44 protein-coding genes (1 of these 44 running past the window's edge) are annotated in these 57,671 nt (G+C 61.9%); 27 read left to right on the forward strand and 17 right to left on the reverse strand.

Annotated elements, in window-relative coordinates:
• Positions 1-72 precede the first annotated feature (72 nt).
• The 5 genes from VHX65_13860 to VHX65_13880 all read right to left on the reverse strand — a co-directional run bounded on the left by VHX65_13860 (position 73) and on the right by VHX65_13880 (position 2,168).
• Complete coding sequence (locus VHX65_13860) at positions 73-540, reverse strand: hypothetical protein (GenBank protein HEX3999633.1); 468 nt, start codon at positions 538-540, stop codon at positions 73-75.
• A gap of 21 nt (positions 541-561) precedes the next feature.
• Positions 562-699 (reverse strand): hypothetical protein, encoded by a 138-nt coding sequence (locus VHX65_13865; protein HEX3999634.1) that lies wholly within the window; start codon positions 697-699, stop codon positions 562-564.
• On the reverse strand, positions 696-1,049 hold the full coding sequence (locus VHX65_13870; GenBank protein ID HEX3999635.1) for a hypothetical protein: 354 nt from the start codon (positions 1,047-1,049) through the stop codon (positions 696-698). Before VHX65_13870 ends, VHX65_13865 begins: the two co-directional genes overlap by 4 nt.
• Before the next feature lie 162 nt (positions 1,050-1,211).
• Positions 1,212-1,490: a hypothetical protein gene (locus VHX65_13875; protein ID HEX3999636.1), complete on the reverse strand. Its 279-nt coding sequence runs from the start codon at positions 1,488-1,490 to the stop codon at positions 1,212-1,214.
• 168 nt (positions 1,491-1,658) lie between these two features.
• Entirely contained in the window at positions 1,659-2,168 is a 510-nt protein-coding gene (locus tag VHX65_13880) for a hypothetical protein (protein ID HEX3999637.1), read from the reverse strand.
• 439 nt (positions 2,169-2,607) lie between these two features.
• On the opposite strand from VHX65_13880, the gene VHX65_13885 reads away from it, so the two are divergent.
• The 7 genes from VHX65_13885 (at position 2,608) to VHX65_13915 (ending at position 12,554) form a co-directional block, all read left to right on the forward strand.
• Positions 2,608-3,228: a hypothetical protein gene (locus VHX65_13885; GenBank protein HEX3999638.1), complete on the forward strand. Its 621-nt coding sequence runs from the start codon at positions 2,608-2,610 to the stop codon at positions 3,226-3,228.
• On the forward strand, positions 3,225-4,046 hold the full coding sequence (locus VHX65_13890) for a carbon-nitrogen hydrolase family protein (GenBank protein ID HEX3999639.1): 822 nt from the start codon (positions 3,225-3,227) through the stop codon (positions 4,044-4,046). Before VHX65_13885 ends, VHX65_13890 begins: the two co-directional genes overlap by 4 nt.
• An 810-nt stretch (positions 4,047-4,856) precedes the next feature.
• On the forward strand, positions 4,857-5,936 hold the full coding sequence (folK, locus tag VHX65_13895) for a 2-amino-4-hydroxy-6-hydroxymethyldihydropteridine diphosphokinase (GenBank protein HEX3999640.1): 1,080 nt from the start codon (positions 4,857-4,859) through the stop codon (positions 5,934-5,936).
• 306 nt (positions 5,937-6,242) lie between these two features.
• Complete coding sequence (panC, locus tag VHX65_13900; protein HEX3999641.1) at positions 6,243-7,115, forward strand: pantoate--beta-alanine ligase; 873 nt, start codon at positions 6,243-6,245, stop codon at positions 7,113-7,115.
• Between the two features lie 88 nt (positions 7,116-7,203).
• Complete coding sequence (locus VHX65_13905) at positions 7,204-8,631, forward strand: prolipoprotein diacylglyceryl transferase family protein (protein ID HEX3999642.1); 1,428 nt, start codon at positions 7,204-7,206, stop codon at positions 8,629-8,631.
• 403 nt (positions 8,632-9,034) lie between these two features.
• Positions 9,035-9,595, forward strand: a complete 561-nt coding sequence (locus VHX65_13910) for a sigma-70 family RNA polymerase sigma factor (GenBank protein ID HEX3999643.1) — start codon at positions 9,035-9,037, stop codon at positions 9,593-9,595.
• Between the two features lie 268 nt (positions 9,596-9,863).
• Positions 9,864-12,554, forward strand: coding sequence for a hypothetical protein (locus VHX65_13915; GenBank protein HEX3999644.1), 2,691 nt, complete (start codon positions 9,864-9,866; stop codon positions 12,552-12,554).
• A 750-nt stretch (positions 12,555-13,304) separates the two neighbouring features.
• Here VHX65_13915 and VHX65_13920 read toward each other — a convergent pair.
• Positions 13,305-14,654, reverse strand: a complete 1,350-nt coding sequence (locus VHX65_13920) for a M20 family metallopeptidase (protein ID HEX3999645.1) — start codon at positions 14,652-14,654, stop codon at positions 13,305-13,307.
• Positions 14,655-15,568: 914 nt separating this feature from the next.
• On the opposite strand from VHX65_13920, the gene ndhC reads away from it, so the two are divergent.
• The 14 genes from ndhC to VHX65_13990 all read left to right on the forward strand — a co-directional run bounded on the left by ndhC (position 15,569) and on the right by VHX65_13990 (position 33,447).
• Positions 15,569-16,006: an NADH-quinone oxidoreductase subunit A gene (gene ndhC, locus VHX65_13925; GenBank protein ID HEX3999646.1), complete on the forward strand. Its 438-nt coding sequence runs from the start codon at positions 15,569-15,571 to the stop codon at positions 16,004-16,006.
• Complete coding sequence (locus VHX65_13930) at positions 15,997-16,563, forward strand: NADH-quinone oxidoreductase subunit B family protein (protein ID HEX3999647.1); 567 nt, start codon at positions 15,997-15,999, stop codon at positions 16,561-16,563. The genes ndhC and VHX65_13930 overlap by 10 nt, the downstream gene beginning before the upstream one ends.
• A gap of 327 nt (positions 16,564-16,890) precedes the next feature.
• Positions 16,891-17,445 carry an NADH-quinone oxidoreductase subunit C gene (locus tag VHX65_13935; GenBank protein ID HEX3999648.1) on the forward strand — a complete coding sequence of 185 codons (555 nt, stop codon included), beginning with the start codon at positions 16,891-16,893 and terminating at the stop codon, positions 17,443-17,445.
• 260 nt (positions 17,446-17,705) lie between these two features.
• On the forward strand, positions 17,706-19,007 hold the full coding sequence (gene nuoD, locus VHX65_13940; protein HEX3999649.1) for an NADH dehydrogenase (quinone) subunit D: 1,302 nt from the start codon (positions 17,706-17,708) through the stop codon (positions 19,005-19,007).
• A gap of 166 nt (positions 19,008-19,173) precedes the next feature.
• A complete protein-coding gene (locus VHX65_13945) occupies positions 19,174-19,716 on the forward strand; it encodes an NAD(P)H-dependent oxidoreductase subunit E (protein ID HEX3999650.1) in 543 nt (180 codons plus the stop codon).
• 140 nt (positions 19,717-19,856) lie between these two features.
• Positions 19,857-21,212, forward strand: coding sequence for an NADH-quinone oxidoreductase subunit NuoF (gene nuoF / locus VHX65_13950; GenBank protein HEX3999651.1), 1,356 nt, complete (start codon positions 19,857-19,859; stop codon positions 21,210-21,212).
• A 462-nt stretch (positions 21,213-21,674) separates the two neighbouring features.
• A complete protein-coding gene (locus VHX65_13955) occupies positions 21,675-23,333 on the forward strand; it encodes a 2Fe-2S iron-sulfur cluster-binding protein (GenBank protein HEX3999652.1) in 1,659 nt (552 codons plus the stop codon).
• A gap of 115 nt (positions 23,334-23,448) precedes the next feature.
• Complete coding sequence (nuoH, locus tag VHX65_13960) at positions 23,449-24,672, forward strand: NADH-quinone oxidoreductase subunit NuoH (GenBank protein HEX3999653.1); 1,224 nt, start codon at positions 23,449-23,451, stop codon at positions 24,670-24,672.
• A 267-nt stretch (positions 24,673-24,939) separates the two neighbouring features.
• Positions 24,940-25,476 (forward strand): NADH-quinone oxidoreductase subunit I, encoded by a 537-nt coding sequence (locus tag VHX65_13965; GenBank protein ID HEX3999654.1) that lies wholly within the window; start codon positions 24,940-24,942, stop codon positions 25,474-25,476.
• A 457-nt stretch (positions 25,477-25,933) separates the two neighbouring features.
• On the forward strand, positions 25,934-26,737 hold the full coding sequence (locus tag VHX65_13970) for an NADH-quinone oxidoreductase subunit J (protein ID HEX3999655.1): 804 nt from the start codon (positions 25,934-25,936) through the stop codon (positions 26,735-26,737).
• On the forward strand, positions 26,730-27,173 hold the full coding sequence (gene nuoK, locus VHX65_13975; protein HEX3999656.1) for an NADH-quinone oxidoreductase subunit NuoK: 444 nt from the start codon (positions 26,730-26,732) through the stop codon (positions 27,171-27,173). The genes VHX65_13970 and nuoK overlap by 8 nt, the downstream gene beginning before the upstream one ends.
• Before the next feature lie 340 nt (positions 27,174-27,513).
• Positions 27,514-29,736: an NADH-quinone oxidoreductase subunit L gene (nuoL, locus tag VHX65_13980; protein HEX3999657.1), complete on the forward strand. Its 2,223-nt coding sequence runs from the start codon at positions 27,514-27,516 to the stop codon at positions 29,734-29,736.
• A 175-nt stretch (positions 29,737-29,911) separates the two neighbouring features.
• Positions 29,912-31,771, forward strand: coding sequence for an NADH-quinone oxidoreductase subunit M (locus VHX65_13985; protein ID HEX3999658.1), 1,860 nt, complete (start codon positions 29,912-29,914; stop codon positions 31,769-31,771).
• Complete coding sequence (locus VHX65_13990; protein ID HEX3999659.1) at positions 31,768-33,447, forward strand: NADH-quinone oxidoreductase subunit N; 1,680 nt, start codon at positions 31,768-31,770, stop codon at positions 33,445-33,447. The genes VHX65_13985 and VHX65_13990 overlap by 4 nt, the downstream gene beginning before the upstream one ends.
• A gap of 575 nt (positions 33,448-34,022) precedes the next feature.
• On the opposite strand, the gene VHX65_13995 is transcribed toward VHX65_13990, so the two are convergent.
• On the reverse strand, positions 34,023-35,699 hold the full coding sequence (locus tag VHX65_13995) for a DHA2 family efflux MFS transporter permease subunit (GenBank protein HEX3999660.1): 1,677 nt from the start codon (positions 35,697-35,699) through the stop codon (positions 34,023-34,025).
• Positions 35,696-37,309, reverse strand: a complete 1,614-nt coding sequence (locus VHX65_14000) for an HlyD family secretion protein (protein HEX3999661.1) — start codon at positions 37,307-37,309, stop codon at positions 35,696-35,698. Before VHX65_14000 ends, VHX65_13995 begins: the two co-directional genes overlap by 4 nt.
• A gap of 364 nt (positions 37,310-37,673) precedes the next feature.
• Here VHX65_14000 and VHX65_14005 point away from each other — a divergent pair, with 364 nt between their 5' ends.
• Positions 37,674-38,612, forward strand: a complete 939-nt coding sequence (locus VHX65_14005) for a DUF502 domain-containing protein (protein HEX3999662.1) — start codon at positions 37,674-37,676, stop codon at positions 38,610-38,612.
• A 691-nt stretch (positions 38,613-39,303) separates the two neighbouring features.
• On the opposite strand, the gene VHX65_14010 is transcribed toward VHX65_14005, so the two are convergent.
• On the reverse strand, positions 39,304-41,304 hold the full coding sequence (locus VHX65_14010) for a YjhG/YagF family D-xylonate dehydratase (protein HEX3999663.1): 2,001 nt from the start codon (positions 41,302-41,304) through the stop codon (positions 39,304-39,306).
• 213 nt (positions 41,305-41,517) lie between these two features.
• Positions 41,518-41,799 (reverse strand): acyl carrier protein, encoded by a 282-nt coding sequence (locus VHX65_14015; GenBank protein ID HEX3999664.1) that lies wholly within the window; start codon positions 41,797-41,799, stop codon positions 41,518-41,520.
• A 311-nt stretch (positions 41,800-42,110) separates the two neighbouring features.
• On the opposite strand from VHX65_14015, the gene VHX65_14020 reads away from it, so the two are divergent.
• Together VHX65_14020 and lpxK are read left to right on the forward strand one after the other, a co-directional pair.
• Positions 42,111-43,217 (forward strand): isocitrate/isopropylmalate dehydrogenase family protein, encoded by a 1,107-nt coding sequence (locus VHX65_14020; GenBank protein ID HEX3999665.1) that lies wholly within the window; start codon positions 42,111-42,113, stop codon positions 43,215-43,217.
• A 308-nt stretch (positions 43,218-43,525) separates the two neighbouring features.
• Positions 43,526-44,620, forward strand: a complete 1,095-nt coding sequence (gene lpxK, locus VHX65_14025) for a tetraacyldisaccharide 4'-kinase (protein HEX3999666.1) — start codon at positions 43,526-43,528, stop codon at positions 44,618-44,620.
• A 3-nt stretch (positions 44,621-44,623) separates the two neighbouring features.
• Here the strand turns inward: lpxK and VHX65_14030 are convergent, their stop codons facing one another.
• The 5 genes from VHX65_14030 to VHX65_14050 form a co-directional block, all read right to left on the reverse strand.
• Positions 44,624-45,955 (reverse strand): aminopeptidase P N-terminal domain-containing protein, encoded by a 1,332-nt coding sequence (locus VHX65_14030; protein ID HEX3999667.1) that lies wholly within the window; start codon positions 45,953-45,955, stop codon positions 44,624-44,626.
• Positions 45,956-45,975: 20 nt separating this feature from the next.
• On the reverse strand, positions 45,976-46,932 hold the full coding sequence (locus VHX65_14035; GenBank protein HEX3999668.1) for a dihydrodipicolinate synthase family protein: 957 nt from the start codon (positions 46,930-46,932) through the stop codon (positions 45,976-45,978).
• 409 nt (positions 46,933-47,341) lie between these two features.
• The gene (locus tag VHX65_14040; GenBank protein HEX3999669.1) at positions 47,342-48,613 is read right to left on the reverse strand and encodes an efflux RND transporter periplasmic adaptor subunit; all 1,272 of its coding nucleotides are present in this window, start codon (positions 48,611-48,613) and stop codon (positions 47,342-47,344) included.
• A 355-nt stretch (positions 48,614-48,968) separates the two neighbouring features.
• Entirely contained in the window at positions 48,969-50,438 is a 1,470-nt protein-coding gene (locus VHX65_14045) for a hypothetical protein (GenBank protein HEX3999670.1), read from the reverse strand.
• 98 nt (positions 50,439-50,536) lie between these two features.
• A complete protein-coding gene (locus VHX65_14050) occupies positions 50,537-50,716 on the reverse strand; it encodes a hypothetical protein (protein ID HEX3999671.1) in 180 nt (59 codons plus the stop codon).
• Between VHX65_14050 and VHX65_14055 the strand changes: the two genes are divergently transcribed.
• The 3 genes from VHX65_14055 (at position 50,715) to VHX65_14065 (ending at position 54,889) form a co-directional block, all read left to right on the forward strand.
• Complete coding sequence (locus tag VHX65_14055) at positions 50,715-52,163, forward strand: hypothetical protein (protein ID HEX3999672.1); 1,449 nt, start codon at positions 50,715-50,717, stop codon at positions 52,161-52,163. The two genes, VHX65_14050 and VHX65_14055, sit on opposite strands and share 2 nt — an antisense overlap.
• 57 nt (positions 52,164-52,220) lie before the next feature.
• A complete protein-coding gene (locus VHX65_14060) occupies positions 52,221-52,976 on the forward strand; it encodes a glycerophosphodiester phosphodiesterase family protein (GenBank protein ID HEX3999673.1) in 756 nt (251 codons plus the stop codon).
• 215 nt (positions 52,977-53,191) lie between these two features.
• A complete protein-coding gene (locus VHX65_14065; GenBank protein HEX3999674.1) occupies positions 53,192-54,889 on the forward strand; it encodes a glycerol-3-phosphate dehydrogenase/oxidase in 1,698 nt (565 codons plus the stop codon).
• A gap of 254 nt (positions 54,890-55,143) precedes the next feature.
• Here the strand turns inward: VHX65_14065 and VHX65_14070 are convergent, their stop codons facing one another.
• Together VHX65_14070 and VHX65_14075 are read right to left on the reverse strand one after the other, a co-directional pair.
• The gene (locus tag VHX65_14070; GenBank protein ID HEX3999675.1) at positions 55,144-55,491 is read right to left on the reverse strand and encodes a P-II family nitrogen regulator; all 348 of its coding nucleotides are present in this window, start codon (positions 55,489-55,491) and stop codon (positions 55,144-55,146) included.
• 1,170 nt (positions 55,492-56,661) lie between these two features.
• Positions 56,662-57,671 carry the 3' portion of a fibronectin type III domain-containing protein gene (locus VHX65_14075; GenBank protein ID HEX3999676.1) on the reverse strand. Its footprint extends 1,138 nt past the window's final position, so 1,010 of the gene's 2,148 nt are visible here — the last part of the coding sequence; the start codon falls outside the window, past its right edge; the stop codon is at positions 56,662-56,664.

A 57,671-nucleotide genomic window follows, 5' to 3' on the forward strand; every position in this document is an offset into this window, starting at 1 on the left:
GGAGCGCCGCACGACGACAACCGCCCGCAATCCGCGGCCGTCTTGAAAACCGCGGCGCGTCCAACGATTCAGTCAGGCGGTATCAACTCCCGGCGCCGGCACTGGCAGACTGCGCTTGCCCAGTGCCGCACGGTCGCCTCCGTCCATTCGATCGTCGACGCTTGCGCCATTGCTCTGCCTCTCTAGGCCGGACCGGATTTGGAAGTCGTGTACGAAGGTATACGATATTGGCTCGATCTGCGGCAAGCTGTTTAAACGCGCTCGTCCTCCGCGCCCCTTTTGGCCGGCGAGCCGCGACACCAGAATTCGTCGATGCGTTGGCCTTGCCTCGCTAGCGTTCGACAGCTTGTTGCATCGGAAAATACCATAACGATTTTTGCGCTCTTCCACCGATAGGCAGTTTGCGGCAATCAAAATCTCGTCGATCGCCCTGCCAGCCGGCATGTCGTCCGCAACGAGAAACACGCCGGGCATCGGCATGCCCGCCGCGACCCGGTTGTATGCGAAGCGAACCACGGTGTTGCGATCGTGCGTCAGCAATACCAATCCGCGCGCCGCGGCTCACTCTAGGACGGTTGGATCGGCCGCTTCCGCTAAGCCAACCTCGCGCGTGCGAGTGAATTCCAGGGCGGGATCGCGGCGGGTGAGGCCGTCGACGATGTGCTCGTTAAAGTTCTGATCAACGAGGAAGATCGTCATTCGTCCAATCCCTTTGAACGGGCTCGGGCCAATAACTCATCGTTGCTGACGTTGCCAGTCATCCCCGCTTCTTGCAGCTTGCGGGCGACCATGGCCGCCTCCTCATCGCAACTGCGCAAATAGTTGTCGAACGGCGTCGGATTTGCCAAATAGTGGGTGATGATCGCGTAGACGTCTGCCAGCGCCAGCGACCGATAGCTGCGCACGATGCCCTCGGGGGATTCGCCTCGCCGGAAGGCCCTGAGAACCAGTTCCAGAAGGACGCGGCTCTTACCAACGCGAAAAATGCCCGGCGGGTCTTCCGATAAGGGAACCACTACAGTCAACGGTTCGAAATCGACAGTCGTCATCGCGAGGTACCTGTATAGAATGATGCTCCCGCTTACATTCTACCCCATCCGTCCTGAGCGCGCCATTCCGCTCGCTGTGCCGCACGATGCGCTGGCCGACGCGCCTGAAATGGGTCGATGCTTGCCGGCGCCATTCAGACTTGATTGGATAGAACAGAAATTTTATCGAACGCTTCCGACCGCATAGTCCACGAAATCGCGGCCGATCGTGTTCCAGTTCACCCGCACCGTGACGATCTCTCCGTTGAAGATGTCGTTGCTGTTATGCGGATTAACGATCTCGAAAAGCTGGCTGGTGGCGTTGTAGGCCACGATCATGTCGAAGTGATTCGAAACGTAGCCCGAATCCCGAGGCGTCGTTTGCGACAGTAGCATCAACGGCTTGCCGGCATTGAAGTCGGCGGCGAGTGTGGTCGTGATCGACCTGAGCCTTTTTGCCAACTGCGACTCAAAGCTCGTTGCCTTGGTTGTGCATCGACATCGGAGTAGCTTAGCGTCGGGCGGGGCGAAGTGTTATGCCGCAATTGTGATGGCAAAAAAAATCGGGGCCAACCGTTGAAGGTTGGCCCCGATTCGGCATAAATGCCGCTTCGCGATGATGCGAAGGGGTTACCGGCAAGAACCGCAGTCGAGTTGGCTGCACGTTTTGCCGTACGAGTTGGCGTAGCAGCTGTCGCCGAAGAGCATCCAATCCCGACCGTGGCGGTATTCGTGGTGCCGGTCGCAACCGTCGTGATCGCAGCCGCGGTGATCGCAGCCATTGTGATCGCAACCATTGTGATCGCAACCATTGTGATCGCAGCCGTTGTGATCGCAGCCGTTGCCCTGCGGCGCTCGCGGCGGGTTTCCGCCGAACGTGACTTTGAACGGCGGAAGAAGCTGCTTGAACGTGCTCCGAGGAAATCTGCTCCAAACCGGCGGCGCGCTCGGCTTAGGACTCGATGGACCGAAGGGGCCCTCTTCGCTGACCAATGTTCCGCCCTGATGCTTGAGCCCCTTGAGCGGATTGACGGTATGGGCCGGCGATTGGCCTTTGATATTCTTCGCCTCGACCGATCCGACCTGCATGGCAATCATTCCGAAACCGAACGCGACCGCGATTAGCAAAGAACGACTCATGGCACACCAAACCTTTCTGAATTCACGAGTTACGAGTTGTATTCGGCAGGCGTTTTGCTTGCCACTACAATGCTCAGCGTGAAATCGCCCGGGATGTTACGCCGGCCGGCTAAAAAAGGCCTCCTCAGCAGAATCTGTGGGTGAATTCTGGCTCGCAAGGGCACCAAGCCTGTGATAAGGCGATTTTCGCGGTTTCGGGCTAGCGCGGCACCCCATTTTTTGGATTTGTTGGCAACGCGGTGGATTCGACGCCAATCGCGCGCGCCAAATCATCATCAAGGCAGGCAAGGGGAGCCAGAAAAACCACCGCATCGGAATTCGACTAAAGACCGCGGGGCACATTCGCCGATCCAAGGAATTCTTCAGCGTCGCAGTTTTTAGCAAGTGCGCTCGCACGGATGCAGTCGTCGATAGCGAGCAGGTTGTCGGAGACAACACGATGCAAGCAGCGGTCGTGTCGGTGTTGCTGATGGCCGGCGTTTGTGGGGCCGCGCCGAGCCCAAGCAACTGCGAAAATTCCCCCGCGGTCGTTCGGCAGGGCTACAGCGACGGCATGCAGCCGGCGGCTCGGCTTTGGTCGCCCGTGGCGCCCGATGGCACCGTGACTTACAACACCGCGCTGTTCGGCCGGCCGCGATACTCGCCACTCTGGTTGGTCCCTAGCCGGGCGACCTTCTATCCGGGCAACTATGCCCGGCCGTATGATTATCGCGAGAGATTCGATTATCCGTGGAATGGCCCGCGGCCGGCGCCGGAAGCGCCGGCGTTTGCGGGGCCTCCGGCGCCGGAGCCGTATCCGCCTCGTGGCCCGCTGCCAGAAGGCCCGGGCCTGGCTGCATCGGCCCAGCATCTGCCCGCGAGCGCATGGCCGACGGCGACGGCCGCGGAATATGTTCGCCAATCGCAATCGCGCCTCGCGTCCAACAGCCGATTGAAAGAAGGGACGGGCACCGCGCGGCCGAGCGAAACGTGCGATAAGATCGACGGGTCGCTCGGAGGCAGCCCCCCATTTCAACAGGCCGCCAAGGCGCCACGGAACAACGATATCGAATCGCCATGACCCAGCCGTTTCTCGCCGCCGCCGTTCAAATGCAGTCGGGCGAGGACAAGGGGGCGAATCTGGCCGCGGCCATCCGGCTGGTCGAGCAAGCGGCCGCCGCCGGAGCCGAACTCGTCGCGCTGCCCGAGTTGTTCAACTGCCTCGGCACGTATGCGAAGGTCTGTGCGGAAGCGGAAGCCGTGCCGGGGCCCACCAGCGAGACCATGGCGAATCTGGCCGCCCGGCTGGGGATCACGTTGCTCGCGGGCAGCATCGCCGAACGAGCGCCGCTCGGCGCTGCGACGGCCATTTACAACACAAGCCTGCTCTTCGATCCCGACGGCCGGCTGTTGGCGCGGTATCGCAAGATGCACCGTTTCGACGTCGATCTGCCGGGGCAGGTCGTGGCGCGTGAATCGGATTGGTTTGCGGCGGGCGCCAATATCGCGACCGCCACGACGCCGCTCGGCGCGCTGGGCACGGCGATCTGCTACGACTTGCGGTTTCCCGAATTGTTTCGGCGGATGGCGTCGGCCGGCGTGCAAGTGATTCTGCTCCCTTCGGCATTCACGCTCCACACCGGCCGCGACCATTGGCAAGTGTTGCTGCGCGCCCGGGCGATCGAGAATCAGGCATACGTCGTCGCCCCGAATCAGTGTGGCCGTCATTCTCCGCAACTCGTGAGCTACGGTCATTCGGCAATTGTCGATCCGTGGGGGCGGGTGTTGGCAAGCGGGCCTGAGAGCGGCGAAGCGATCGTCGCCGCCGAAATCGATTTGGCATATCTTTCGACCGTGCGCAGTCAACTTCCCGCACTCGCGCATCGGCGCTTTCTTTAGAAGCCGTTTTGAAAACCGCTGGGGACGGTCGCCTGTCGGCGTGCGCTGATTGCGCGTGGCGGCGGAAAAAATTTCCCGCAAAAGTTTTTCCGGAAAAATTTCATTCGGGAAATTTGCGGTTGTGCGGTTTGATCGCTTCACGATCTTTCCAGCGGCGGCATGATTTTCATCCCGCGAACGACGAGGTGGAGCATGCGTGGAAGAAAATGCAAGAGGGCATTTCGCGCGCTCCCGCGCGGCGCGCGATCTCGCGAAACAAGTTGCTTGACAAGATGCCCTCGCTCCGCAAAATGGGCCAACAGTCAAGCGTGGCAGTGCAGTGTGTCTTGAATCACTTTGCGGAACATCGCCGAACTCATCGGCGTTTTATCGGGTCGAAGTTCGCGCTGCGGCTCGGTCGATCAGGTGTGGAAAAATCAGGCGAGCGGCGCGCGAGCGGCGGCGCGACGCAGCGGCCGGATTTTGATTCGTTGTGCAAAGTTGGTCACGACATACCGCGGCCTTCGCAGGAACGACGCGGCGCCGCAAGCGAATGCTTGGGGGTGCGACTGAGGGATCGAATGCAGGCGACTTAGTCGCGCGCTGGATGCCCCCCCTAGCTGCGCCGCGCTCTCGTGCGGCATAATGCGATGGCGCCGAGCGCTAGGCTTCGTTGCGCAGAAAAATAACTCGGCATTTTGAACTCGGCGGTTCCATGCCCACGGCTTTGCGTGGGCACCCACCTTGAGGCGGTCGCCGAGTAGAATTTTTCGGTCGGTCCTAATTCTGCACGGCCGGTGCCGAGCTCGTTCCGTCAAAAGCCATTTTCCCATGACTGCGGCGCTCGTTGCGCTTGGCGCGAATCTTGGCGATCGACGCGCGATGCTCGATCGGGCCGTGCAGTTGCTCGCCGAGCGGCCGCATGTGCGACTGATTGCGGCAAGCCGCCCGCTCGTGACACGGCCGATCGGCGGAGACGCGGATCAGCCTGAATTTCTAAACGCGGCCGCATTGTTCGAAACGGCGCTTGGCCCGGCCGAATTTCTTGCCGCGATGGCGGAAATCGAGCTCGCCTTGGGCCGTCGCCGCGACGAGCCGCGCTGGAGCGCCCGCCCCATCGATTTGGACCTTTTGCTTTTCGGATCGTTGGTGCTCGACGCGCCGGGGCTGAGCGTGCCTCATCCGCGGATGGGTTTCCGGCGGTTCGTGATCGAGCCGGCTGCGGAAATCGCCCCCGACATGCGGCATCCCACGATTCTTTGGACGCTGGCCGAACTGCGCGACCATTTGCGTTTCGCGCCGCCCTATGTCGCGATCGCCGGTGCGCCGCGAGCGGGAAAATCGGCGCTGGCGGCCGACGTGTCCGTCTCGCTTGGCGCTCGGCTACTGGCCGATCCGACGACCAGGCAAACGGCTGCGGGAGCCGCTGCCGGCCCGTCCGCTGACGCCCTTGCATCTGGTCCGGCCTGGCAACGCGAGATAGAATTGCTCGGGTTGCGATTCAATCAGTTGGCGATGTCGGGATTGGCATCGCCGTCAGGCGGCGCGGGCCACGCGCCAAATGCGGCGATTGGCGACTATTGGTTCGATCAATCGCTCTGTGTTGCGGCAATCGCCGTTCCCGCGGAACAAGCGGCGGAGTTTCGCGAACGCTGGCGGGCTGCCGCCGTTCAGGCGCCACGACCGAAGCTGCTTGTGCTTCTCGATGCGCCGCTCGATTGGCTCTGGGAACAGATAGAACCCACAGCGGAAGTGCGGTCTTGGCTGAATCGCGAATCGTTTGCACAATTGCGACAATCGATCGTCGATCGGGCCACCATGCAATACCGCGGGCCGCTGCTGCGATTGGATAGCCGGCAACCGGAACACGCCCGAGCCGAACTGGCCGCCGCAGTGCAAGCGGCCAATTGAGATTCGCAACCGCGGATAATTCAGAGGCAATGGCCGCATGCGGGAAAGCAAGGCTTGGCCGAAAAGTAACTTCTCCACAGACCCCGCTCCCCTTGCGGGAGAGGGTCGGGTGAGGGGTTCAAGAAGCGGAGGTTATTTTTCGGCCGGGCCTAAGTTCGGCATTGAAACTCGCGCGGGAGGCGCCCCTCGCTAACGCGTCGGGCTAATGTCCCTTCGAGAAACGTCATTGTAGCCCGACGCGTTAGCGAGAGAGGCGCCGCAAAAACGCGACGCTGTTCCTCCGTCGCCAAATCCGAAAATCAACTCATGTCTGACATCGCTTCTCCCGAACTGCCCACCGTCATTCGCGACCCGGATCTCTTGCTGGACCGCGTGCGCGCCTGGCAAGCCGCGGGCGAGACGGTCGGATTGGTGCCCACGATGGGGGCGCTGCACGCCGGCCATTTGAGCATGGTCGCGCGATCCACGGCCGAATGCTCCCGCACGGTGGTCACGATTTTCGTCAATCCGGCCCAGTTCGGTCCGGCGGAGGATTTCGACCGCTATCCGCGCCAGCTTGAGCAGGATGTGGAAAAGCTGCGTGGCGCCGGCGTCGATGTGGTGTTCGCGCCCAGTACTGAAGCGATGTATCCACCCGATTTCGCGACCTATGTCGAAGTGGAAGGGCTGAGCCAGCATTGGGAAGGGGCGAGCCGGCCGGGGCATTTTCGCGGCGTCGCCACGATCGTGCTCAAATTGTTTCAAGCCGCCCCCGCCGATGTTGCCTATTTCGGCCAAAAAGACTATCAGCAGGCGGTGATCATTCACCGCATGGTGGCCGATCTGCAATTGCCCATCCAAATCCGCGTGCTGCCGATCGTTCGCGAAGCCGACGGAATCGCGATGAGTTCGCGAAATGCCTACCTCACGCCCGACGACCGCCAACGGGCGCTCGTGCTATCGCGGAGCCTGCAATTGGCCATGCAATTGATTCGCGATGGCGAACGCGACGCCCGGCGGATCGCGGATCGCATGCGCGAGATGATCACGTCGACCGAAGGAGTGGCGCTCGATTACGCAACGTTGGTTGACCCCACGACGCTTGCCGAAAAGACCGAAGTGGTCGGCACAACCGTAGCATTGGTAGCCGCGCGCGTCGGCGCCACGCGATTGATCGACAATGAAATCATAACAGGCTGAAGGCGACAGGCTACAGGCTTAAGAACGCGCGCCCTTCCGCCGTTTGCCTTCGTACCTCAAGCCTTCAGCCTCAAGCCTGTAGCCTTTTATGCTCCAAACGCTTTTCTATATTCCTGACCGTGTGTTCGGCATGCCGCTGTTCGGTTGGGGGCTGCTGTTGGCCGTGTGGGCCGTGGCCAGCGCCGCGACGTTGAGCTATCAAGTCTGGCGGCATGGATTCGGGCAACAGGCGGCCAGCTATTTGCCCTTGTTGGCGCTGATCGGCTTGGCAATTCGATTCCTGCTGCCGGCCCTGGAACAGGTCGAGCATTTGCCGACCGGTGAGAATATCGTGCTCGGTCTGCCGATCCGCGGTTATGGCGTCATGCTGCTGATCGGCTTGGTGTCGGCGGTCGGGCTGGGGGTGTATCGCGCGCGGCAGCGCGGCATCGATCCGGAAATCATGTATTCGCTGGCGATCTGGCTCTTCATCGGCGGATTCGGCGGCGCTCGATTGTTCTATGTGACGGAATATTGGACGCAACAATTCGTCAAACATCATGCCGATGGAAGTTTCGATTTCGGCGCCACGCTCGCCGCGGTGGCCAACGTGGCCCAGGGCGGGATTGTCGTTTACGGCGGATTGGCGGGCGGAGTGCTGGCCGGCGCGTTTTTCCTGCGCCGGCATCGGTTGCCGGTGCTGCGAATCTTCGACATCTGCGCTCCGAGCGTGATGCTCGGGCTGGCGATCGGACGGATCGGATGTTTTTTGAACGGCTGTTGCTATGGCGGCGTGTGTGCGCTGCCTTGGGCGGTCGCGTTTCCGCAGCAATCGCCGCCCTTCGAGCGGCAAATGAATCGGGCTCAATTGTATCTGCACGGTCTGGCGTTCTCGGATCAGGGAACCGGCTTGGGCGGACCGGCCATCATTTATCACGTCGAACCCGGCTCGGCGGCGGCTCGGGCCGGCCTGAAGGCCGACCAGCAGATCGTCGAGATCGATCGCCAAACGGCGAGCGATCCGAAGCCGGTGCGGATCTTTCCCGCCAAACGGCGCGAGGGTGCGGGCGAGGGAGCAGTCGTGCAAGACGATTCGCTTTCCGCTGCCGAAATGGCCCTCTTGGGCGTATCGGGCGAAGGAACGCGGATCACGCTGCGCACCGATCGAAGCGCGGAGCCTGCGAGTTGGGCAATCACGGCCGCCGACGAACCGCCGCAGCGCAGCTTGCCCGTGCATCCGACGCAGCTTTACGATTCACTCGGGGCGGCGCTGCTGTGCCTGCTGCTGATCGCCTACGGACCTTTCAGCCGGCACGACGGCGAGACGCTGGCCTTGCTGTTCATTCTCCATCCCGTCGCCCGGTTCCTGATCGAGGCGATCCGCACCGACGAGCCAAAGAAGTATTTCGGGATGAGCATTTCCCAGGTCGGCAGCCTGCTATTCGTCGCTATCGCCATGGGGCTGTGGTTCTATCTCCGCCGGCGGCCGGCAAAATCGGCGGGGCCCCGCCTCGCGGCACCGATCGCCGTCGGCTGACGATTGTCGATCTCGAGACCGTGTGCCAATCGATCTCGAGATCGTGTGCCACTGGCCAAGCGAAGTCGGCCGTGTGCCACTGGCCAGCGAAGTCGGCCAGTGGGAGCGCCGCTGGACTTGGCAATCGCCACTTGAACGCCGCCGTTTGCCGTTTAATCTCGCGTCGCATGCATCCGAGCCTCAACGTCAACCTGCCGGCCGGCACTGGCCGACTGCGCTGGCCAGTGGCACACGCGGCGAGAGCGAGCGCTGCGCAAGTGATGCGGGGACAACGGTTTGACAGGCCCGCCGCCGAACGCGAAGATGGACCGCAGCCGCCCCGGGTTCTCTTGGGCCGCAGTGGAAACCGCCCAGAACGGGAACTTTTCGCGCTTGCGGGGCGTCTCATTCAACGGAGCGAGTGGTGAACGACGACGCCCAACTCATCGATCAAGCCCTTGCTGGCCAATCGGTGGCGTTTGGGCGCTTGGTGACAAAATATCAAGACCGCTTGTACAACGCTTTGGTGCATGTCGTCGGCTCGGCCGAAGAAGCCAAAGACGTCGCCCAAGATGCCTTCGTGCAGGCGTTTTTGAAGCTCGATTCGTTCCAGCGTTCGGCGGCATTTTACACGTGGCTCTATCGCATTGCCTTCAACCTTGCCATCAGCCGGTTTCGCAAGACGAAGCCGACCGTTTCGGTCGATCGGGCGCGCGAATCGAGCGGACAAGAAATCATGGCCCGCGACCCACCGCCGGGCGAACGGCTCGAACAACAGGAACGCGCCCAGCAGGTCCAACTCGCTTTGGCGGCGCTCGACGAACACCATCGGGCAGTGCTAGTGCTCCGGGAAATCGACGGCTGCAGTTATGAAGCCATCGCCGAAATCCTCGACCTGCCCGTCGGCACGGTTCGCAGCCGTTTGCACCGGGCTCGGATGGAACTGCGGGAACTGCTGAAAGGCGTCGTGCAAGAAGAACGCTGACGTTTTCTCCACGATACGAATTGGCACTGAAATAGAACTGCAAAACGGGGATTCGCCGCCGACGGCAATCAGATTTGCTCGAAGCACTATTCGAGCCGAGGCTCGGCGTTTATTCCCCTTCATGAGCTGGCCCGAGAGCTGGCGAAAAGAATGGGGCTTGGCTGCGAACCCGGTCGAAATTGCCCGAAAAAATGGTTTCCCCGAGGTGCCTGTCCCCCTGCTTTCACATCCTCTGAAGGCTCGCAGCGCGCAGCGCAAGGAATCGAACATGGATCCGATGTTTCAAGACGAACGCATCAGCGCCTATCTCGACGGCCAATTGCCGAGCGACGAGCGCGCGCGGTTCGAAGACGAGTTGGCCCGCAATAGCGAGCTGCGCCAGGTCGTCGAGGAATTGCGCGGCTTGCACGACAGCTTGCAGGCCGTGCCGCGTCATTCCTTGAACGACGATTTCGCGGAGCACGTGCTGCGGCGGGCCGAACGGGCCATGCTCACGGGTCCGGCCGTCGCCGCAAACACCGCCGGCGCGAATAGCAATGGCGCGGACTCCGCCAATAGACAATCTACGGCTACGCAATCGACTGACACGCAATCTGCCGCGACGCACGGCGGCGATGGTGTTGCCGCGACGGGCGACTTGCAGGCTGCCGGTGGTTTCGCCGCTCGCTCGTCGTATGCGGATGCTCCGCGTAGCCGCCGGCCGTGGATTTGGGCGGCCGTTGCGATTGCCGTCGGCGTGATGGTGATGGTTCTGAATCCGCAGTCCAAAAAGCATGACCAACTTGCTCGACTCGAATCGACGCCGAACGTCCCGGAAGAGGGTCAGAAATCGCTCCACTCCTCTGCCAGCCCGATGGCTCCGCAGATCTCGGCCGCCGGTTCCGGTGGGAAAGCCTTCGCGGGTGGCGAAAAGCAATTGCTGCGCAAACGTGCCGAAGGATTGGCCGGCGAACCGAATGCGAAACATGAAGCTTCCTCGAACGTCGGATTCGGCGGGCGAGAAAGTTTGGAGCGCGATTCGACATCGCCCCCCGCTCCTCCCGCAATACCCCGGCAAGGCTCGCTTGCGGATGGTGCTGTCGGCGGCACGGCGCCTAATCTGGCAGATTCGACCGGTCGTAATGACGTCGCCGGTAGCGGTTCGCTGACACTCCGTGGCGCGAACGACTATCGCCGTAGCGGCGCTCGCTTGGCCGACTCGCCTGCCGTGCCAGACAAGAACGGTCCTGGCAAAACTGGCCCCAGCAAAATTGGCGCGCCGCCGGCCGATCGGCTGGCGACCGATAACTCGGCCATGGATCGAAAAAGTCTGGATGCCATCTCAACCGGCAGCGAAGCCGCCGACAAATCGGGCGTCAATCGCGCGGCAGCGGCCCCGGCCGGGGTTCTCGCCGCCAATGCCCACGCCAAGCATAACGCCGACACCGATGATTACCAAACGCTGCCGGCCGGCGGGATGATCGTCGGCGAATGGGCCACCACGCCCGAGGTTTCCAAGGAGGCTTTCCAGCGGTTGTTGGCGCAGCGCGGGATCGCCATGAATGAAAGCCCAGCCGCGAACCTGGCCTTGATCAGCGCGGTGCGCAGTGCGTCGACCGGCAAGATCGCTTTCGGCAATCCAACGAGTACGACGGCCGTCGAACAACATGCCGGCCAAGTCGAACAAGGCGAACAAGCCACACAAACCGCCAAATCGATCGACCTGGCTACTGCCGAGAAAGAGCCATCTCTAGATGCCGCCGAGAGTCCTTCGCCCGGGCCGCAGCCGACTGCAACGGTTGCAAAATCGCCGGCACCGGGCGGAGCAGCGCCGCCCACTGCGCTTGGCGTTGCCCGTGCGCCGCGGCCTGCGGCAACGCGATTGGATCCGGCTCGGTCGGATACGGCGAATTCGGCGGTAGCATCGTCGAAAGGCGCGCCGGTGGAGGCATCGAGTTCCGGCGTTGTTATTGGGCCATCGACCATCAATGCTGGCAGCATGCCAAATTTTGCGCCGCCGGGGCCGGCTGCGGGCCAAGGCTCGCTCGAAGTCGTCTATGTCGTCGGCACGCGCGACCAAGTGCTGGGGCTAATCGACGACCTGCACGCCCGCCCGGCCCAATATCGGCGGATGGCGCTGGCTGCCGTCGTGCCGACTCCCTCCAACAAAGAGCGCGGCGCCAAGGCCGGCCTGGAACCGGCACGGCGCGCGTCGAACGAGGCTTCGCCTCCGGCGGCAATCGCACCGGCCCCAATTGCAGCACCGTTTGGCGCGGCGAACAATCCGCCCGATGCCGGAGCAGGGAAATCTTCAGCCGATGCGGCTCAGTCAGCAGCGAAACCTGGCGCAAATAGCGATGCGAATTCTTTGCCCGCCGCCGAGCAAAATGCCGCTGCGTCGTCGGGCGGTGCGGCGAAGGCAGTCAGATCCAGTCCCGCAAGCTCGTCGATCGCCGATTCCGAATCCACGGCGGACTTGGCCGAGCAGCCGAATGGGCTGGGTTGGGCCGCGCGCATGAACCTGCCGCCGGAAACTGAAGGATTCTTGCAGCGGGCGCTGGCCGAGCGGGAGAATCTGTCGCTCCGCCAGAATCGCCAACCAAAGCCACAGGCGCGCCAAGCGCCGGCAGCGGGCACATACGGCGCTGCTGCAAATGGTTCTTTGGAAAAGGACCAACGGGCCGACAATGCAAAGAGCGTCGCCGCAAAAAGCGAGGCCGCAAACGGCGACGCCAAGTTTGGGCTGAAAGACTTGCGATTGGAAACAGCGGCCGTTCATGAAGATCGCGGCGACGAACAAACGCAAGCCGTGTTCGTCTTCCGGGTGCTTCCGCCCGTCGCGCTTTCAACGCCGGTGGTCCCGACTGCGGCGTCGCCCGCAGCGCCGCCCGCGGCAACTTCGCCAAGCGGTGTTCCAACTCCGGCAGCAACCCCTGCGGGCGTTGCGCCTGCGGCGCCACCGGAAAAGGCTGGCAAATAGCCGCCAGCCTTGTTGGACGGAATTGCCTGTGTGAAAGCGGCCAAAAATGCGCCGTCAAAACTTGGTGATCAATAGAAGGCGCCCCGCGCCCGAGGGTAACCGGGGGATCAGCCGCCAGATGGTCTATGCCGACGGATCGCGCGTCGGCGGCATAGGATGCAGGCGGCGGATGTTCCGGACACCAATCGAGCGCAGGGCGCGCGGGGGTCCCAGCGGGCCAATTCCGGCCCGGATTATTTTAGGGTGATTCGCGGATCGTCTGGTTTCTCGCAGAGCAATGGTTGATTAAAAGCGGCCGAAGGAGATCCCTTCGCAACGGCCTCACGTTTCGAGCGATTCCCGTTGCCGTATGCAGGCCGCCGAAGCATTCCCTTCCAGCGTCGCCGGCCAGCAAGCGTCGCTTTTCATAAAGCGTCGCTTTTCATAAAGCTTGGCTGCCGGAGCATCGTAGCAAGCGTTTGCCCCGATTCTTACGAGCCGGGTGTGTGGAATTTGTTTACTCAACTCCGAAAATCGTGGTCCGAAAGTTTCGCTGACATACTCTCTATCCGGATGCCCCATCGATTACGGTCGCCCATTTTGCAAACGTGGTGCCAACGTTGGACAGAATTGTTGTTTATCGCCTAGCAAATTGACGTAACCTATTGTCAATAAAAGGCTAGAGTGTTTGCGCGATGGAGCGAATTATCGGCCAGAAGAGCCTGTAAAAACGGGCAATGCCTCATTCATTTGCGGGCACTGCCCGGTTCGTTAGCGGCCTTCGACGTCGGTAGAACTCGCTTGAGAACGGAGGCCCAATCGCATCAAGTGAAAGATTGCCTCGCTCGCCAGAGGGAGCTGGTCGAGCTGGATCCACTCGTCTGCCGTATGTGCCTGGGCGATCGAACCTGGGCCGAACACGACCGTCGGCACGCCCGCCGCCGAGATGATCGCGGCATTGGTTCCGAACGGAACGCCGATCCGTTCGCCCCCGGCGATCGCGCCGCGCAAAATCGACGATAACCTGCCGGCCAACGCTCCATTGGCCGCATCCGAAAGCCCGCTGCTGTGCATCAGCGGTTCTTCATGCTCGATCAGGGCTGCGCCTGCACGAGCGTCACGGTCAGGCTCGGAATTGGCCGTCGCTTGGCGCCTCGCCCGCAGGCCGGCCGACACGTAGTCGACCGTCCGTTGCCATGCTGCCCGCGGGTCGTCGCCCGGCAACAAGCGATGGTCGATTTCGATGGTGCAGCGATCGGGCACGGTATTGACACCGCTGCCGCCGGCAATCGTGCCAACGCTCAACGTCCGTCGGCCGCATAGCGGATGCTCGCCGAGCGTCGGCAGCACTTCCTGGCTGTATCGCTCCAAAAGCGACACAACGGGAGCCATGCGATAGATGGCGTTGTCGCCCAGGCCGGGATTCGAGCTGTGCGCGGCCCGGCCGTGAGCATGGCAACGCCAACGGATCATTCCCTTGTGGGCCACGACGATCTTGAGTTCTGTCGGCTCTGCGACGACGGCCGCATCGGGGCGTCGCGGGAGGAACTTTAAGACTGCTGGCGGAATCGGTTTTGCGCCAGGCTGGGGGGCCGCTTGTGAGCTTGTGTCTGACCAGATGCGGCACACGCCCTTCGCCCCGCTGAAGCCGTGTTCTTCATTCACGGTGCATGCCAACACAACGGTGGGCCGCGGACCGGCGGCGCTGCTGCGTCCGCTTGCCCGTTCTTCTGCAAGCCGGACCAGCGCGCCGAGCATAACGGCGAGGCCCCCTTTCACGTCGCACGAACCCCGCCCATAGAGCCGGCCATCGCGAACCGTGGGCGTCCAAGGCGGAATCGTCATGCCCTCGACGCCGACCGTGTCTTGATGCACGTCGAAAAGCAGCAGCTCGCCGCCGGCCCCGGGGGGCACGTCGCCGAAGACGCAAGACAAGAGGTTGTCCTGTAGCGGCGCGATCGGCTGCCGGCAGTGCGGTATCTGAAATCGGGCAAGCAGTTTTTCGACGTAGTCGGTGACGCGCCATTCGAAGAATTCCGGGGCGGCAACATTTCGCCCCATCGGATTCACGCTCGCCAAGGCCACCAAATCGCTGAGCGTCGTGTTTAAATCGAGTGGCATGGCTTGCTTTCGAGGTGCAATCTCGGGTCGGGAGAGGCCATCCGGCGTTGAGGACCTCCCTCGCCGGCGCGGCAGGCTAGTATCGACCCTTCGCTAACGCCGGCGGCCAATTTCGCTGCGGGAAAAAATCGAGTGTTGAATCGCTCGCTTTCGCTTGCCTCCCCTACCTATAATGTTCATGGAGAGATTGGCGCTGCTCGGCGGCCGGGCGGGGGATGAAAGTAAGGAAATTTTTTCCAGACCCCTAACGCGTGGTATTGCTATTTGAGCTCGATCTGCGAATACTAAAACACGGAACGAGGGTTCGCCCTCGCTTCCTACCCTTCGTAGGTTCCTGCCCCACCTGCGAAGGGTTCTTTTTTGCGCCCGCGGCAAATTAATGCTGCCGGAATCCCGCCTGGGCTTAGCCCCGATTATTCATAGTGCCAGGAATTCGCGATACGCTGTGAAGTAGTAGTCGGGGGGCGTTTGTGAGCGTAAGCCTCGGTGGCTCGCCTCGCTTACGCTTCGGGCTAGCGTGGCACCATGAAAAATCCGGCTTGAGTTGCTGATCGCACACCGTGCCGCTGCTGGATTCTAAAGACCGTCGCGCGGAAATGAAACCACGCCACGGTGCAAATGCCCGAACCGCGGTCGAAAAAAGATTCTCAGCATCGCTTGGCTTTCCGATCCGCGGGCGCTTGACGGTAAAGCGCGAGGGCATTAGGATTTTCGCGGTTGGCGATATGTCTCGACGGGAGGTCGAGATTTTTTCCGCTGTGAGTTTGTGAGAATATTCACAAAGTAGGTGTTCTTGGCGGCTTCGGTGCCGCTTCCATTGGCTCCGCGACCCGGGAGCCGGCGATTCGGAGGATCGCCTCGCGTGTCACGCGATTCGTGGCTCTTTCCTACCTGAACCTTTCGATCGACGGTTTATGGTCAGCCTGTTTTTGCCCGTGCTGTTGTTCGTGGTTCTGGCTGCCGGGCTGTCGTTGGCGCTGGTCGTGGCAGGGCGGGTGATTGGCCCGCACCGCGATTCGGCCGTCAAGCGAATGCCGTATGAAAGCGGCATGGATCCGATTCACGATTCGCGGCGGCGGTTCGACGTGCGGTTCCATCTGGTCGCGATCGCGTTCTTGCTCTTCGATGTCGAATTGCTGTTCCTTTATCCCTGGGCCGTGGCCAGCCGGCCAGGGGCGGCAGAAGCGGCGGCCAAAAACGATGCGCCGGCGCCCGCCGGCATCGATTGGGCCGTGCGGCATCACTTGGTGTCGGGCCGTGGCTTGGTGTTCGTCGAGGTGATGGTGTTCATCGCCTTGTTGGGTTTGGGATTCGTGTATGCGTGGCGGAAGGGGGTGTTCCGATGGCGATAGACCTGCCCGAAAATGTGGTAGTCGGCCGGTTGGACAGCCTGGCAAGTTGGTGCCGGAAAAACAGTTTGTGGCCGATGCCCTTTGCAACCGCCTGTTGCGGAATCGAATTGATGGCCACCGGGGCGAGCAAGTTCGACATCTCGCGGTTCGGGGCCGAGGTGTTTCGCTTCAGCCCACGGCAATGCGATCTGATGATCGTCGCCGGTCGAGTGGTGATGAAGATGCTGCCGGTGTTGCAACGGATTTGGCAGCAGATGCTCGAGCCGAAATGGTGTATCTCGATGGGTGCCTGCGCGTCGACCGGCGGAGTGTTCGACACGTATTGTGTCGTGCAAGGCATCGATCGATTCATCCCGGTCGATATGTACATTCCTGGCTGCCCGCCGCGGCCGGAGCAATTGATCCAAGCCGTGATTGATCTGCAAGACAAGATTCAACATGAGGGCACGCTCGCCGGCCGAGAATTCGACGTGAAGGCCCGGCAACAGCGCAAACGGGCATTGGTCGAAGTGCCGGGCGTCGTGCAAGTCGACAGCGCTCGCACGCCGAACGTGTAAGGCTCGGCCGAAAAACAACTTCTCCACGGACCCCTTTCCCCTTGCGGGAGAGGGCAGGATGAGGGGTTCGAAAAGCGGAAGTCATTTCAAAGCGGCGACGGACGAACGACGAAGAAGCTTAACCACGACGACGCGAAAGAAACGAAAGACGGACGAGGCAAAAGAACCACGGATGACGCTGATTACACGGATGAAGGAAGACGGATGAAGAAGGAGCGAGAAATAAATAAGTGGAGAGAGCGGCAGGCCGGCACTGGGTTGTGCAGCGGCTGCGTTTCCTTATCCGTGTGATCCGTGGTGGATTGCCCTCGTGTTTTAGTGATCGTTATGCCTGATGCCGCAGCGAAATCCGATCCCGCAAAGGCTCCCGCCGGGGGAGCGACGGTTGCCACGTCTGCGACGGTCGCTGCGCTGGTGGAAAAATTTCCGGCGGTGAAATCGAGCGAATTTCGCGGGCAGACTCGCGTCGTCGTGCCGGCGGAATCGATTTTCGCGGCACTCGAGTTTCTTAAGCAACAGCGGCACTTCAATTTTCTGGTCGATATCACGTGCGTCGACTACCTCAACTATCGCGATGCGACCGATCGGTTTGGATTGGTGTATTTGCTGGCCAACACGGACACGAACGAACGGCTCACCGTGCGCACGTTTTTGAACGAGCCGGATCTGACCGTTCCCTCGGCCGTGCCACTGTGGGAAGGGGCGAATTGGTTCGAGCGCGAAGTGTGGGATATGTTCGGCATCACCTTCGCGGGCCATCCCGACCTGCGACGGATTTTGATGCCCGAGGAGTTCACCGCGTTTCCGCTGCGCAAAGATTATCCGCTACAAGGCCGCGGAGAGCGGCATAACTTTCCCGTCCTCTCGCGCCACGTCGGTTAGGAGATCGATAGTAAACAACGAATGCAAACCACGGATCACACGGATGACACGGATAAAGAAACCGCAAGGTTCGCCTAAACCGGCGGCGTTGCCTGCCAACGTCGATGTCGTTCTTGTTTGACTGGTTTTTTTATCCGTGCAATCCGTGTCATCCGTGGTTTCCGCTTTTTTCTTTCGTTTCTTTCGCCTCTTTTGTGGTTAAACGTCTTCGTCGTTGGTCGGTCGTGCCTTGCGGTTAGGAATCACTGAAACGGATTAACATGGCCGCCTCCACTTCAACGCCGGGCTCCGACACGCGCCACGGCGAGCGTCCGCTCGACGAAGACAATCCGCATACCGGCCGATTGCGCGACGCCGAAGAAGCCGGCCCGAACACGCAGGAATTCGAAGATTATCAGTGGACGTTGAACTTCGGCCCGCAACATCCCGCCACGCACACGACACTCCGGCTCGTGCTCAAGCTCGACGGCGAACGGGTCGTCGATGCGGTGCCCGATATCGGCTACCTCCACTCGGGCTTCGAGAAGCTCGGCGAGAGCCTCGACTACAACCAATACGTCACCGTCACCGACCGGATGAACTACATCTCGCCAATGGCCAACAACGTGGCCTGGCACGGCGCGGTCGAGCGGCTCTTGGGCATCGAGCTGCCGCGGCGGGCGCAATACATCCGCGTGATCGTCGCCGAGCTGTCCCGGATCAGCGACCATCTGCTCTGCAACGGGGCGGCCGGGCTCGACACCGGCGCGTTCACGTATTTTCTCTACGCGTTCTATCAGCGCGAAGTGCTCTACGACATTTTCGAAACGCTCTGCGGAGCCCGCTTCACGAACAGCTACACGCGCGTCGGCGGACTGATGTACGACATGACGCCGCTGGTGATCGACAAGATTCGCACCTTCGTGCGGAATTTTCACAAAACGCTTGAAGACATGGATCGGCTGCTGAATCGCAACCGGATTTTCGTCGATCGCACGAAGGGTGTCGGCGTGTTGCCGCGCGAAGAGGCCATCAACCGCAGCGCCAGCGGGCCGATCGCCCGGGCCAGCGGAGTGACGCGCGATCTGCGCAAAGACGAGCCGTATCTCTGTTATCCGGATTTCGATTTCAAGGTGTGCTGCGCGAAGGCCGGCGATTGCTATGCCCGCTATTTGGTGCGCATGGCCGAGATGCGCGAAAGCTTGCGAATCGTCGATCAAGCCATCGAAAATTTGCCCGTCGGCGAAATCAATGTGGCGATCGGCGAGCGCAAGGCGCTGCCGACGAAGTCGATGGTCTATTCGACCATCGAAGGAACGATTTCGCATTTCGAGCTGACGATGAGCAATCGCGGGTTCGCGGTGCCGTTCGACGAATCGTATGCGGCGATCGAAGCGCCGAATGGCGAACTCGGATTCTATCTGGTGGGCGACGGCTCGGATGTTGCCTATCGGGCCCGATGCCGGCCGCCGTCGTACATCCATTTTGCGTTGTTTCCGTATTTGATTCGCGGCCACACGCTGAGCGACATCGTGGCCGTATTGGGAAGCTTGAACATCATCGCCGCGGAGCTGGACCGTTAAGCAGGCATACTCCGTATGCCGTTTGCCTTTTTAACGTAGCAGGCATACTCCGTATGCCGTTTGCCGGTCGAAAACGCACTGCAATTGCCGCGGTTTCTGCGAGCGCAGACGGCACACGGAGTGTGCCTGCTACGTAATCGAGCTGAATTAACTACAAGCCATCGATATGGCACATTCCATTCCTACTGCCGATCGCTTGCCCGAGGAGCGCGTGCTGACCGACGAAATGCGGGCCGAAATCCGTGCCTTCTTTCCGCGCTATCCGACACGCCAAGCGGTGACGCTGCCGGCGCTGCACGTCGTGAACGAGCATTTGCGCTGGGTGCCGCTGAAGGCGGTCGAAGAAATCGCCGAGATGCTCGAGCTGGCCCCGGCCGATGTGCAAGACACGCTGTCGTTTTACGGCCTGTTCAAGCAAGACAAGCCCGCCGGCCTGACGCGGGCCTGGGTTTGCCGTTCGATCAGTTGCGCGTTGCGCGGCGGCGAAGAGGTGTTGGAGCACTTGTGCCACAAGGCCGGCATCCGCCCCGGCGAAACCACGGCCGACGGCTCGCTGACTTTGGAATTCGGCGAATGCCTGGGCGCCTGCGAATTCGCCCCCTGCATGCTGGCAAACAAGACGCTGCACAAAGATCTCACGCCGGAAAAAGCGGACGCGTTTTTGAAGGAGTGCGGGGTCAGGAATACAACGACGAACGGAAAACCTTAGCACGCGCCACGCGAAGGGGTCAGGCACATTTTTCGGCGTGAGGCGTGAAAGAGCCGCGGGACGTTGCTGGCCGAAAAATGAGCCAGACCCCGAGCGCCGCCGAAAAATGAGCCGGACCCCAAGTCGAAAGCCATAGCATCATGTCCAAGTTCGAGCCGGTTCTGTTGGCCAATGTCGGCAAGCCGAATAGCCATACGCTCCAAGCGTATCAGGCTGCCGGCGGCTATGCGGGGCTGCGCAAAGTGCTCAAGGATATGACCCCCGCGGCGACGATCGAAATGGTCAAGCAGAGCAATCTCCGCGGCCGTGGCGGGGCCGGTTTTCCCACCGGGTTGAAATGGACGTTCCTGCCCAAGGACCATCCCGGCCCGATCTACATGTGCATCAATGCCGACGAAAGCGAGCCGTCGACGTTTAACAACCGCATCCTGATGGAAGACGATCCCCATCAGGTGATCGAAGGCACGATCATTTCCTGCTACGCCACCCGCGCCTCGACCGCTTATATCTATCTGCGCTTCGAATATCCGCTCTGCTACGAACGGCTGCAAAAAGCGATCGACGAATGCTACGCGGCCAATTTGCTCGGCCCAAAGATCCTCGGCAGCGAATTCGCGCTCGATATCTATCTCCATCGCGGCGCCGCCGCCTATATTTGCGGCGAAGAAACGGGCCTGATCGAAAGCCTCGAAGGCAAACGGGCTTGGCCGCGGATCAAGCCGCCGTTCCCCGCCGTCGAAGGCCTGTTTCGCAAGCCGACCGTGGTGAACAACGTCGAAACGATGGCCTGCGTGACGCAAATCGCCACGCGCGGCGTCGAATGGTTCAAGTCGATCGGCGTGCCTTCCGACCCAAAGAACCCGCGCGATCCGGGCAGCTATGGCCCGAAGCTGTATTGCATCAGCGGGCACATCAATAAACCCGGCTGCTACGAAGCTCCATTGGGCATCACCTGCCGGCAATTGATCGACGAATATGGCGGCGGCGTGTGGAAAGGCCGCAAGGCCAAGGCCGCCGTTCCCGGCGGAATCAGCATGGGCCTGTTGTCGGCCGCGGAACTTGATACGCCGCTGGATTTCGCCGGGCCGGGCAAAGTCGGCTGCTTGGGGCTCGGCACCGCCGCGGTCACGGTCATCGACGAAACCGTGTCGATGGTCGATTTCCTCCACAATACCTGCCGGTTCTTCCAGCACGAAAGCTGCGGCCAATGCACGCCGTGCCGCGAAGGCACGAATTGGGCCCTGCGAATGATGGAACGCATCAAAGCCGGCCGCGGCCGCTTGCGCGATTTGGATCTGCTGCTGGAAATCGGCGATTCGATCGGCATTATTCCCGGTTCGACGATCTGCGGCCTGGCCGACGGGGCGGCGTGGCCGATGAAAAACGCGATCCGCAAATTCCGCGGCGAATTCGAAGAATACATTCGCCGCACGAACCCCAGCGGCTACATGACCACCGAGGCCGTCGAAGCGCTGCCGCTGGAAACGGCGCATTGAGGAAGAAGAAACTAACCACGGATAACACGAATCACACGAATAAGAAAAGAACACGGCCGGTCGGCCGAGAAGAATATTTTTACGGAGGCTAGGCCTTCAGGCAGCGTTCAGGCCTGGGGTTGCGAACGGGTGATGGGACGAAGGGAATTCTTTACCTAGCCCAGGCCTTCTGGCCTGGGTTCGCGACGAAACGAGAGAGAATATTTTTTAGCCCGCTTCAGCGGGCTTACCGACAGGCCGGCTTTAGCCCTTGGAACTGCCCGTGGCTAAAGCCGCGAAAGAGATGAAAGCCCCGTGAATGGGGCTCAACAACGAAATATTGAATGGCTACCTAAAGACGCCCTTGGTTGGACCGCGATCCGAGGCGCAATAAAAAGCCTGGACAACAAGACCGATCGTCGCCAATCTTCGCGTCCTAACCCCTCACCCTCACCCTATTCCTTAACCCCTCACCCGCTCCGCATGGGAATCGTCATTGTCGATGGCCGCGAAGTTGAAGTCGGTCCGAACGAACGGATCAATTGCATCCAGGCGGCCGCGCGCGTCGGCATCGATATTCCATTTTATTGCTGGCACCCCGGCTTGAGCGTCGTGGCCAGTTGCCGGATGTGCCTGGTGGAAACCGGGGCCAAGCATCCGGAAACCGGCGCGATCACGATGGTGCCCAAGCTCGTGCCGGCCTGCCAGACGCCCGCCAAGGATGGCACCGTCGTGGTCACCACCAGCAAGGCCGTCGTCGAAAATCGGGCCCGCGTCGAGGAAGGGCTTTTATTGGATCATCCGATCGATTGCCCGATTTGCGACAAGGCCGGCGAATGCCTGTTGCAGGATTATCATTTTCATCACGGCCAGCCGCAGCGCCGGCCCGATATCCGCCCGTTCACGAGCCGCAGGCGCTCGCTCGGCCCGACGGTGACGCTGTTCGTCGATCGCTGCGTAATGTGCAGCCGCTGTGTGCGCTTCACGCGCGAAATCACGGGCACGCGCGAACTGATGGTCATCAACCGCGGCAGCCACGAAGAAATCGACGTCTTTCCGGGCCATCCGCTGGAAAACAAAATGTCGGGCAACGTGGTCGATCTCTGCCCGGTCGGCGCGCTGGGGGACAAAGATTTTCTCTACAGCCAGCGCGTGTGGTTCATGAACAATCGGCCGGGCGTGTGCGCCGGTTGCTCGACCGGCTGCTCGATCAACATCTGCCAGAATCAAGACACGGTCTACCGCCTCCAGCCGCGCGAAAATGTGTTCGTCAATAAATATTGGATGTGCGACGAAGGCCGCTATGGCTATCATCACGTCCACAGCCCGGAGCGCCTTGTCGAACCGCGGCGGCGCGACGGCGCGACGCATGCGAATATCGAATGGTCGGCGTTGCCGAAAGAACTCGACGCGCGACTGAAAACGGCCGGCCGATTGGCGGCCGTCGTCTCGCCGCATCTCACCGTCGAAGAAGCGTATCTGCTGTGCAAATTGGCGCGGGCCTACGATCCGCAGGCGGTTTTGGCGCTCGGGCCGCTGCCGGTGGTGGGAAAAGACGAACGGTTTCAGAGCGGCTTCACGATCCACGCCGAAAAATGCCCGAATCGCAAGGGCGTCGAGGCGGTGCTCAACAAATTCAGCAGCGAGCGAGTCCTGTCGTTCGACGGTTTGCTCGGCCAACTCGATGCGGGCACGATTCGGGCCGCCTGGGTGAGCGGCGGATATCCGAAACCATGGATCGACGAAGCCACTGCCGAGCGGTTCGGCAAATTGGATCTGCTCGTGGTGCAAGACCTGTTCGACTCGCCGCTGTGGCAGCGGGCGACGTATCAATTGCCGGGCGCATCGTTCGCCGAGCGGGGCGGCTCGTATGTGAATTTCGCCGACCGGCTGCAATCGTTCGATTGGGCGATCCGGCCGCCGGCGGGCGTGTGGATCGAAGGCCATTTGTATTGGCGGCTGCTCGCGCGGAAGGGTTTGTACAATCCGCGGAGCGTGCTCGGCGAAGTGGCGGCGGAGATTATTTATTTTGCGGCGGCCGGCGGAGAAATCTCGCCGGTCGGAGTCGATTTGAAAGTGAACCTGCTCGCCGGCAACGGCAGCGCAGCGATGGCAAAGAATGACGAAACGGCGAAAGCGTGAGGACGATTCGACCCCAAAGCTCAAGGAAGGCGGCCGACGCCTGATCCAATAGAGAACGCTCTATCCGCCTTCCCTGGGCTTGGCCCCCGGATCGCGATCCGACAGCCTACAAACCATGCACACGCCCGAAACTATCGTCGCCCTGATCAAGATCGTCCTCATGCTCGGCGGGCTGATGACGGCGGCGGCTTATTTGGTGCTCGTCGAGCGCTGGATCGCCGCTTGGGTGCAAGACCGCCAGGGCCCGAATCGCGTCGGCATTCCGCTCACCAAAATTCGCCTGTTCGGCCTGGGCCAGCCGCTGGCCGACGGGCTGAAATTCATCTTCAAGGAAGACTACACGCCGGCCCAGGTCGACAAGGGCCTGTACACGCTCGCCCCCATCATCATTCTCACCGCGGCGCTCGCCATCTTCGCCGTGATTCCATTCGGCAGCGTGTTGCCGATGATTTCCGTGCCCGGCATTTCGCAGCCGATCGAATTGATCGTCGCGCCGCGGCTGGATGTCGGGCTGGTGTACGTGTTCGCGCTGTCGAGCATCGCCGTGTATGGCGTGATTCTCGGCGGCTGGGCCAGCAACAATAAATACAGCTTTTTGGGCGGCCTGCGCTCGAGCGCGCAATTGATCGCCTACGAAATTCCGCTCGGCTTGGGCATTCTGGGCGTCGTGCTGATGAGCGGCACGCTGCGGCTCGACAAGATCATCACCGATCAGGCCACGAGCGGCGTGTGGAACGTCGCGCTGCAGCCGCTCGGGCTGTTGGTGTTCGGCGTGGCGTCGTTTGCCGAGGCGGCCCGGTTGCCGTTCGATCTGCCCGAGGCCGAGCAGGAATTGGTCGGCGGGTATCACACCGAATATGCCGGGATGCGGCTGCTGCTGTTTTTGATCGCCGAATTTTTGCACATGGTCACCGCCGCGTTTCTGTTGGTGATCTTGTATTTCGGCGGCTGGCATCTGTGGGGGCTCACCGGTTCCGGCGACATTGTCACTTGGCCGGTGGCCATCTTGCGGATTGTCGTCTTAACCGCCAAAGTGTTGGCGATGATTTTGTTTTTCATGATGGTGCGCTGGAGCTGGCCGCGATTTCGGTTCGACCAGTTGATGTCGTTGGCGTGGACGGTGATGCTGCCGCTGGGCGTGGTGAACCTGTTGCTGATGGCCGTGTTGACCGAATATCGGAGCCATTTGGGCGGCGGTTGGTGGGCATTTGCGATCATCAGTTGGGTGGTGTCGATCGGAGCGTGCGTGGTGGCCGGGTTGATGGCCCCGCTGTCGGTCGACAATCGCCCCAAGCCGCATGTGCACCCCTGGGACGCGGAAACAAGCCTTGGAGATTGATCGCCCGACGCTGGTGGAACGCGCGTTGGCAGTTCGTCCCTCGCTAACGCTTCGGGCTAGTATCCCTCACATTAGCCCGACGCGCTAGCGAGGAAAAAACACGAGCCCGAAGCGTCAGCGAGAGACGCCCGCCGCGAAGCGTTGATTTCAAGCAAGACTGAGAAAAAGGTGTCAGGAACCGTTTCGAGCGACCCGCGTTGCCGAGCCCTGCCACCGTTGCGAAACGGTTCCTGACACCTTTTGCTGGCCCCAAGCAAACGAAAAACGATGAAACCGAACGACCCGACAATTCGCTGGATCGAAGACCCGCCGATGGGGCTTTCGGGCCGCATGTATTTGCCGCTGTTCGTGCAGGGGCTGACCACCACGGTAAAGCACCTCTTCAGCCGCAAGGTGACGCTGCAATTTCCCGACGAGCGGCCCAAAATCGGCAATCCAATCATCTACCGCGGCGTGCATCGCTTGAACAAGGATTCGCAAGGCCGGGTGAAATGCGTCGCCTGTTTCCTGTGCGCCACGGCCTGCCCGGCCCATTGCATCGATATTGTCGGGGCGGAAAGCCCCTGGCCCGATCGAGAAAAATATTGCGAAAGCTTCACGATCGACGAACTGCGTTGCATCTATTGCGGCATGTGCGAAGAAGCCTGCCCGGTGGATGCGATCGAGCTGACGAGCTTTTTGGACCTCACCGGCCGCAGCCGCGAGGAAATGATTTTCGACAAGGAAAAGCTGCTGAGCGTTTACGACAAAACCAAAGACAGGGAGCCAAGCCAATCGGTCCGCCTCGGCGTGCCGGTGCTGTGACGTTTCCCGTATGCCACTGGCTCTGCCAGTGTGTGTGAAACGACGTCGGCAAGAGCAGCACTGGCAGAGCCAGCGGCCCGCGGCGCGGAACGAACGGCGTTGGGATTCGCGGCCCGGTGAAAGTTTTTGCGTAGCCCAGGCCTTCAGGCCTGGGGATCGCGAGGAAACGAGAGAATGTTTTCAGCCCGCTTCAGCGGGCTTACCGACAGGCTGGCTTTAGCCGCCTGGAACTGCCGGTGGCTAAAGCCGCGGAAAAGATAAAGCCCCGTGAACGGAGCTGGCAACAGAATCGTTGATTCGCCTGTCGTCCCAGGCATGAATGCCTGGGCAAGGGAAAAACGGCCGTGCGGAAAAAGCGTTAGCGCGGGACGAACCGTGTGCCACTGGCTCTGCCAGTGAGTGTGCGGCAGCAATGGCAGAGCCAGTGGCACACGGAAGAAACTAGGAGCGAACGACTTTGAACCCGATCCAATGGACCGTCGCGATTGCGACGCTGCTGGTTGCGCTGGCGATGTGGCTTATGCTGCCGCGGGCCAGCGCCGGATTCGCCGGCCGGGCCATCGGCGCGGTGCTCGGCATCGTCGCGCTCGGGCTGTTCGCCTCGCTCTGCGTGCGGATTGGCGGCTGGCCGACACAGGTGCTGTTTTGGATTCTCGCAGGCGTGACGCTTATCGCCGCCGGCGCCGCGGTGACGCTCCGCAGCCCCGTCTATTGCGCCGTCTGGTTCGCGCTCTCGCTGTTGGGCACGGCCGGGCTGTTTCTGTTTCAAGGCGCGCAGTTTCTCGCCGCCGCGACGATCATCGTCTACGCCGGGGCGATCCTGGTCACGTTTCTGTTCGTGCTCATGCTGGCTCAATCCACCGGCCGGGCTTATTACGACCGCGTCTGCTGGGAGCCGCTGGTTTCAGCCGTGACCGGCGCAGTGCTCGTCGGCATTCTGACGATGGCGCTGGTGAACATCGATTTCAAATCGACGCCAATCCCCGACGACGCGGCCCTGCGGCAAAACATCCTGTCGCTCGACCACGTCGCCCATCTTGGCCAAGAACTGTTCAGCCGTTATCTCGTGGCCGTCGAAGTCGCCGGAACATTGCTCTTGGCCGCCCTGGTGGGCACGATCGCCATGGTCGGCCACGAGCGGCCGCCCACCGAAGAAGACCGCCGCCGCGAGCAAAAGCGCCAAAGCCCGCGCGAATCGTCGGGCAATGGCCGCGGTTCCCGGCCGCACGGCGCCGACCACAAGGAGCCGGTCCATGGATGAAGCGGCTTTGCTCTATCAATCGCTGCTCGTGGGAGCGCTGTTGTTCGGCATCGGCATGATCGGTTTCTTGAGCCGGCGGAACATGATCGTGATGTTCCTCGCCGCCGAGATGATGTTGCAAGGCGTGTCGGTGAGCCTCGTGGCCTGGGGCCGGTATCACGACGATTGGGGCGGCCAGATCGTGGTGATCTTTAGTCTCACCGTCGCCGCCTGCGAGGCAGCAATCGCCTTGGCTCTGGTGCTGATGCTCTACCATCGCAACGGCAAATTGGATGTCGACGCCTGGCACGACATCCGCGAGAGCAACCTGCCACCGTTTATCGACACGGAATTGCCCGAGGTGCGCACGCCGTCGCCGGTGTGGCCCCATTTGGTCCCCTCCGGCATCAAGCCCACGACCGACGAAGAAGACATTTCCCACCGCCACCATGTTTGACCTGCTTTCGCACGAAGCCCGAGCCCGCAGCGCCGGCGAGGACATACACAAATTGGCCCAAAGCAACGGCGAGCGCATGCAAACACAAACCCGAAGCGTTAGCGAGGACGGCCCCGCAACACCGCCGAGCACACTAGCCCGAAGCGTTAGCGAGGACGGCCCCGCAACACCGCTGAGCACACTAGCCCGAAGCGTTAGCGAGGACGGCCCCGCAACACCGCCGAGCGCACTAGCCCGAAGCGTTAGCGAGGACGGTCGATGCTCGCAGCGTCCATCGGCGGTTCATCCCTCGCTAACGCTTCGGGCTTGTGTTTCCCGAATTCAATCCCCGAATTGATCCATGACTGAAACGCTGTTGATTCTGATTCCGGCGTTGCCGCTTGCGGCGGCGGTGCTGACGGGTTGCCTCGGGCCGTGGCTGAAATCGCGCAGCCATTGGCCGGTGGTGATCGCGCTGGTGGTGGCGTTTCTCGCCAGCCTGATGCTATTGAAAGAGGTGAATTCCGACGCCGAATATTCCGCCCGCACCAATCCCGGCGCGATCGGATACGAAAAGACGTACACGCTTTGGACGTGGGCCAATGTGCATGACGCATATCCGGCGCAGGTTTCGCCCGGCTCGCCCGCCGCTCGCGAAATGCCCGGCTCGGAAGCCGCGATTCCGACCGATCGCGCGGCCATGCCGGCCGCCGGCCAATCGCCGAGCTTTTCGATTGGCGTAACGCTGCGGGCCGATGCGCTCACGTCGATGATGCTCTCGATGGTGACGTTCATCTCCTCGCTCGTGGCCATCTATTCGATCGGCTACATGCACGGCGATCGCGGCTATTGGCGGTTCTTCAGCTACATCGGCCTGTTTGTATTCTCGATGACGATGCTCGTGTCGGTGAGCAATTTCGTGCTGCTGTATGTATTTTGGGAAGCGGTCGGCTTGTGCAGTTATCTGCTGATCGGTTTTTGGTATGAAAAGCCATCGGCCGTGGCGGCGGGGAAAAAAGCGTTTCTGGTGAACCGCATCGGCGACTTCGGTTTTGGCTTGGGGCTGTTTCTGATTTGGACCACCTACGGCACGCTCGATTTCCACGACACGGTGCCGCCGGTGATGCTAGAAATACAAAACGGCGGAGGGATTGAGCCGGCACATGTCGCGCGGGAGATTGCAGAGTTCGATTCCACGCACCAGCCCGGCGTGTTGGGTCAAATTCGGCTCTCGGTTCCCAATGGCGGCGGTTATGTCGGCGGCGCAGTTGGCACGGCAATTTGCTTGCTGCTCTTGGCCGGCGCTTGCGGCAAAAGCGCGCAGTTTCCGCTGTACGTCTGGCTTCCCGATGCGATGGAAGGCCCGACGCCCGTCAGCGCGTTGATCCACGCGGCCACGATGGTCACCGCCGGCGTGTATATGATTGCGCGCTGTACGCCGCTGTTTTTTGCCGCCCCGCAAGCGCAGCATGCCGTCGCGCTCATCGGCTGCTTCACGGCCCTCTTGGCCGCGCTGATCGCGCTGACACAAACCGATCTGAAACGCGTGTTGGCGTATTCCACGGTCAGCCAGCTCGGCTACATGTTCTTAAGTCTCGGCATCGGTTGGCTGCCGGGCATTATTTTCGGCATGTTCCATTTGTTTACGCATGCGTTTTTCAAGGCCCTGCTGTTCCTTGGGGCCGGCAGCGTGATGCATAGCATGGGGGGCGTGATCGACATGCGAAAATTCGGCGGACTGCGAAAGCTCATGCCGATCACGTGTATCACGTTTCTCGCCGGCTGCCTGGCCTTGGCCGGCGTCTGGCCGTTTGCCGGCTTCTGGAGCAAAGACGGAATCCTGGCGACCACGCTCGAGCGCGGGCAGGCGGGCGGCTCGTCCGGCGTGTTCGGCATTCATGGGCTGACCGAGGGCGGATTTTTCACCACGCTCTATTGGGTCGGCCTGGCGACCGCGCTGCTCACGGCGTTCTACACGTTCCGCGCGTTCTTCTGGACATTTTGCGGGCCGGAAAAAATTCCCGAGGAAGCCGGCCATCATGCCCACGAATCGCCCCGCACGATGACTGTTCCGCTAATGGTCCTGGCCGTTTGCGCGACGATCGTCGGCTTTATGTTCCTGTCGAGCTTCGAGGAATTCTTGAAGCTCGCTCCGTCGCTGGCGTGGCATGCGATCCCGGCCGGCGAGGTCAGTGAAACGATCCACACCCGCGTCGGGGTGACAAGCACGCTCGTGGCTCTCTTGGGCATCGGCGTGGCGGCATTTTTGTATCTGGGCGACCGCAAGCACGTCGATGCGCTGACACGGATTTTCCGGCTGGGCTACGAACTTTCCTACGGCAAGTTTTTCGTCGATCCGCTCTACGATTGGCTGATTGTCAGGCCGCTGCACGTCGTGGCCTGGATTTGCAATTTCGTCGATCGCTGGCTGATCGACGGACTGGTGAACCTGTTCGGCGCGATCCCGCCGCTGTTCGGCGCCGCGCTGCGCTCGTTGCAAAACGGCGTGGTGCAGTTCTATGCGATGGCGATGATCCTCGGCCTGCTGGTGCTGATCGGCACGCTGATCCCCTGGCCGAAGTGAGGGGGCAATGAAGAGCGACAATTGTAGCAGGCACACTCCGTGTGCCGTCGGCGCTCCGCGACGCGCTGCGCACAGAGCAGCCCAGGCGGCACACGGAGCGTGCCTGCTACGTTATCCGGCGGCGGACGTGCAAGTGGCGATGTAGTTTATGTCTTAGCTGAAATTCGAATCTCAAATGTCAAATCTGCTGCTGATTACGATCGGTTTTCCGCTTATCGGCGTGGCGCTCGCGGCGCTCGCGGCCCATTGGGGACGCGACGCGGTGCGGCAAAGCGCGCTGATGACATCCCTGATCACGCTCGTGCTGGCGATCGTCGTCGTGGCCCATTATCCGTTCGGAGCCGCGGCCGGCAGTTCGTCGATCCCCTATGCCGCCAGCAATCTGGCCTGGCTGGGGCAAGATGCGTCGCTGCACGGCATCAATATCCATTTCAGCGTCGGTTTAGATGGATTGAGCGTGTGGCTTTTCGGGCTGGCGGCGCTGCTGACATTTTGTGCCGTGCTGGTGAGTTGGGATTCGATCTCGGATCGGCCGGCTGGGTTTTATGGGCTGCTCTTATTGTTGGAAACCGGCATGCTCGGCGTGTTCGCGGCGGGCGACATCATCTTGTTCTACGTGTTCTTCGAATTCACGCTGATTCCGCTCTTTTTTCTGATCGGCATCTGGGGCAGCGAAGAGCGGCGCTACGCGGCCACGAAGTTTTTCCTGTTCACGTTTGCCGGCAGCGTGCTGACGTTTCTCGGCTTGTTGACGATCGTGCTTTGGCAATCCATGTCGTCGCACAAGCTGACGTTTTCGATCGCGCAGCTCACCGTCGCATTGGCTCACAATCCGTTGCCGAACGACGCGGCCCACGGCTACTTGCAGATGCTCGTGTTCCTGGCGCTATTTGCCGGCTTTGCGATCAAGGTGCCGCTGTTTCCGCTCCATACATGGCTGCCGCTGGCCCACACACAAGCTCCCGCGGCGGGCAGCGTGCTGTTGGCGGGCGTGCTGTTGAAAATCGGCAGCTATGGCTTCTTGCGGTTCAGCATGCCGATGCTGCCGGCGGCAACGGCCATTTGCGTGCCGTGGCTGTTGTGGCTGGCGGTGATCGGCATTCTTTATGGGGCCCTATTGGCCCTGGCGCAGAAAGACATCAAGCGGCTCGTGGCCTGTTCGAGCGTCAGCCACATGGGCTTTTGCATGCTCGGCATCTTCGCGCTCAATCCCCTCGGGCTGCAAGGGGGCGTGTTGCAGATGATCAACCACGGCATTTCCACCGGGGCGCTCTTCGCCCTGGTGGGAATGCTCTACGACCGCTACCACACGCGCAATATCGCCGACTACGGCGGCATCGCTCGCAAATTGCCGCGGTTCGCATTTTTCCTGGTTCTGTTTACGCTTTCGAGCATCGGTCTGCCGGGCACCAACGGCTTTGCCGGCGAATTCCTGATCCTCGCCGGCATGTTCCAGCGCGGCTGGTCGCAATCCCCCGCCGGCCTGAATTGGGAACTGCTGACGATCGCCGTCCTGGCCGTGCTGGGCGTCGTGCTCGGAGCGTGGTATATGTTGTGGCTCGTGCAGCGCGTGTTGTTCGGGCCGTTGCGAGAGCCTCAGCCGCATGCCGCCACAGAATCCGCCAGTGGGCACGAATCGCCCGCCGCCGCGCATCAAGTCGTTCCTGCGCATCATGCTCCGATCCGCGATTTGAACTTCCGCGAAATGCTGACGCTCGCGCCGCTGGTGGTATTCGTGTTTTGGATCGGCTTGGTTCCGAACAGATTTTTGCAGCCGATCGCCCCGGCCGTCGATCCATTGGCCGCCCCGATCGACGCCGCTTTCCAAGCGCACTACGCCGCCGCATCGCCGAGCCCGCAACCATCCTCGCTTGCGCTGCGGGCTAACATTGGCGACACACTAGCCCGAAGCGTTAGCGAAGACCGCCCCGCAACATCGCGAACAAACTTCAGCGGCCCCTCGAGCCACGACAGTACATTAGTCGGCCTCGTCCCTAGCCCCTCGTCCCTCGCCCCTCGCCCCTCCACCCCATGACCGACGCGACGACGATTTATCTCCTGCTGCCCGAGATCGTGCTGATCGGGGCGGCGACGATCATTTATCTGGCGGGCGCGTTTGTGCCGCGCCATTTCATGCCGCATGCCGCGGCCGTGTTCGCCATCCTGCTGGCCGGCCTGGTGCTACTGGGGCAAGACTTGCATGCCCATGCGGAGTTGTTGGCTTCGGCGCCGCGGGCCTGGATCAGCGGCCCGCTCGCAATCGATCTGTTGGGGCAGATTTGCCTGTGGGGCATTCTGCTATTCGCGTTGCTGTTGGTCATGCTGTCGGCGAATTCGCCCAGCGTGCGGCCGGCCGCCGAATATGTCGGCTCGCTGCTGCTGCTTGTGGCCGGGTTGATGATCGTCGCCGTGGCCTACGATCTGGTGCTGCTGTTCGTGGGGCTGGAATTGATTTCGATTCCCACCTACATCTTGCTCTATCTGGGGCGCCGCGATCCATACGGCCAGGAAGCGACGACGAAATACTTTTTCTTGAGCATCCTTTCCTCGGCGCTGCTGTTGTATGGATTCAGTTTTCTTTACGGCGCCGCAGGCACCACGCGGCTTGATGGGCTGTTGCACGTTTTGCAGATCGCGCCGTCGGGGGCGCATGTTGGGCCGGGCGTCGCGCTGGCCCCGATTGCCGTGCTGCTCGTTTTTGCGGGCCTCGGCTTCCGCATGACGTGCGTGCCGCTGCACTTCTATGCTCCCGACGTTTATCAAGGCACGAGCAACGCCAATGCCGGCTTGCTTTCCACGCTGCCGAAGATCGCCGGACTGCTGGTGCTCGTGCGGATCGTATACGCTTCGATGCCGGGCCTCGAGACGTTGGGATGGAAAGTGGCGATGGTGATGGCCGTGGCCACGATGACGCTGGGAAATCTCGTCGCGCTGTGGCAAAGCGACGTTCGCCGGCTGCTGGCGTATTCGTCGATCGCGCACGGCGGCTATATCTTGATCGGCGTTGCCACGGGGCTTGGGTATTACGACATCGTCGCTCGCCATCAGAACCTGCATCTGCCGGCCCCGGAGGTTCCGCTGCAAGGCATCGGCGCCTCGTTTTTCTATCTGGCCGTGTATTGCCTTTCGACGATCGGAGCGTTCGCGGCGCTCAAGTATCTCGGCGGCCGCGACAAGCAAGTCGATTCGCTGGACGAACTTGGCGGGCTGGGCCGATCGCGGCCGCTGCCGGCGCTGGCCCTGGCGGTGTCGATGTTCAGTCTGGCGGGCATTCCGCCCTTGGCTGGTTTCTGGGGCAAGCTGACGCTCTTCAGCACCGCGCTTGGTGTCGATTCGGCGCCCACTGCGGGCGATACGGCGCCGCTGCGACCCTGGTTCGTCGGCCTGGCCGTGGTCGGCGTGATCAATGCCGCGATCGCGATGGCCTATTATCTGCGCGTCGTGGGAGTCATGTATTTCCGCTCGGGCCCGGAGGGGAAATCGAGCCCCGTCAAAGCGGAGGGGGGCGCCGGAGCATGGTGGGCGATGATCGCCTGCACCCTGCTGGTGCTGGGCGTCGGCGTTTATCCCGGCCCGCTGATCACGCTGACGAACCGCGCTGCCGAAGCAATCCGCGTCGCGCAACCGGTCGACGAAGATCGCCCCGACATGGGGCAGGCCGTTGACCAGACTCACACGCCGCCGCCTAACCGCGTCTCGCTACAGAAATAGACAGCGCCGGCCATCGCCAACTCGGCGTTCGCAAGCATTGGCGTCTTAGCTGTGCTCGCTTACCTCTGTTCGGCCGAAAAACAACTTCTCTACAGACCCCTCTCCCCTTGGGGGGGAGGGCAGCATGAGGAGTTCGAAAAGCGGAAGCTATTTTTCGGCCGAGCCTTAGCGTTGTACGGCATGGCACCCCGTCAGTCGCTTTGGCCGCCTCACCGGCCATTCGCCATAATCTTTCGAAGAAATCCCGTCGCCGCGGGCTGCCCCGCCCGGGGCGACGGTCGCATTCGGCTGGCCATCGCAAGGGTCGCGCCAGACCCGCTCGGCGGCAAATCGCGGCGTCAAGAAGGTGCGAACCCTTGCGGCACACGTGTGCCGCAAAATCCTGGCGCCGATGCTTACCGCCCTGCAGCGGCCAGCCGTCAACCGCGGTAGTTTATTCGATGCCGGTGACAGCGTATTGTCACCGGCAAAAACGATCGGCCGAAATTTCTGTTGGAAGATTCCGATCCGAAGCAAGGAATCATGAAATACGCGAAAGACGCGAATACGAAGCAGGCGGACCACGCCTGACACGATCAATCGGCGGCGATGTGAGCGCCTTTTTCGGCGGCCGAGCGGCGCATCAGCAACACGAGAAAAACAAGGCACGCCGCGATCACGGCCGAAACCCAGAAGACGTCGAAATACGACAGGGCATCGGCCTGCTGGTCGCGCAGATTTTGGAGCGCTTGCTGGGCCATTTGGCGTGACGCCGCTGGATCGCCCGTCTGCTGCATGAAGAGTTGCTGGGCATTGTGCAACCATTGCGTGACGGCCGGATTCAGCGGGTCGAGGTTTTCGTTCAGCCGCAGCGTATGAAATTGCTCGCGGCGTTCGAGGATGGTTTGAGCCACCGACGTGCCGACGCTGCCCCCTTCGTTGCGCAGCAAGGCCAACAGCCCGACCGCCGCCCCGCGCATCTCGCGCGGAATATAAACAAAGGCCGCCACGTTCAGCGGCGCGAACAGCATCGAAAGCCCGACAATCAAGACCACGCGCGGCCAAACGACCTGCCACGGTCCAACGCCGAGATTCAACCGCGACATCCAGAAATTCCCGATCGCCAATACCGCCAATCCGCAGCCCATCAGAATGCGCGCATCGACGCCGCGAGTCAGCAGCACGCCGACAACCAACAGCGTCATAATGGCAAACACGCCCGCCGGCGATAGAACGAGGCCCGAGGTGGTCGCGTCGTAGCCGAAGAGCGATTGCAGCAGGCCGGGGAGCTGCGTGGTGTTGGCATACAGCACGCCGTAGGCGCAGAAGATGATGATGCAACAGGCGCGAAAATTGCGATCCAAAAGCGTTCGAAAATTGATCAGCGGATTGCGAATCTTCAGTTCGCGCCAGATCAATCCGCCGAGCCCAAGCACGAAGAGCGCCAACAGCGTTTGCACGCGATAAAACGGATCGCCGAGCCAGTCCCATTCCTGCCCCTTGCTGAGCATGATCTCCCACGAAACCATCGTGATGCTCAACAAGCAGAGCCCGATCGTATCGAATTGGAGCGGCAGTTTTTTGAGCCGGGCCGTCGCGGCTTTCAGATAATCGGGATCGACCACCAGAGCGTAGCACATGGCCAGGGCGAACAAGCCGACCGGCAGATTCAGGTAGAAAATCCATCGCCAGCCGTAGTTGTCGGTGATGTAGCCGCCGAGCGTCGGCCCGACCACCGGGGCCAGCAGGGCGGCGATTCCGAAGATCGTCATCGCCTGGCCCTGTTTTTCCGGCGGAAACGCATCGAGCAACACGGCTTGGCTCGATGGCTGCAAGCCGCCGCCGGCCAGCCCTTGCACCACGCGAAATAAGATCAGCATGTTCAAGCTGGTGGCCATGCCGCACATCGCCGAGGCGAACGTGAACAGGGCAATCGAAAACAGAAAGTAGTTCCGCCGCCCGAGCCGAGTGCCCAGCCAGCCGGAAATCGGCAAGATGATTGCGTTCGCCGCAAGGTAGCTGGTGATCACCCATTCGCTGTCGGTTTCGGGGGCCGACAAGCCGCCGGCGATATAGCGCAAGGCGACATTGGCGATCGTCGTGTCGAGAACTTCCATGAACGTCGGGATCACCACCGCCAGCGCCACGAGCCACGGGTTGATGCCGCGCGGAATGGCGGTGAGGTGGACGGGCTTCAGGGACCTTGCCGCGCTGCTCGGCGCAGCAATGCCCGCCCCAGCGGCGCCCGATGCGCTAGCCCCCGTGGTGCTCATGGTTGCTTTTCCGGCTTGACCGGCGGAAGTTCGGGCGTGATAGGCGGAAGCTCGGGCTTGATCGGCGGAAGCTGCGTCTTGAGCGGCCGCTCGGGCAATTCCGAAATGGGCCGCAACACTTTGCCGGCGTCCGGCCCGGTGGGCTTCTCATTGATGTAGACATACGGCGTGACCGACAGGCCGACGAACAGCGGCACTTTTTCGGGATCGTAGTCCGTCAACTCGATACGCACCGGGAGCCGCTGGACGACTTTGACGAAATTGCCCGTCGCGTTTTCGGCGGGCAAAACGGCCAATGTCGAACCGGTGCCCATCGTGAATCCTTGAATTCGCCCTTTGAACATCTTGTGGCTGCCATACATGTCGACATCCAGATCCGCAGGTTGGCCGATGCGCAGGCGGGCGAGCTGCGTTTCCTTGAAATTCGCGTCGATCCAAATCTCCGTCAGCGAGCGCAGCGCCATCACGCTTTGCCCGACGACCAAGTTATCGCCCGGGTTCACCTGCCGCCGCGTGATGACGCCATCGATCTCGGCGAGCACGTCGCAATAGCTGAGGTTTAGCTCGGCTTGGTCCAAATCGCTTTGGGCCACCATCAGCTGCGACTCGGCCAATTTGATCGCGGGCGCTTTCTTGATGATTTTGGCAATGATTTGATCGAAGTTGCCGCTCGGGTCGCGGGCATAAAATTCCGCGAGCACTTGCTTCGGCGTCAGCGTATACGACGAGGGGATGATTCCGAGCGGGGCGACGGTTTGCAACATCGCATACATCGCCGACCGCACCGAGGAAAAGGTCTGATCCAAATCGGCAGGCACCGAGGTGAGATCTTCGCCCTTCGCAGGTTGCATCGGCAAGCCGAGGCTCGCGCGAATCTGGTACACCTGTTCGAGCGTTTGCTTGAGCGTCGCCTCGGCGGTGTCGAGGGCCTCGCGACGCGCGTCGACATCTTGTTGGCTGATCGCGCCGGGAGTTTTTTGTAATTCCAGAGCCCGCTGATAGTCGGACTGCGCCAGGGCCAGCTTTGCCCGCGATGTTTGCACCCCGGCGACGCTTGCCCGCAGCACGGCGATCTGATTGTTCACGTCTTCGATGGCATGATCGAGCTTGAACCGGGCGGCCCGTGCCTGCCCGACCATGGCCCGCACCTCATCTTCCGCCACCGTGACATTCGATTTGGCGACCGCCAGCGCCGCTTTCTTTTGATCGACGATCACCTGATAAGGCTGCTTGTCGAGTTGCACCAAGAGATCGCCCTTACGGACGTGATCGTTGTCGTCGACCAGCACTTTGGCGACCTGGCCGGCGACGCGGGGCGCGACGAACGTCACGTGTCCGTTGACATACGCGTCGTCGGTCGAAACCGTGTTGATCATCCGCGCGACCAGCGGAGCGCCGAAGACGACGGCCAGAATGAGCACTGCGATCGAGATGGCCACGATCCAGATTCGCCGGCGGCGCGATCCAGATTCGTGCGGCGGCAGCGCCGGCGGAGCGGCGCTCGCGACGGGATTGTCGGCTGTGGGCTCGCCAGCCGAGTGTTCGACGACAAGCTGCTGATCGGCCATGTTGGCTCCTTTTCGCGAGACCACCGCCTTTAGCGGTCGCATTTTACGTGTATCCTGCTCGCGATGCCAACCCCTGCGTTTCTCCGGCCGAATGGAAGCCCCATAAGGCTTTGGTAAATCAAGAAAAAAGCCGGACACCGGCCGGCTGCCGAAGGCACGTAGCGCCCGGCCGTGTAGAATCAGATGGAATCAGCTTGGCGTTGAGGCCGTCCCTCGCCAGCGCTTCGGGCTAGTGTGGATGCTTCTCAGACGTACACTAGCCCGAAGCGTTAGCGAGGAAGATTGCCGACAGGCGCCGACGAGCTTCCGCTTTTCGGGCCCCGCACCCTGCCCTCTCCTGGAAGGGGAGAGGGGTCGGCGGAGAAGTTATTTTTTCGGCCGAGCCTTAACCATCGCCCCCGTTTCGATGCTTCCCGATCAGCCCGCAACATCGCCGATCGTCGTGCCGCGGCGGCATCGGCCGCTGCGCGGCGCGTTGATTCGCGGCTTGGGCGTGTTGCTGCCTCCGCTGTTGACGATCGTGATCCTGGTTTGGATCTGGCAGACTGTGAAGTCGTATGTGTTGCAGCCGGTTACGGCCGAAATCTCCTCCATGATCACCTGGTCGGTGCAAGACATTCGCACCGAATTGCCCGGCGCCAAGCCGACGGATCAGGAAGGCGTCTATCTGTGGCATGGCGTGCGCTATCGCGAACTGGAAGATCGCGAATTCGTGCCGCTGGATGTGTACGCCGTTGCGCTGCGCGGATTGGGGTCGAATCCGCCGCCGACGACCGGCTGGGGCGTATACCGCCGTTATGTCGAAACCGAGTACATGCGGCCGATCGTGGTCGTGCCGGTTTTCTTGGTCGTGTTCGTGGCGCTGATGTATGTGCTGGGCAGCCTTGTCGCCGCGGAAGTGGGGCAGGCGGTGTGGCATTATTTCGAGCATGCGATAACGCACCTGCCGGTGGTTCGCGGCGTCTACGGGGCGGCCAAACAACTCACCGACTATCTGCTCACCGAGAAGCCGCTGGAATTCAGCCGCGTCGTGGCATTCGAGCATCCGGCGCGCGGGCAGTGGCAAATCGGCTTCGTCGCCAGCGAAGGCTTTGCCGAGATTCGCCAATTGGCAGGCGAACCGGTTTTCGCCGTGTTGGTGCACGTGAATCCGATTCCGGTGAGCGGCTATATCCGGCTCGTGCCCAAGAGCCAGATGATGGACCTCGATATGACCGTCGACCAGGCGATCCACTACATCGTCAGTTTCGGCGTGGTCCTGCCGCCGCAGCAGATTCCGCAACTCACGTCAAACGTTCCGGCACTTCCCTCCGCCGCCGACAGCGTTCCGAGCCCGCAGCGCTAGCAAGGAAAATTCGCTTTGTCTCCTAACGTCAACCAGGAGTGTGGGCGCAGCGAATACTAGCCCGAAGCGTAAGCGAGGACGGGTCCCAGCGGCTCCCTCGCTAACGCTTCGGGCTTGTGTGTTTCCTCGCTAACGCTTCGGGCTTGCGTGCTTCCTCGCTAACGCTTCGGGCTTGCGTGCTTCCTCGCTAACGCTTCGGGCTTGTGTGTTTCCTCGCTAACGCTTCGGACTTGTGTGCTTCCTCGCTAACGCTTCGGGCTTGTGTGCGGCTCGGCGGGTCGGAGACAACGCCTAGCGATTGCGCCTTCGTCGCATTCGCCGCGGAGGCTTGCTCGCCTTGCCTTGGTCTTTTGCTTTCCCATGCTCGGTGGGAGCGGTGATCGCGAGCAGCACGGTGAAATTCGCCGCGAAAAAATCCGCCGGTGGCGGCGAGCGCATTGGTCGCGATTGCCTTCGCATAGGGCAATCGTGGATTTCGCGGGTGCCAACGGCTTGTCACTCCTGCGTCGCCGGCGTGCTCAGATGCGAAAAAAACGCACTGCCCTGCCGAAAGAGCCGGCTCCACTGTTCTGCTGCATGCCGTCTGCGTGTGCCACTGGCTCTGCCAGTGCGGGAATTACCGGCGTTTCAAACACTGGGTGAGCCAGCGGCACACGAAGATATACTCGTGCCGAAATACTTCAACAGGCCGTTAGCCCTCCCCCATCTCCGGCGGTGAAAGATGCACACGGCCGGCTTCCAAGAGCCGCACGATGCGATCGACATCGTAAACGCAGCCGTTCCAGGCACCACCGCTGGCGGCTTGCAACGCGGCCCAAAGGCGTGTGTCGGCCGGCAAACGGTCGTCGGGCGCCAAGTCGCCGCGCGGCGATCGAGCGGCAAGCACGCGCTCCGCTTCGGCCGCGTCGAACTGCCGCTCGCGATCCCCCCCCAGATCGACGCTGCCCGTCAGCCGGCGGCAATCGACGAGGATGCGAATCCGGTCGCCATCTTGCACTTTCCCGATCGGGCCGCCGGCCAATGCCTCGGGGCCGACATGCCCAATGCAAGCCCCCGTGCTAACGCCGGAAAACCGCGCGTCGGTAACAACGGCAACGTCGCGTCCCCAATCCAAATGCTTTAGGGCCGAGGTGATCTGATAGGTTTCTTCCATCCCGGAGCCGAGCGGTCCGCGACCGGCCAACACAATCACGTCGCCCGGACGAATCGCTTCGCCGCGGCGGCCTTTGATCGCGTCGATGGCATCGCGCTCGCGGGTGAAAACCCGCGCCGATCCGAGCATGCGAAAAATGCCATCGGGGCCGACCGATCGGGCATCAATGGCCGTGCTCTTTACGACCGATCCTTGCGGGGCGAGATTGCCGCGCGGAAAGCAAACGGTCGGCGTCAGTCCGCGCTGGCGCGCAGCGGCTGGGCTCATGATGACGTCCGACGGTTCCACGCCATCGGCTTCGCGGAGCCGATCGTGGAGTTGCTTGCGCCGCGGCGATTGCTCCCAGGCTTCGATGATTGCGCGGAGCGTGTGGCCGGTAATGGTGCGCGCTTCCAAGTCCAAGATCGCGAGATCGCGAAGCTGGAGCATGATCTCCGGCACGCCGCCGGCGAGAAACACGCGGACCGTCGGATGCCCCACCGGGCCGTTGGGCAGTGCGTCGACGATTCGCGGCGTGCGCAGATTGATTTCATGCCAATCGTCGACGCTTGGAAGGCGCAGGCCCGCGGCATGGGCGATCGCGGGCAGGTGCAGCAAAAGATTCGTCGAACCGCCGCAAGCCGCGTGGACAATCATCGCATTGCGCACCGCCGTCTCGGTGAGCACATCGCCGAGCGTCCGCCGTTGCTCGTGCATTGCCAAGAGCGCCGTGGCGCTGCGGCGGGCCAGATCGAGCCAGATCGGTTGTCCGCTTGGCGCCAGGGCCGCATGAGGAATCGTCATGCCGAGGGCTTCGCCGACAACTTGCGACGTTGCCGCGGTGCCCAGGAATTGGCAGCCGCCGCCGGGTGAAGCGCAGGCGCGGCAACTCAGTTCGGCCGCTTCTTCCAGGCTGACCTCGCCATGCGCAAACCGCGCCCCGAGCGATTGCACCTTACCGGCATCTTCCCCTTGCTCCGGCGGCAGCGACACACCGCCCGGCACGAGGACCGCCGGCAAATCTTTCGTCCCGGCCAGGGCCATCATCATCGCCGGCAAGCCCTTGTCGCAGGTGGCAATGCCGAGCATGCCGCGGCGCGCCGGCAGCGAGCGGATCAATCGCCGCAGCAAAATCGCCGCATCGTTGCGATACGGAAGGCTGTCGAACATGCCGGCGGTGCCCTGCGTGCGGCCGTCGCATGGGTCGCTGCAATAGGCCGCAAAGGGAACCGCCCCGGCCTGCTTGAACGTGCGGGCCGCTTGTTGCACCAACAGGCCGACTTCCCAGTGCCCCGTGTGATAGCCGAGCGCGATTGGCGTGCCGTCTTCCGCGCGAATGCCCCCTTGGGTGCTCAAGATGAGCATCTGCGGGCCGAGCATTTCCTGCGGCGGCCAGCCCATGCCGGCGTTCTGCGACAAACCGAATAGATCGCCGCTCGGCCAATCGCGGAGCATGTCGGCATCGAGCGGCAGCGTCCCCTGTGGGCCCGGCGCGCGGGTTTGCACTCGGTAGAGCGCCGGATCATCGCTGCCGAACAAATTGCCGAACAGGTTTTTCAACGCCCTGCGTTTTTCGATTTCAAACGACCACCGATGCAAGCCTTCTTGCTACAAGCCCTCTTGCTACGGTCCTTCAAAATAGTGGCTGGCGGCGGGCAAAGCAAACCGGCGCGGCAAACCATTGCAACGGCGACGCGCGAAACCGCAAGCGAGCGGCGACGCGGGGCGGCGAAAAAGACGGAGAAGCGGGCTACGGCAATGATGGCGGCGCAGTTATGCCGCGGCGGCGGTCGATCGGCCGTCTTGCCCCGGATTGCTCAGCTTCGCTTGCACAAGATCGAGCAGCGAGCCGAAGGTAGTCATGTCGGCCAGTTCGCCGTGGCTGATTCGCACGCGGAATTGCTGTTCGACGCGCATGATCAGGCTGACGATGTCGACCGAATCGAGCCCAAGCTCCTCGACGATTCGCGTGTCGTCCGGCAGAGCGTCGATGGTCTCGCTGGTTTCTTCTTCGAAGATGGCCTTCAAAACACCGCGAATCTCTTCTCGCTGCATGGCATCTCCTTCCCTGAAGATATACACCAGCGCGGCATCAAACCGGCGCCGTCGCAAATGGGCTGCGTAGATTAGAAAAATGCCCCCGCCGCGACAACGCCAATTTGGCCGATTTTCGGATGGGGACGTAAACCGCCCGCGAGACGCCGAACAGAAAAACCGGCACGCCGGCCGCCGTTCGACCTTCGTCATTCGACCTTCGTCATTCGACCCGGCGGGGCTTCCGTTGGGGGCGCAGCGGGAATAGAATCCTTGCCTGTCAGAAACGGCGTAATTCGGCGTTCGGTTCGAGCCTCTGAGGTAACAAACGCATGGTTTACGATGTGACGTTGATTACGGGCGACGGGACCGGACCGGAGCTGGCCGAGGCGGCGCGAAAATGCGTCGACGCGACCGGCGTGAAAGTCCAATGGGACGTGCAGGAGGCCGGCGTCGATGTGATGGCCCGCACCGGCACGCCGCTGCCCGACGCCGTGATGGAAAGCGTCCGCCGCACGCACTGTGCCCTCAAAGCCCCGATCACCACGCCTGTGGGCACCGGGTTCCGCAGCATCAATGTCCACCTGCGGCAAGCGCTCGGCCTCTACGCCTGTTTGCGGCCATGCAAGCACTACGCCGGCGTGCGAACGTTTTTCGAAAGCGTGCCCATCGATCTGATCATCGTCCGGGAAAACACGGAAAGCCTTTATGCCGGAATTGAATTCGAGCGAGGCAAGCCCGAAACCCGCGAGCTGATCGACTATATCAACGGCCATTCCAAGAGCGGGAAAGTCAAAACCGCTCTCGACGAGACGGGCATCACGATCAAATCGATCAGCGTCGGCGCCACGGAGCGGATCGTTCGTTATGCGTTCGACTATGCCCGCAAGAATGGCCGCCGCCGCGTGACCTGCGTTCACAAAGCGAATATCCTCAAGTTCACCGACGGGTTGTTTCTCGACGTGTCGCGTCGAGTGGCCAAAGAATACTCCGACATCGAATTCGAAGACCGCATCGTCGACAACATGTGCATGCAATTGGTGCAAAAGCCCGAGTTGTACGACATTCTTGTGCTGCCGAATCTGTATGGCGATGTGATCAGCGATTTGGCGGCAGGCTTGGTGGGCGGCCTGGGCGTCGCCCCCGGCGCGAATATCGGGCCCGAAGGGGCCGTGTTCGAAGCGACCCACGGCAGCGCCCCGAAATACAAGGGGCAGAACAAGGTCAATCCGACGGCGCTCATCCTTTCCGGCATGCTGATGCTACGGCATTTGGGCGAAACCGACGCCGCCGATCGCTTGGAGCGGGCGGTGGCCGGGGTGATCGCCGAAGGCCGCGAAGTGACCTACGATCTGAAGCCCAATCGCGACGATCCGACGGCCGTGGGAACGCAAGAAATGGCCGCCGCCATCTGCCGCCGCCTCGAATCCGGTGCGTGAGATGGATCTGTTGGAGTTCACGCTTGGGCGCGGATTTTTCGTAATGCCAGGGATTTAGGCCTCGTTGCGAAATAGTAGCCCGAAGCGTAAGCGAGGGTGAGTACGGCCGCTCCCTCGCTTACACTCGGGCTCGTGTGGCACGACGCCTTTGGCGCTGGCTGCATCGCTGGCCGCCGACGGGGTCCCTCGCTTACTTCGGGCTAGTGTGGCACTTTGGCGGTGGCTGCCGAAGGGGTCGCTCGCTTCGGCAGCACGCTAAAGCGTGAACGCCAACTTGGATTGCGCCTCGGTTTCGGGCTAATTGCAAAATGGAGTCGAGCACGGCGAATCATCGAGCGGAGCGCCGATCGCAGCGTGGCTCGCAATTTCGAGCACTGGTCAGCGGGGAGCAGCGCGGAATTCAGGCCACGCTTCTTCGTGGGCTGATGCGGGCGGCGGAAGTGCCGTATTCGCTGGCCGTCCAATGGCGGAATCGGCAATACGATCGCGGGCGGAAGCCGGTCGAACGGGTCGGCGTGCCGGTCATCAGCGTCGGAAACCTGACGCTCGGCGGCACGGGCAAAACGCCGCTCGTGGAATGGCTCGCCCGCTGGTTTCGCGAGCGCAATGTGCGCGTGACGATCATCAGCCGCGGATATGGGGCCGAGGCCGGCTCGCGCAACGACGAAGCCCTCGAGCTCGAGCAAAAGCTGCCCGACGTGCCGCACGTGCAGAATCCGGACCGCGTGGCGGCCGCGCGGATGGCCATCGAAGAATTCGATTGCCAGTTGATCCTGCTCGACGATGCGTTCCAGCATCGGCGAATTCACCGCGATGTGAATATCGTGGTGATCGATGGGCTGGAGCCGTTTGGGTTCGGGCATGTCTTTCCCCGGGGCACGCTGCGCGAGCCGCTCAGCGGCCTGTGCCGGGCCGACGTGGTTGTGCTTTCCCGCGCCGATCTGATTGAATCGCCGGAGCGCGAGACAATTCGCCGTGCCGTGGTGCAGCAGGCTCCGCAAGCGATTTGGCTGGAAGCGTCGCATCGGCCTGAAAAATTGCTTTCGGCTTCCGGCCGCACGCAGCCGCTTTCGGCGCTATCCGGCCGGCCTGTGGCGGCTTTCTGCGGCGTCGGAAATCCGGTCGGATTCCGGCACACGCTCTCCGGCATCGGCTGCCGGTTGGCAGCGATGCGTGAATTTCCGGACCATTTTTCCTACCGGCGTGACGACATCGATTCGCTCTCGCGGTGGGGCGCCGAATTGCCCGTCGAAGCGATCGTCTGCACACACAAGGATCTGGTCAAAATCGGGCTCGATCAACTCGGCCCGCGACCACTGTGGGCGGTTGTCATCGGCCTGGCGATTTCCGCGGGCCGCGGCGAGTTGGAATCGCGGCTCGTCGCACTCCTGCCGCCGAAATAGAAATTAGATTGGGCCGGCAGCGGCGCCGGCCTGCATGTGCGATTCGACATCGTCGAGTTCCACTGGCGCGGCGGCGGTGAGATTTTCCACGCCTGATTCGGTCACGACGACCGTGTCTTCCACTCGGATATAAAGCTGCTCTTCGTGGACCCACATCTGCGGATCGAGCGCAAACACAATGCCCGGCGCCAGCGGCTCCTCCCGATAATTGCCCGCGTCGTGTACGGCCATGCCCACTCCGTGCGACAGATGGCCGGTGAATTGGAGCGTGTTGCGGGCGGCTTGCTCGTAGCTCGGCTTCGACCAGCGGGTGTTTTCGACGACTGCGGTCATTTGCTTTGCCGCCTCGCGATGTATTTGATCCGCCAGCGCGCCAGGCCGTATCAATCGCAGCAGTGTTTTATGGTATTCGACGATGAACCCGTACAGTTCCCGCTGCAGCGGAGAATAGCGTCCGCTGACGGGCCACATCCGGCCGATATCGCTCGTGTAGTATCCCAAGTCCGGCGCATAATCCATCAGCACCAAGTCGCCGTCTTTCAGGCGGCAATTGTTGCGGAAATAGTGTGCGTTCCAGATGTTCTCGCCGCCGGCAACGATCGCCCGATAGCCGGGCCCCTGGGCGCCCTCGACGGCGAACCGATAGTCTGCGAGCGCCGCGAGTCGATATTCATACATTCCCGGCACGGTCGCACGCATCGCTTCGGCGATTGCGGCCGCCGTCAGGCTTCCGCTACGCCGCATGAGTTCCACTTCGCGCGGGCTTTTGACGGTGCGCAACCGATCGAGCACCGATGAGAGATCGCAAATTTGCGCCCCGGGCCACCTGGCGCGGAATTGGGCGATCAAGGCGAGCTCCGGCGGTGGATCGCCGCCCACGATCGGATCAGCCGCTTGCAAGGCGCGCGCGTGCCGGAGTTCGTCGCGGCACATTTGCCGGCCTTCCGCGGGGCTGTGGCACGCGAAAATCCGCCGCGGCTGGCCGATATCAGCGATCAAGCCATCGAGCGGCCGAACCGCCTCGACACCGGTCAGAGCCCGCAGGTCTTCGGCGTCGTCGCAACTCCATTGGCGGCCCTCGATGCGTTCCATCTGCGGATCGCGCCGTGGAAGATAGAGCCCACTAGTGCCGGTCGCTCCGTCGATCGACAAATAGGCATGCGGCACTTCGACCCCGCACAGATAATAAAACTCGTTTGTCTGCCGGAAACGGTCGAACGCGCCGTTGGCCGGCGCCCCCTGCACGATTGCCACACCCTCGCCGATGGCTTCGACGATCCGCTTGCGACGCGAGGCGAATTCGCCTGCGGAAAAATCCTTCTGAAATTCAAGCATGCGCGTGGCCACCGGTGTAATCAGCGCGAGGTTTGTTGCAATGCGGCGCCGGATGCCGTGCCGGGCCCGATGCAGCCGAAATCGAATAGCATTCGCTCGAGAGATTCCTTGAGCACGGCTAATTGATCTTGTTGCAATTCGCTGAGCGGTTGGCGGCTCTGGCCCAGGTGAAATCCGCGCAGCTCGACGGCCGCGCGAAATCCGCTCGGGAAATCCGCGGAACAAGACAGCATCGCGTCGAACAACTCCAGCAAGCGATATTGGAGCCGCATCGCTCGGTCGATCTCGCCGGCGCGGGTCAGATCATACATTTGCCGCATCACTTCCGGCACCACGCCCGCCGTGGCATGCGTGCCGCCGTCGGCCCCGACCAGCAGCGCCGGCACGAGCACGCCTTCCCACCCGGTCAGGAAAGCGAAATCGGGCCGCATTGGCCGAACGGCCGCGATCAAGCGCATCATGAACGACAAATCGCCCGACGAATCCTTAATGCCCACGACGCGCGGCAGCTCCGCCAACCGCCGGATCGTCGGCACGTCGATCGGGCTGGCGAACATCGGAATGTTGTAGAGCGTCACATCGATGGGGCTATGAAGCGCGATCTCGCGAAAATAGGCATACACCGACTCGGGGCCCAGCTTGTAGTAATACGGCGAAACGATCGCGACCGCGCGCGCCCCGAACTCGGCATACGCCGCGCAGGCATCAAGCGTCTCGCGGACATTCGCTTCCGCGGCGCCAGCCAACACCGGCACGCGGCCGGCAGCCTGGTGGCAAACGATTTCGACGATCCGCCGCCGCTCGAGCGGCGTGAACCGCGTGAACTCGCCGGTCGAGCCGTTGGGGTATAGCCCGTGCACGCCACGAGCGATGAGCCAATCGATGTAGCGCCGCAACTCGGCTTCGTCGATCTGCCCCGAACCATCGAGCGGCACGAGATGCGGCGTAAAGATGCCTTGGATTTTCTGCACGGCCACGCGATGCTCCACGGTCGATGCCGAATTGCCCCGATGAAAGCATCGATAATGGCACGTCTTGGCGAAACGTCAAGGCCACGTGGCGGAGACCGCGCCCGGAACTGCGATGGCGTTTGGCCCGCGTCCCTCGCTAACGCTTCGGGCTACAATCGCCGGCGCTTCGGGCTACCGGCGATTTGGTGTCGGGAATCCCGGGGCGTCCCTCGCTAACGCTTCGGGCTACAATCGCCGGCGCTTCGGGCTACAGTGCACACATCCCAAATGACACCAAGCGTTAGCGAAGGGACACTAGCCCGAAGCGTCAGCGAGGGAGGCCCACCGCATGGGCCAAATTTTTCGTGGGCCCGACGTGGCACGCCGGAGTAGCGAACCAACGTGTATGGCCGGTCACCCCTATCGCCGGTCGCCCCTATCGCCGGTCGCCGCCGGCAACAAGCGCCAATTGGCCGTTGGTGACGACGCGCGTTCCGCGTGGCAGTGCGGGGCGGAGCACTTCTACCCAATCCGTGCTCTTGGCGCCGAGCGTTACGGCAACCGGCTTGAAGTGTTCACCGTCGGCTAGCAACAGTTTCGTCACTCCGTCGGAAGTCAGCGGCGCGTCGGAGGGCACCGTCGCGGCGTCGCGATCGACATGGGTCAGAATCGTCGCCGTCGCGATGCCTCCGACTTTCAGCATTCCATCGGCATTGGGCACTTGCACCTCGACCTCGCAGGTCCGAGTGGCCGGATCGACCGTGGGACCGATCCGCATCACCGCACCGGCGAAGGCGCGAGGCGCACCGGCGACCGATACTTGCACGCTTTGCCCGCTACGAATTTCGCTCGATCGGCTGTCGGGGACCGCCACGCGCAGCTCGAGCGTGCTATCGATCACGAGCCGATAAATCTCCGCGCCCGGATGCACGTAGCTGCCTTCGATAACGCTCCGCTTCGAAACGGCATAGACGGCATCGCGAGCGTCTGGCACGGCATCCGCGGCGGCAGGCGCCTTCACGATCGTGTCGGCCAATCGTTGCTCGGCGATGGCCAGCATTTCCTGCTTCTCTTGGATGGTCGCCAATTCCGCTTTGGCCAGCGAGACTTGATTTTCGTATTCCGCTTCGGCCATGCGATATTCGACCTGCTTGTCGAGCAGTTCTTCTTCCGTGACCGCTTTATGGACGAACAGCAATTGCGACCGCTCGAAGTGCGATTTGCAATTGTCGGATTTCACTTTGGCTTCGACGACCATCGGCAATTGCTTGAGATCGAAGCTGGCCAGCGGGGGCGCTTGCAAGCCCAGCTTGGCCAGTTCCACGAGCAAGGCTTTGTCCGCCTGCCGGACGGCCAATTCGTAGTCGATCGGATCGACCTCGAGCAGTTCTTCGCCCGGCCGCACGTGGTCGGCGACATCGTGCCGCAGCCGCACGACGCGGCCTTCCGCCGTCGCACATATCGAAACTTCTTCGCAGCCGTACAGAGTGCCGGCGGCTTCGATCGTGCGTTTGACCGGCCGATAGGTCACCGGCGCGACGACCAACCGCTGCGGCGACACTTCGTGCGATTCGACGCAGGGGCCCATTGCGAGCGACGGCCAGATGCCGCAGCCCGGTCGTTGCCTGGCGACGAGCCAACCGGCCGCGAACAAGACGGCGACAGACGCACTCCATCGCAGTATTCGACGGAATCGGAATCCGGGCATGATTGCTCCTCCAGTTGAACGTCAGATCGGGAGATCCGCTCCTCGCGCACCGTTGCGGAAGATGGCAATGGCGGGATGAATTGCCATCGAGCTAACTCACGGCTGCTTCATGAAGGTTCGCTAAATAACACGTCGAGGCGAGGGTCTCAAGACCAATCGCCCCGGCGCGATAGCTGCTGTCGCGCGGTCGCCCCGCACCCGCTTCGGTTTTCAGCGCAGCGCCACCGGCGGCGCGAACAGGGCCGCTATCGCTGCCTGCGGTCGCGAAGACATCGCCTGATATTTCAGGGCGTAATCCCGCCGCGGGCAATATTTGCCGAAGTGGCCGCGAGGGGCGCGAGGCCAATCGCCGAAGCTACTCGGCTGCGCCGCTTACGTCGGCCGGCACGAGCCGCCGGGCGATGATGGCGAGCTTTTTTTCGCCCTGGCTGTAGACGAGCAGCGTTGCATGATCGTTGCATTCGCTGCGCAGATCGGCGGCGAGGCGGTGCGGATCGATGTCGACGGCGCGTTTCTTAACGTCGACACGGCCGATGCCGCGCTCGCGCAACCATTGTCGAAGTGCTTTCACTCGCAGGGGCACTACATCGAGCACTTCGAAACTCGCCAACGCCGCATCGCGGAGCACTGAATTGCGGAGCATTTCGCCCGATGGCTCGCCCGTAAGATACGCGCCGCGTGCCGCGACGGCTTCGAGCCCGTATTCCCGCGCCAGCGCGCCCGCTAAGCCGGCCGCAAGGATCGCGGCGTCGGGCTCGAACACATAGCGGCCAATCCGATTTGCGACGCCCGTGACGAGATCCGCCTCGCCGGTGAATGTGCGGCGTTGGCGCCCGGCCGACAACACCGTCGCCCGCCGCGTGCCCAGCTGTGTGGCAAGTCCGCCGAACCATGCGACCAACTGCCGGCATTCGCGGCGCGTGGTGATCCATTCCAATTCCGCGCGCGAGGCCCAGCCGCCGGGCAGCACGGCCGCAGGCGCGAGTTTCACCGCGGCGTTCGGACACATCGACAACAACTGCTCGATCGACGCCGGGGGCGGATCGTGGAGCACGGCTCGCGTCGTTCGGCGTCCCTCGGGCCGGCGGTCCGGATCGATATGCCACGCATTGCACTCGGCAACTGAAAACACCGCCACATCGCCGACCTGCACTCGCGCGCATTTTTCCACCGCTCGTCCAGCGTGTGACTCTCGTGTGCCACGGGCTCCGCCAGTGTTGCCTCCTGCATGGCCCGGAATCAACAAACCGCAAGCCGCAAGATTCGCCTCCGCCAACAGTGCCGCCACGGGATCGCGATCCACACCGATCGTCGGCCCGCAGTTGCCAATCGCAATCAAGTCGCCGCCAATTCCGCAACAGAGGTCCGCGAACAACGGGGTGGCCAACGCCCTTCCCCCCTCTCCCCGGTGCGGGAGAGGGGCCGGGACCATCCTTCTCCCCTCTCCCCTGTGCGGGAGAGGGGCCGGGGGTGAGGGGGAATCATCCACCCCATTCTCCATTGGTTCATCGACCGCCCCGCTACTGCCTCGCGCAATCCGCGCAAATCGCTCCGCCTTGTAGGCGGCGAGCACTTCGTCGGTCGCCTGTTCCAGCCCAAGGGGCGTGAAAAACATTCGCTCGGCGGCCACGAATTTGTCCCGGCCCCGCCGCCGCAGCGCTGATTGCTCGAGCACCAGATGGGCTCGCTCGGCAGACAGTTCGCGGCGCAAGCGGCTCACCATTGCGACGCTCGGCTGGGGTTCCTGGGCGGCCAATTCAAGCCACGGGGCCGCCTCGGCGCTCACGAGCCAGCGGAAATCGCTCAAATTACCGGCCGTTTGCATGGCAACCGTGTGGCAGAAATGCTGGTTATGACGGCGCGGCGGTGGAAACAAGCTCTCGGCAAATTTGACACATTTTTGCCCCCCGTTTATCATTGAACCTAAGGTCCTTTGCCCCACTTATCTTGCGCTTTGCCGGTTTGCTGCTTCGGGCCGGTCGCGGCAATCGCCAGTTTACCACGTCCCGCACCAGTCTCGGCCGACGGGAACCTTTCGCTCGGAACCATCGGCATCCGCCGCTTGCGAACAGAACAGAGAAGAGAATAGGAGAAGATCGCCATGGCAGCCAGGGAAAATCAGGGTCTCCAGATCGCGTTGATCGTGTTCGTCGCGCTCACGATCGGCATGGTTGTCAGCACCTATCTCTTCTTCAGCCGCTGGCAGGAGCAAGTCGAGAAAAACAAGGCGTCGGTTGCCGCCACTACCGCCGCAATCACGGATAAGGACAAAGCCGTCAAGGAACGGGGCGATTTGATGACGCTTATCGGCGCCGATCCGGCAACGGCAGTTCCGGATGAGATCTCGGCGGAAAAGGCGAAGATCGCGTCGTATGCCTCGCTGGGTTTTGCCAATTTGCCCGCCGATCAGCAGACGTTCGATAAGGTGGTGACAGGGCTGGTCGCGACGATCAAGACGGCGAACGACACCGTCGAATCCACGAAAAAAACGATGGCGCAGCAGAAAACCGAATCCGCTGCAGCCCTCGCCAAGGCGAAATCCGATGCCGATGAAATCTCAACCGCCCGCGACGAAGCCGTCAAAGCGCTCGGCGAAGAGCGGACGAAATACAACGACGCCGTGGCGGCACTCAACAAGGAAAAAGATCAGCTGGCGGCCGATAAGAATGTGCTCGCCAAGAAGGCCGACGAACTGAAGGCCGGCTACGAGAAAAAAATCGCGGCGCTCGGCGCACAGATCGCGCAATTGACGAAAGACAACGTCAATTTGAAGCTCGCCCTGGATCGCTACAATCGCCCGAACCCGGTGGTCTCCGGCGGCCGGATCGTGTATGTCAATCAGCGCGACAACATGGTCTTCCTCAACCTCGGTTCTGAGGATGTGCTGCAACGCAAAACAACGTTCAACGTCTATCCGGAAGGCACCGCGAATGTGACGAACGTCGTGCCCAAGGGGCGCGTCGAGGTGACCAATATCACCGGCCCGCACACCTCCGAAGCCCGAATCATCGAAAACGCGATCAACGATCCGCTTCTGCCCGGCGACCTGGTGCACACGATCGAATGGGCGCCGGGGCAGCATCCGCATTATGCGATCGGCGGCGTGATCGATCTGAACGGCAGCGGCACCGATCAGACCCAAAAGCTGCGCGAAATGATCGAGTCGACCGGCGGCATCGTGGATGCCTATGTTGAAGACTACAAAGACAGCGACGGCAAGCTCTCGGCCCGCGTGAAGGGCGCCGTCAACATCAACACGCGTTATCTGATCCTCGGCGATCCGAAAGTCGAAACGACGGAAGGGGCCGCCCGGCTGCAGCCCGACAACACCTTGATGACCGAAGCGGATCGGTTGCATGTCGAAAAGATCGGCTTGAACAAATTTCTGACGATGATGGGCTATGTGCCGCCGGCCGGCGTTGGCCCGGGCGCCGCAGGCGTAACGCCGCGCGGCACGATCAAGGGAGCCCAGAACAACGCCTTCCAAGATTCGTTCCGCCCGCGTCAACCGGGCGCCGCCGCAGCAGCAGGCGCCGGAGCGACCCCGTAACGGTCGGTGCCCGACAACCGGAGCCGACCACTGAGCCCGCACCAAGGGGCCGTGCCAATGTGCGACGGGTTGGAAATCATCGCCCATCGCGGGGCATCGTGCGATGCTCCGGAAAATTCGCGCAGCGCCGTGGAGCTGGCTTGGCGGCACGGGGCCGACGCCGTTGAAGCCGATTTCCGTCTGACGCGCGACGGCCGGATCGTCGCATCGCACGACGATTCGCTCCAGCGCATCGCCGGAGTGGATTGGCATATCTCCGACCATTCGCTCGACGAACTGCGCCATCTCGATATCGGCGGTTGGAAGGCGCCTCGATGGTCGGGCGAGCGAATTGCCACGCTCGAAGAATTGCTGTCGATACCGCATCCGCCCGCCGCACGGTTTTACGTCGAAATCAAGAGCGGTCCCGAGATCTCGGGCGAATTGGCCCGCGTGGCGTCGGCCAGCGATTGGCCTCAAGAGCGGATCGTGCTGATTTGCTTTTCGGCCCGCGTGTTGGTGGCGGCGAGACAACTCTTGCCCGTTTCGCCGACGTATTTGGTGGTCGAGTTCTTGCAGGATCCGCACACTGGCGTTTGGTATCCCGACGCCGACGAATGTCTTGCCGAAGCGGTCCGCCACGAATTGACCGGGCTGGACCTGATGGCGGCCCGAGCGATGGATCGCGAATTGATCGGGCGGATTCGCAGTGCCGGCTTGGACTTATGCGTTTGGACCGTGGATGAAGAGCCCGAAGCGCGACGGCTGATCGCCGAGGGAGTGCGGCGGATAACCACCAACCGCCCCGCGCTATTGTGCCACATGCTGCGCTAACCCGCGATCAATTTCGCGCCAAGCCCAGGGAAGGCCCGGGCCGCGTCTGCCATCTGGAAAACGCCCTCCTGGCCTTCCCTGGGCTTCCGGTCGTTGCGGGAAACTGGAAAACGCCCTCCTGGCCTTCCCTGGGCTTCCGGTCGTTGCGGGAAACTGGAAAACGCCCTCCTGGCCTTCCCTGGGCTTCGTTGCGGGATACTGCAAAAGGACCTCCCATGCCGGCCCCCTACCCCGTGTTGATTTTGGGCGCCGGGATCAACGGCGCAGCGCTCGCGCGCGAATTGGCGCTGAATGGCCTGGGGGTCGTCATCGTCGACGAACGCGACGTGGCATCCGGCGCCACGGCCGCATCTTCACGGCTGATTCACGGCGGATTGCGGTACCTGGAGCACCGGGAATTCGCCCTGGTGCGCGAGTCGCTTGCCGAACGAACGCGGCTGTTGAGGCTGGCCCCGCAATTCGTTCGACCGCTTCGGCTCTTTATTCCACTCAGCAATCGCATCGGCGGACTCACGAGCGCAGCTCGGCGATTCATCGGGCTGAACGTCGGGGCGCGACCGACCGGCGCCGCCCGCGGATTGTGGGCGGTTCGCATCGGGCTGTCGCTCTACGACGCCTATGCACACGACCCGTCGTTGCCGCGCCGCAAATTATTCAAGGCCAACTCGGCCGGCGCCGTGGCAGTCGACCCCAAGAAATACCGCTGGATGTATGCCTACTCCGATGCGCAGGCGATTTACCCCGAACGGTTTGCGTTGGCGCTGTTGGAAGACGCGCGCCGTCTTTCCCGGCAGGCCGGCATGCCATTTCGCTTGTTCACCTATCATCGCGCGACGCTCGATGGCCAAATTGCACACGTCGCGCCGCTCGATCAAATCGGCCGATCAACCGGCGAATCTGCCTTTTCCTTCGCGCCCGCGGCGATCATCAATGCCACCGGTGCGTGGGTGGATCGCACACTGGCCGCACTCAAGATTCCTTCGCAGCGGCTGATCGGCGGCACCAAGGGAAGTCATTTCGTGACCTACGATCCAGCACTCCGCGATCGCCTTGCCGGACGCGGGATTTACGCGGAAGCCACCGATGGCCGGCCGATCTTCGTGCTCCCGATCGGCAATGGCACACTGGTGGGCACGACCGATTTGATCTACGACGACGATCCGGCCGCCGCAATCGCGTCGCCCGAGGAATTACGATACCTGTTGGACGCCGTGAGCGCTTTGTTCGCCGACCTGCGGCTCTCGGAGAAAGATCTTGAAATGCACTACTGCGGCGTTCGGCCGCTGCCGTATTGCGGGCCGGAAACGCCGGCCGCCGTAACTCGGCGGCACATTTTGCAGGCGAACCCGAATTGTGCCGTGCCGTTTTTTTCCATCATCGGCGGCAAGTTGACCACCTGCCGTTCGCTGGCCGAGGAAACGGCGGCGACGATTCTGGCCCGGCTCGGCCTGCCGCACTCGCGGAATTCTCGCGATCGACCGCTTCCCGGCGGCGAAGCTTATCCGGCCGATGCCGCGGCGGCGGCACATGAGAAAAATCGACTGGCCGAAAAATTTCGCATGCCGCACGAGGCGATCGAAGCGGTTTGGTTGCTCCTCGGCACGCGCACGGATGCGGTGTTGACCGAAGCCGGATGTGCCGACGAGGCCGCGCCGAAATTTGTCGCAGGCACGCCGATGCCGCGGGCATTCGTCCGCTGGGTGATCCAAAACGAATGGGCCACCACGCTCGACGACATTGTCGAACGACGGCTGATGCTCGTCTACCACGCGGGCTTGTCGCGGCGAACGCTTGCCGATCTCGCGCAACTTCTTTCCGAATGCGGACGCTTGCCGCGCGATCGCACGGTTGCGGAAGTGAACGCCGCCGTCGAGCGTCTGCAAACGCGCTTCGGCAAACGCGTCGCAGATTGATGGGGCGTCGGCCGCACTGCGAGGCGAATCCAGCAACACTAACCCGAAGCGTTAGCGAGGGAGCGCCGCTACGGCGGCATCGTCTCGCTGCAGGCGGCCACGCGCATGCACATTGGATCAATGCGTTCGTGAGGGCAACCCGCAAGAGAGCGCGTCCTCGCTTACGCTTCGGGCCAGTGTTGAGGGACGACCCGCAAGAGAGCGCGTCCTCGCTTACGCTTCGCGCCTAGTGTGGCATGATGAACAATCCGGCCTTAAATTGCTTCGCCGCCGCGTTCGCCGGTGCGGATGCGGATGCAATCTTCCAGCGGCAGGACAAAGATTTTGCCGTCGCCGATATCGCCGGATTTGCCGGTGCGGCCGCCGCGGATGATGGCGTTGATCGTCGGTTCGACGAATTCTTCGTTGACGGCGATTTGCAGTTGCACTTTCCGCAGCAGGTTCACGGCAATTTCGTGGCCGCGATACACTTCGGTGTGCCCTCGCTGCCGGCCGAAGCCTTGCACATCCATGATCGTAAGCCGAAAGACTTCGACTTCGGTGAGAGCGGCCTTGACGGCTTCGAGCCGGCTGGGCTGAATGATGGCAATAATGAGTTTCATCGAACGATCGCTCGGGGCCTTGCGTTGCCTTGATCGTAGTCGAGCCCAGCGCGCCGCTCAAGAGGCCAAGGCTACGACTACAGGCTTGGGCCTACAGGGCTAATTCCTCGGCCTCGACCTCGCAACCTCCGATGATCCCAGGTTCTTCGTCCTGCAGCCTACAGCCTCAAGCCTGTAGCCTTGGAAAAAAAGAATGCCCCGGCCTGGGCAGGCTAGGCGGAGCGCCTACCCAAGCCGTTGGGGCATCCTTCTGGTCCCGGCAGGGACCGAAGCTCGTGTGAGGGGATTTTTGTTCCGGTCCGCCCCCCGGGGTGCGCATCCGGCGCCCATGGCGCGGACCGGAAAAAAAGCGGCGTGCCGCAGGTTGCTTCGGGCCTGATGATCCCACCCACCGACCCAGCGAGACAGCGCCCAGAAGCCTCTCGTCAGCAACCTGCGACACGCCCGCACGCCCTACAGAGATCGGCCCCCAACGATGTTCGATTCGAAATGGCAGTGTCGCACTTCGTGTGCAACATCACTGTATTCGCAACCATCGCCGAAGTCCGCTAAAGATCCGATTCACCTCGTAAGAGAGATTGTTTGGCCGCTCTTCTTCACCGTTGGTGACCGCGCCTTGAAGAACCGCCATTGGACGCTGTGGCATTGCAATCTCTGTGCCAGCCAATTGCAAGCACGATCGCATCGACCACGAAGCCCGTTAAGGAAAAGAGCTTACATCAATTCATCACCGACAGAATATAATTGCAAGCGTTGGGGCGTTCGGCGCGTCTGCCCGTTTGCAATGCAAGCCGCGATGCGCGGGTAAGCAAAATTCTCGCGCACAAATCCCGAGCGAGCCATCCGCCGCCGAGATGCAGAAAACATTGTGCAAAAGCACCCGGGCGGTCCACGATTTAAGGACGGCGCTTCGTCAAAGACCAGGCATTGCCTCAGAAACACTAGCCCGAAGCGTCAGCGAGGGACGCCGATGACAGACGTTAATTTCTCTTCGATGCGGCTTTCGCGGATCTGCGGAATCGAGGGCGTGTGCAAATCGGCAAATGGACAGCCTTGTGGCGGTTCGTCCTCGCTAACGCTTCGGGCCAGTGTGCCGGTCGGCGGGTCTTCCGACCGGGTTGGCATTCGATTTGGCAGACGAAGCTTACCGGCCGATATGGCGGCCAGTTACTATACGACCCATCGCGTTTGGCTTGTCTCGGATTCGGCAAGCACATATTCGAGAGCCGACTTCGAGGGCGTGCTAGACGGCGTCGTGAGGCTGATCCAACCCGACGCGGCCGAGCTAGTGCTGTTCTCCGCCACCACCTCAAACTGGTAGGTCGTTCCGGCCGACATGCCGGAAATCGTCGCCGAGCTTGTGCTGCCGCTCACTGCGCCCAAATAAACCGCTTGCCGGCCGTTCCAATAATAAATCGCATATTCGGTCGCGCCCGGCGAATCGGTCCAAGAGAGCGTGCCTGCCGTGGACGAAGTTGCCGTGGCGGTCACTTTTGTCGGCGCGGCCAGAGCCACGGTCTTTGGCATCGTGACACTCGCGACATTGCTCGCCGCGCTTGTGGAGGTCGCGTTGTAGGCAACGACGTAGAACGATTCAGTAGCGCCCGGCGTCAGGCCGCTGATGCTGACCGACGTGGTTCCAGAGCTTCCAAGTTCCGTCACGCTGCTGCCGTTCTTTTCATAAATCAGATATCCGGTGGCGCCGGCCGAGGCGCTCCAAGATAGTGTGGCGGTCGTGCTGGAGGTGGCGATGGCTGCGGCATTCGTCGGTGCCGCGATCGCGACGGCGGCAGCTTGCGTGGTCGTGTTGAACCAAGGGGTCGTGCCAGAGCCGGCCGTGTTGCTTGCCACGATTTCGAATGCATACTTCGTCTTGGCGGCCAAGCCGGTGACGGAATACGATGCCGTCGAAGAGCCGACCGTACCGACGTCTACCACGTTTGGACTGCTTGCGGTTTGATTGGTGGCAGTTCCTTCAAACTCGTAGATCGTGTAGCCCGTCGCGCCGCTCGACAACGACCAGCTCAAATTGATCTGGCTGCTCGAGATTGCGGTCGCGGAATAGGTCGCTGGGGAAACGGGCGCGGAAACCGTGCCGCCGCCAGTCGAAGTCGAGGCGCCGTAGCCGGCCAGATACGGAATCAGCAGATTTGCGGCGGGAGTGCCGATGCCCGTGGCCA

Source organism: Pirellulales bacterium, assembly GCA_036267355.1.
Lineage (GTDB): Bacteria > Planctomycetota > Planctomycetia > Pirellulales > DATAWG01 > DATAWG01.

Excerpts from the sequence above, each read along its gene's own strand:
- VHX65_13865 (HEX3999634.1), bottom strand. The coding sequence starts at position 699 with ATGACGATCTTCCTCGTTGATCAGAACTTTAACGAGCACATCGTCGAC.
- VHX65_13870 (HEX3999635.1), bottom strand. The coding sequence starts at position 1,049 with ATGACGACTGTCGATTTCGAACCGTTGACTGTAGTGGTTCCCTTATCG.
- VHX65_13880 (HEX3999637.1), bottom strand. The coding sequence starts at position 2,168 with ATGAGTCGTTCTTTGCTAATCGCGGTCGCGTTCGGTTTCGGAATGATT.
- VHX65_13885 (HEX3999638.1), top strand. The coding sequence starts at position 2,608 with ATGCAAGCAGCGGTCGTGTCGGTGTTGCTGATGGCCGGCGTTTGTGGG.
- VHX65_13890 (HEX3999639.1), top strand. The coding sequence starts at position 3,225 with ATGACCCAGCCGTTTCTCGCCGCCGCCGTTCAAATGCAGTCGGGCGAG.
- folK (HEX3999640.1), top strand. The coding sequence starts at position 4,857 with ATGACTGCGGCGCTCGTTGCGCTTGGCGCGAATCTTGGCGATCGACGC.
- panC (HEX3999641.1), top strand. The coding sequence starts at position 6,243 with ATGTCTGACATCGCTTCTCCCGAACTGCCCACCGTCATTCGCGACCCG.
- VHX65_13905 (HEX3999642.1), top strand. The coding sequence starts at position 7,204 with ATGCTCCAAACGCTTTTCTATATTCCTGACCGTGTGTTCGGCATGCCG.
- VHX65_13915 (HEX3999644.1), top strand. The coding sequence starts at position 9,864 with ATGGATCCGATGTTTCAAGACGAACGCATCAGCGCCTATCTCGACGGC.
- VHX65_13920 (HEX3999645.1), bottom strand. The coding sequence starts at position 14,654 with ATGCCACTCGATTTAAACACGACGCTCAGCGATTTGGTGGCCTTGGCG.
- ndhC (HEX3999646.1), top strand. The coding sequence starts at position 15,569 with ATGGTCAGCCTGTTTTTGCCCGTGCTGTTGTTCGTGGTTCTGGCTGCC.
- VHX65_13930 (HEX3999647.1), top strand. The coding sequence starts at position 15,997 with ATGGCGATAGACCTGCCCGAAAATGTGGTAGTCGGCCGGTTGGACAGC.
- VHX65_13935 (HEX3999648.1), top strand. The coding sequence starts at position 16,891 with ATGCCTGATGCCGCAGCGAAATCCGATCCCGCAAAGGCTCCCGCCGGG.
- nuoD (HEX3999649.1), top strand. The coding sequence starts at position 17,706 with ATGGCCGCCTCCACTTCAACGCCGGGCTCCGACACGCGCCACGGCGAG.
- VHX65_13945 (HEX3999650.1), top strand. The coding sequence starts at position 19,174 with ATGGCACATTCCATTCCTACTGCCGATCGCTTGCCCGAGGAGCGCGTG.
- nuoF (HEX3999651.1), top strand. The coding sequence starts at position 19,857 with ATGTCCAAGTTCGAGCCGGTTCTGTTGGCCAATGTCGGCAAGCCGAAT.
- VHX65_13955 (HEX3999652.1), top strand. The coding sequence starts at position 21,675 with ATGGGAATCGTCATTGTCGATGGCCGCGAAGTTGAAGTCGGTCCGAAC.
- nuoH (HEX3999653.1), top strand. The coding sequence starts at position 23,449 with ATGCACACGCCCGAAACTATCGTCGCCCTGATCAAGATCGTCCTCATG.
- VHX65_13965 (HEX3999654.1), top strand. The coding sequence starts at position 24,940 with ATGAAACCGAACGACCCGACAATTCGCTGGATCGAAGACCCGCCGATG.
- nuoK (HEX3999656.1), top strand. The coding sequence starts at position 26,730 with ATGGATGAAGCGGCTTTGCTCTATCAATCGCTGCTCGTGGGAGCGCTG.
- nuoL (HEX3999657.1), top strand. The coding sequence starts at position 27,514 with ATGACTGAAACGCTGTTGATTCTGATTCCGGCGTTGCCGCTTGCGGCG.
- VHX65_13985 (HEX3999658.1), top strand. The coding sequence starts at position 29,912 with ATGTCAAATCTGCTGCTGATTACGATCGGTTTTCCGCTTATCGGCGTG.
- VHX65_13990 (HEX3999659.1), top strand. The coding sequence starts at position 31,768 with ATGACCGACGCGACGACGATTTATCTCCTGCTGCCCGAGATCGTGCTG.
- VHX65_13995 (HEX3999660.1), bottom strand. The coding sequence starts at position 35,699 with ATGAGCACCACGGGGGCTAGCGCATCGGGCGCCGCTGGGGCGGGCATT.
- VHX65_14000 (HEX3999661.1), bottom strand. The coding sequence starts at position 37,309 with ATGCGACCGCTAAAGGCGGTGGTCTCGCGAAAAGGAGCCAACATGGCC.
- VHX65_14005 (HEX3999662.1), top strand. The coding sequence starts at position 37,674 with ATGCTTCCCGATCAGCCCGCAACATCGCCGATCGTCGTGCCGCGGCGG.
- VHX65_14015 (HEX3999664.1), bottom strand. The coding sequence starts at position 41,799 with ATGCAGCGAGAAGAGATTCGCGGTGTTTTGAAGGCCATCTTCGAAGAA.
- VHX65_14020 (HEX3999665.1), top strand. The coding sequence starts at position 42,111 with ATGGTTTACGATGTGACGTTGATTACGGGCGACGGGACCGGACCGGAG.
- lpxK (HEX3999666.1), top strand. The coding sequence starts at position 43,526 with ATGGAGTCGAGCACGGCGAATCATCGAGCGGAGCGCCGATCGCAGCGT.
- VHX65_14030 (HEX3999667.1), bottom strand. The coding sequence starts at position 45,955 with ATGCTTGAATTTCAGAAGGATTTTTCCGCAGGCGAATTCGCCTCGCGT.
- VHX65_14040 (HEX3999669.1), bottom strand. The coding sequence starts at position 48,613 with ATGCCCGGATTCCGATTCCGTCGAATACTGCGATGGAGTGCGTCTGTC.
- VHX65_14045 (HEX3999670.1), bottom strand. The coding sequence starts at position 50,438 with ATGCAAACGGCCGGTAATTTGAGCGATTTCCGCTGGCTCGTGAGCGCC.
- VHX65_14055 (HEX3999672.1), top strand. The coding sequence starts at position 50,715 with ATGGCAGCCAGGGAAAATCAGGGTCTCCAGATCGCGTTGATCGTGTTC.
- VHX65_14050 (HEX3999671.1), bottom strand. The coding sequence starts at position 50,716 with ATGGCGATCTTCTCCTATTCTCTTCTCTGTTCTGTTCGCAAGCGGCGG.
- VHX65_14060 (HEX3999673.1), top strand. The coding sequence starts at position 52,221 with ATGTGCGACGGGTTGGAAATCATCGCCCATCGCGGGGCATCGTGCGAT.
- VHX65_14065 (HEX3999674.1), top strand. The coding sequence starts at position 53,192 with ATGCCGGCCCCCTACCCCGTGTTGATTTTGGGCGCCGGGATCAACGGC.
- VHX65_14070 (HEX3999675.1), bottom strand. The coding sequence starts at position 55,491 with ATGAAACTCATTATTGCCATCATTCAGCCCAGCCGGCTCGAAGCCGTC.